We start from the raw sequence: 57671 nt of genomic DNA on the forward strand, positions 1-57671 counted from the left end.
CCCGTTCAGCAGCGTGGCGGCCTCGTCGAACCGGCCCTGCAGCAGTAGCCGGGACCAGAGCACGTGATGGCCCATGAACGCGAACTCGGCGTGGCCCGGGTCGGCCAGGTCGGTGAGAATGGCGAAACGCTCATCGGCCTCGGCGAAGTCACCCCGGAACGCCGCGATGATCCCACCGTCGACGGCTGCCGCCACCCGAGGTCGGGCCAGGTCGTCCTGCTCGCCGGCGGTGACGAAGGAGGTGAACTCCTCGGCGAAGCAGGGGTCGCCGAGCTCCAGCAGCGCCACCCAGCGCAGCGAGGTGGCCCACAGCTCGGTCTCCCGGTCGCCGGTGCGGCGGGCCACGTCCCGGATCTCGGCGGTCAGCGCCGCCCGTGCACCGGCGGTGCCCAACCCCCAGGTGGTGTCATGGCGGGCCCACAGGCTGAAGGTGAGCGTCTCGTCGTCCCGGCCCCGGCGGGCGATCGTCTCGGTGGCGGTGATCAGGTCGGCGATCAACGTGCCGACCGACGCGGTGCCATCCGGCTCGCCGATCAGCCGCCGGTATGCCTCCCGCACCAGCTCCGCCGCCTCGACCGAGCGCCCAATCTCCACCTGTCGGGTGCGATGGATGGTGAGAGCGACGCGGGCCAGCAGGACCGGGTCGTCGAGCGTGCGGGCCAGCTTTGCGGCCTCGGCCAGGAACTGCCCGGCCTCCTCCCGGCCGGCGTGGTGGTAGCGCAGCTGACCGAACTCGACCAGGATCCGGACCCGCTGTGCCCGGTCCTCGACGACCTCCAGCGCCCGGCCGAAGTGCACCCCCGCCTCGTCGATGGCGAGCCGGGAGAACGCATGCCGTGCCGCGGCGACCAGCAGCTCAGTGACCCGGGCCCGGTCGAGCGCTGGGCCGGCCAGGTAGGCGTGGCGGGCCAGGTCGGCCGGGATCAGCCGCTCGGTGAGCTCCGCCAGAGCGTCGACCGCCCGGACGACGCCGGCATGCCGGGCCCGACGGTCCTCCTCGGTGAGCCCGTCGTAGAGCGTCTCCCGGACCAGGTCATGGGCGAAGGCGAAGCGGCCGCCGCCCCGGGCGACCACCAGTCGGGCGGTCACCGCCCGATCGAGCAGCCGGTCCACCTGGGCGGCCGGCGCCGCCACGCTGGCCGCCAGGACCTGACGGTGAAACTCCCGGCCCAACACGGCGGCGACGGTGAGCGCCTCGACCACGGCCGGGGGCAACTGGGCCAGCCGACGCCGGACCGCCTCCCGTACGCCGGGTGCGATCGTGCCGCCCGCACCGTCGGCGCGCCACAACCGGGCGGTCTGCTCGATGAAGAACGGATTGCCCCCGGTACGGCGGTGCACCTCGTCGACCAGACCGGCGTCGGGCTCCCGCCCGGCAGTACGGGCCATCAGCGCGGCCACCTCGTCCCGCGACAGGCCGGTGAGGGTGATGGTGGTCGCCTTCGTGACCAGCGGCATCAGCAGCGGACGCAGCGGGTGCTCGCCCGACTCGACCTCCGCGTCACGGTAGGTGCCGATCAGCAGCAGCCGTTCGAACCAGGTGTGCTGGGCGGCGAACCCCAGCAGCCGCAGCGAGGCCGGGTCGGCCCAGTGCAGGTCGTCGAGAACGACCACGACCGGCCGCTCCTGGGAGACCGCGACCAGCGCGGCGGTCACCGCGTCGTACAGGGCGAAAGCCTCGCGGTCGCCGATGTCCGCGCCCGTGTCAACGCCGGCCCAACTGGCGGTGCGGCCGACCTGCTCGCCGCTGGTGTCGGCCTCGCCGAGCAGGGCCGCGAGAGCCGGCTCCGCGGCCGGGCGCGCCACCGCCCAGTCGTCGGCGGAGCGTTGCAGGCCGCGCAGCACCTGCACCCACGGCCAGTAGCCGGGGGCGCTGTCGGAATCCCAGCAGGCGGCGCCGAGCACCAGCGCGCCGCGTTGCCGGGCCTCCCGGGCCGCCGCCGTGACCAGGGTCGTCTTGCCGATGCCCGGCTCGCCGGTGACCAGGACGAGACCGCCGTGGCTGGTAGCGGCCCGATCCAGCTCAGCGCGCAACAGACCCGCGGGATGATCCCGCCCGATGATGGCGTCGCCGAGCCGCGCGTCCATGGTTTCCAGACGGTACTGGAACCGTCTGACAGCGGTCGGCTGCTTTTCCTGGTCGTTGCTGAGGCCGCCGCCGGTGGTGACCCTGGTGGCCCCAGGCCCTTTGGAGTTGATGCCGTCAGGGTGCACTCCCCATCACTCCCTAACCTTCCCTATCGAGGTAGGGTAGGGAGTGATGAAGGACGACATGTACTCGGTAGAGCAGGTCGCCGACCGGCTCGACCTGCACGTGCGCACGGTGCGGGGCTACATCCGGGCCGGCCGGCTGAGGGCGGTGCGGATCGGCAAGCAGTACCGCATCGCCGCCAGCGACCTCGACGCGTTCACCGGGCAGACCCGCACCGCCACCACGACCGCCGGACCGGCGGAGGTGTCGAGCATCGTGCAGATCGACGGCGTCGACCGGGCCGCCGCCGACCGACTCGGCACGCTCATGCTCGCCAGCGCCAACACCGGCCACGACCCGGCGAACCCGCTACGGGTGCAGACCGTGCACGACGAGGAGCGGCACCGCTTGAAGATCATCATCCTGGGCGATCCCGCCGCCACCGCCGAGTTGCTGCATCTGCTCGACGCCGTACTCAACGCCGACAACGGCCTGTTCGACCGGGAGGTCAACGATGCCTGACGAGGTCCAGGAACGCGTCGGCGTGCAGGTGCTGGTCTGCGACCCGGCCGGCCCGCCGATAGCCACCGAGCAGGACGCGCTGGACCTGATCGGCGCGGCCTTCCTCGGCGCCCAGGTGGTGGCCATGCCGGCCAGCCGGTTCGACGAACGCTTCTTCTCGCTGGGCACCCGCTTCGCCGGCGAGGTGATGCAGAAGTTCGTGAACTACCGGCTGCGGCTGGCCGTGGTCGGCGACATCTCGGCTCACCTGGCGGAGAGCTCGGCGCTGCGCGCCCTGGTGCACGAGTCGAACCGGGCCGACCACATCTGGTTCGTCCCCGACCTCGACGCCCTCGACGCCCGCCTCCGCGCTGTGTCGTAGCCGCCTCAGCGGTTGTCGCCGACGGCCATCTCGACCGCGTCCGGTTCAATGCCTCTGGCCTGCGCCTGCTCGGCCGCCCAGCGCAGATACGCCAGCCATTCCTCGGACGACCAGCCGTTTCGGCGACCGACGCCGGCCTCGGCGGGGAGGTGGCTGGCGACCACGCGGTCGAGGATCAGCGGCTGCACACCGCCCACCCCTCGCCGGTAGCCGACGAAGTAGAGGACCTTCGTGAACAAGCCCGGCCCCAACCACGGCAGGCGAGCGTGGTTGGGGTCGCGGAAGCGTCGGTACGCCGTACGCAGCGCGTCCTCGTCCGGCGCCGACACTTCTTCAAGGGCGTGGGCCAGGCGCTGGCCGTCCGGATCGGCGTCGAGCGACTTGGCGGCGCGCCAGGGCCCGTACCCGATGGGTCCGTAGCCCCACATCAGCACGGCGGTCAGCAGTTGCCGAGGGCTTGCGGAACCCGCCCGGTAGGCATCGGCCACCGCGAAGACGTCGCGCCGCCAGACGTCGCCGCTCAATGGAAGGTTGTCAGGCCACGCGTCTGGTGGCAACGCTGCCCGCCACCGATCCGGATGGACGGTGATCGGAGCCTGCTCCCCCGGCAACGTCAATTCGCCGGCCATCGTCATGACTGTCTCCCTCGAATCGCGGAGCAGCCTGCGGCAGGCAGGCATCTCCGTCGCCCGAACGCTAGGGCTGGGCACTCCCACACGCTGACCGCTGACGCCATATCGGGGTATCGAGGGGCGTGCACCACCATCCGATTTCGCCAACGTCAATTAGCTGCGGTGAAGACGCGGAGCAGGAGGGCGTGCGATTATCGCACCATGACCGAAACCGGCGACTGGACGACGGTCGGCGAGCAGGTGCGCCAGACCCGGCTCGGGGCTGGCCTCTCCCAGGCCGAACTGGGTGCTCAGCTCGGCCTGGATCGCACCATGATCGCTAAGATCGAGTCGGGTGTCCGGCGTGTGGACGCGTTGGAACTGATCCGGCTCGCGGCCGCACTCGATGTACCCATCGATCATCTGCTTGAGCGACGGCCCGCGGTGATCTCGCGCCGCTCGGAACTTCTCGCCGAGGACAACGACACGGACGTGGCGAGGCGTTCTCAACGGCTGGAGATCACGCTCGCCTCCTGGCTCAGGGACGTCCGTCAACTCCTTGACGCCGGCACACTCACCCTCATCAACCCCGTGCGGTACGAGGGCAGCGTCACCTCCGACGAGGATGCCCGCGCCGCTGCTCAATGGCTGCGCGACATCCGCGGTATCGGCACAGAGCCCATCGACACCCTGATGGGGTTCTGCGAACGCAGCGGCCAGTACGTCCTCGTCAGCGACCTGCCCGGCGAAGGCGCATCGATGGTGGACGGGGACCTGGCGGTGTCGGTCGTCAGCGTCGAGGGAGATCCCGGAAGACGTCGAGCTACCGCAGCCCACGAACTGGGCCACCTGGTGTTGGGCGACGAATACTCCAGCGATCTGGCCGTACACGTGTCCCGCGCCGACCGGGAAAGCCTGATCAACGCTTTCGCCGCCGAACTTCTCCTTCCGGTCGCCGCGTTCGGAGATGTCAGCAGCCGGGCAGCCTCTCGTGAAGAGATGATCCGGCTTACCGCGCACTACCGAACGTCGTGGTCGCTGGCGCTGCGCCAGGCGGAACGAGCTGGGTGGCTCGATATGACATCGGCCCGCTGGAGCCGGACCACGCCAACCCGGGCGGAGATCATGGACGCGGTCGGCTGGGCGCCCCAGCCAGATCTGGACGCCATTCGCGTACCGCCGGGTTACTCACATGCCGTCATGGAGGCATGGCGTCGACATCTCGTATCGGACGCCCGCGCGGTCGAACTCCTGCATGGCCAAATCGGACTGGACGATCTGCCCGCACGCGATGAGACAGACCTGACACCGTGAGCCCCGCAGCTCGGGATAGCGAGCCCCTGCTCGTCTTCGACACCACCGTGCTGCACCACTTCGCCCTCGCCGACCGACTCGACGTGCTGGCGGACATGATTGTCGGAAGGCGTGCCGCTACCACCGCCGTCGTACTCGACGAGCTTCGTACCAGTGCCGAGCGGGAGCCCGCTCTCACGGCGGCACTGAGGCTTGCCTGGATCGACGTCATCGCACTCGACACGATCGCCGAGATCCATTGCTTCTCGGATTGGGTACGCCGCATCGGCGCCGACAGACGAGACGTCGGCGAGGCGAGCGTCTTCGCTGCGGCAGAGATGCACGGCGGTACGGCAGTCACGGACGACCGCACCGCTACCAGGGTCGGCCGCGCCTACGGCCTGGAGGTGCACGGCACGATATGGCTTCTCGCGGATAGATGCCGGTCCGGCAGGCTCACAGAAGTCAACGCCGGTGCCATCATCGATGCACTGCGGGAGACACAGCATCGACTGCCGTGCACCGGGGCGGAGTTCCCTTCATACGCGCGCAAGGCCGGGCTGCTCCAGCTCAGCCGATCCCCTTACATTCCTGGCCCGATGCGGCCCCCGACTATTCAGCAGGTCGAGTAGCTCGTCCACCGGCCACCGGCGCCTGCCGACTGGGTTGCCCACCTGGTGTGGTGTCGAACTGGGCTGCCCGCCACCACGGCCCCGACCGGGCTCAGGACTAGCCGCCGAGCGACCGGGTACGCGCGTTGCATGGGTAGCCACAAGCAGAACAAACACGACAGCGGCGGCGAGTCGGCACGAGGCCGGCGGCATCCGGGCAGCGGCGCTCCTGGCCGCCAGGGCTCGCCCATGGAGCACTCGCCCGATCAACGGCACCGCCGTACCGCGACCGGCTCCGCCGGAACTGAGCGCGACCAGGGCCGCTCCACGGTCGCCCGGGAGGGGCGGGTGCACCGCCAGGGCGGCTCCTGACCTGACACGTCACCGGTGCAGCCGCCCCGCGGATGCGTGCGGCGGCTGCACCGGATGCGTGGTTGCTACGCCGTCGCGCAGATGGCGTACGCCGTGTCGGACCAGTTCCCGGCGAACGCGTCCTCCTCGTATGCGCCCGAGGCGGCCGACGTCGGGGCGGTTGCCGGACCGCCGTTGGGGCGGAAGTCGTCCACGATGCCCTCGCCGGTGACCCCGTTCAGCTCGTAGCCGGCGCCGGTCATCACCTTCCCGATCGGGCAGGTCGCGACGACGCTGCGGAAGTCGAGGGAGTTGCTGGTGCCCACCGTGGACGCGCGCACCAGGCCGGGCAGCGAGTTGGCGCAGATGGCGTACGCGGTCGCGGACCAGTTCAGGGCGGTGGCGTCCGACTCGTAGGCGCCGACGGTGACCGAGGTCGGTGCCGCGGCGACGCCTCCGTTGGGGCGGAAGTCGTCGACGACACCCTCGCCGGTCACGCCATTCAACTCGTAGCCCGTACCGGTCAGCACCTTCCCGACCGGGCAGGTCGCCGTGGTGCTGTGGAAGTCGGCGGAGTCGCTGACGCTGGTCGTGGAGACCCGCACCAGACCGGGCACCGGGTTGGCGCAGATCGCGTACGCCGTCACCGACCAGTTGCCGGCGAACGCCTCCGTCTCGTACGCGCCCACGGTGACCGCCGTCGGCGCGGTGGCCGGGCCGCCGTTGGGGCGCAGGTCGTCGACGATGCCCTCACCGGTCACCCCGTTCAGCTCGTATCCCGTACCGGTCAGCACCTTCCCGGTCGGGCAGGTCGCCGTGGCGCTGTGGAAGTCGGCCGAGTTGCTGACGCTGGTCACGGAGACCCGCACCAGACCGGGGACCGCGGCGGACGCCGGGCTCGCCGGGGCGAGCACCGCGCCTGCCACGACAAGACCGAGCACGAGTACGGACGCTCGGGCACCGAACCGTCGGGATTCCTTCTGAACACGCATCTGTTTCTCCCGTCTGAGGCCTGGGCTGCGGGTGCGCGGTTCGGGAAACCGGCGCCGACACCAAGGCCGTTCGCGATGACGGGTTCACGGTAGGTAGCCACCTGACCAGGCATTATCTCCAAGCCGACTACGTCGCGTAACGGACCGGAAGCGCGCAGGCTCGGCGTGGCCTGGAGACTTAGGGTGCCGCCCTCCACCCCCGGCGCATCCTCGCTACTTGGGGATCTGCCGGTTGAAGCGGGGCTTCAAAGCCAGCACGAGGGCGTCCTTCGCGGCCTCCGGGTTGTCGGTCTCGTGCCAACGGACCTCGCGCTGGGCCAACCAGTCGGCAACATCGGAGGCCGTCGCCTCGATGCCGCGCTTGTCGATTTCGTGACCGACCTGCTCGTGCAGGACCGACGCAATCCGGTCTCCGGTCAGATGCTGCCGGAGGCGGTCGCGCAGGTTCTTTGTTCTCCCCACATAGAGGACCACACCGCGCTCCAGGACCACGTGCACACCCGGTGAGCGGGGAGCACGGTCGGCCGCTCCCCTGGTGTACGGCTGCGGTGGACTGAAATCGGCAAGCAGATCTGCGGCATCGGGCATCCCCGAACGCTACCGACGCGAATCCGTTTTCGTGATCCCGTCTTCGCCGAGGATGCCCGTCGTCATGCCGTCGCGACAGATGCCCCGATGTCACCGCCCGTAGCTGGTCACCGTCTTCGGTCGGGACTTCTTGTAGTAGAGCAGGCCATACACCGGCAGCCAGCATCCACCGGTGAGTACGGAGAGCGTGATGTGGGCTACGTGGAACCCTGTGCCGATGTATTCCCTGGTGTAGACGGGTGGAGGCATCGGCGCGGCAAACTGCGGCGGATAGTGCGCAGGCTGGCCGGGATATTGGTACGCCTGCTGGGGCGGGACCGGCGGCTGAGGCGCGTACGGCCTAGGTGGATAGGCAGCCTGAGGACCAGGGTAGGGCGCAGCTGACTGCGGTGGGTATGCCGCCGGCGGACCCGAGTAGGGCACGGCCGACTGTGGCGGGTAAGCGGCTGGCGGACCCGAATAGGGCGCCGCTGACTGCGGCGGGTAACCCGCCGGCGGACCCGAGTAGGGCACGGCCGACTGTGGTGGATGGACAGCGGACGGGCCGGAGTACGGCGCGGCATGCGGCGGTGGGTATGGGGCGGGCGTGGTCGGGTACGACGCGGTCGGGGGGATCGGCTGGGCCGGGTCCGATGGCTGCGGGTAACCGTTGCCCGTGTCGGGTGACGGATTGGGTTGCACAGGGAAACCCTCGGTGTTTTCTGGCCGTGAATGCCATCGCCCGGACGGTTCGCCATGATCAGCAAACAGCCAGCACAGAGCCTTGATCATTTGTGCGGTGGTACCGAATAGTTGGACCGACGCTCCGCCCACGGTGCCCGATCGGGCAGGAGCGCGCACCCGTCCATGGCGCAGGGCTGGCACGGACCGGCGGAGGCGGCGGCTGACATGGACGGCAACGGCGCCCACCACGGCTCCGACAGCGGGTGGGGGCATTTCCCTTCGTCGACCCACGCACGGCGGCATCGTCAATCAGGCTCCACGCGGTTCCGTCCAGAATCGACGCCCAACCGGCCCCGCCAGCTCTCCTGGGAACCCGCCTGTTGGGTCTGCCAGGTGTGGAGGGCGTGCTTGATGCGGTGGTTCTCGGCTTGAGCGAGGTCGAGCTGGCGGCCTCGTTCGTGGAGCTCCTGGGCGAGTCGGTAGAGCAGCGCGTGGACGTGATCGGGTTCGTAGCCGCGGCGGCCGAGCCGGGTGCGGGGCAGGGCCACCGCAGCGATCCGGTCGGGGGTCAACGGGCCGGTCAAGGTGTGTCGACTCCGGTAGACAGCCATCAGCGGGCGAAGCTCTCGGGCAGGTGGACGCGCCCGGCGGGGATGCCAAGGGCACGCAGCCGTGACCGGGCGGCGGCCAGCATCGCGGGTGGGCCGCAAAGGTAGATCTCCTGATCGCGCTGGTGAAGGTCGAAGGCGATGGTCAGGGCGTCGCCCTGCTCGGCCGGATCTGCGCACGGGTCATCGGAGAAGGCCGGCACGACGGTCAGCCAGTCGTGGGCGAGTTGCAGCTTGTCGAGGGTGATCGAGTCGTACAGGTCGGTGAAGGTGCGGGCGCCGACGACCAGCGTCACCCGCCGGCCGTCCGGTGCCGCGGCGACCTGTTCAACCAGGGCGCGCAGCGGGGCCAGGCCAGTGCCACCGGCGACGAGCAGCAGATCATCGGTACACGCCGGGTCGAGGCCCAAGCCGGTGTTGCCGGGTGGACCGAGCCAGAGCAGCTCGCCGGGGCGTACGTCATGGACCAGGCGGTGGGAGACGGTGCCGGCGGGTATGGCGCGGACGTGCAGCTCGACGGTGCCGTCTGCGCGCGGGGCGTTGGCTGGCGAGAGCCAGCGCCAGTGCCCCGGCAGGCGGGGTGTGCAGACCGGGACGGCCTGGCCGGGCTGGTAGGGCAGCCGCCGCCAGGGACGTACCGTCAGGATGACGATGCCGGGCGACGGCCGGTCGTGGCCGATCACCTGGACGGGCCACCAGGCCGGCCCGTCGCCGACCTGGGCGGCGGCGCGACGGATGGCATGGGTGGCGCGGCACACGGCGCGCTCTCCGGCGATGGCGAGCTGTGGTGTCCACAGTGGGTGGGCGTGCCGGGCCACGGTGGCGAGCAGCGCGTCGCCGATGGTGGTGGCGTGCGGGAGTAGGTCAAAGCGACGGTAGGCGCGGCCGAGCACCATCAGCAGTGCGGCCCGGCTCGCCGCGTCGCCGCCACCGGCCATGAGCTGGCCAAGCGTGGCGAAGAACAGTGCGGCGTCGCGGTTGGGGAGCAGCCCCGGACGACGATCTTCGAGGGTGCACCAGAAGTCGCTGGCGGCCCGATCGTCGACCGACGCCCAGGCGGTGGCAAGGTTCACGCGTCCACCTCGCCACTGAACGCCCGTTGGACCCGGGCGACTTGGTCGTCGGGCAGGTCGAACGCCCACAGCACTCCCACCAGGTAGTCGATGACCCGCCGGTGCTGCGCCTCGGACAGTCCCAGGCCGTGCCAGCCGTCCGCCGCCGCCGGCTCGCCGTCGAGTGCGTTCGCCAGGCTCGCGGTGAGGTGCGCGGCGAGTCGGCCCAGGTCACCCCCGATGAGGTACGGCGACAGCTCCGTGTCCGCCACCACCAGGCGCAGCCAACGGGCGACCGCCTCAGCCGCGGTCATGGGCGCATCCAGGTCAGGTGCTCGACCTCGGTTTCGCTGAAGCCGGCAGCTTCGAGGGTCGCCTGTCCCCAGCGGGCGAGCCGGCACGGGTACGGGACGCGTTCGCTGCGGCACAGCTCGCCCTGCGGCCAGCGTTCGGGAACGTGGATGGTGACCGCTCGCAGCGCGGTGTGCAGGTCCTCGTCGGTGACGGGCGTGAGGACCGGAAAGTCGTCGATCAGGGTGGGCATGCCGGCTCCGAGACGTTGACGGATGAGTGGCGCCGGGGCGGGCGGGGACGGAGCTGCGCCGTTCGGGTCGGCGCAGCTCCGGAGCCGGCACCCGCCCCGGGCCATGCGTCGACCCTCGCGGTTGACCAGGTACGCCGGTATGTCGCGATGATCGTCGAGTGCATGCGCGGTCCGCATTTGGTCGATTACGGGTCGTCCTGGTCGGGCAGACTGCGGTCATGACGGAACGCCCGGTGCTGTATCTGGTCGTCTGCGCCGCGGGTCCGGCGGAACACATCCACGAGCTGGTCGACCTGCTGATCGCCGACGGATGGCGGGTATGCCTGATCCTCAGTCCCACCGCCGCGCCGCGGCTCAACCGGGCGGCGTTGGAAGACAAGACCGGCTATCTCGTACGCGTGGAGTGGCGGATGCCCGGCGACCCGGAGCCGCACCCGCCGGCCGATGCGGTGCTGGCCGCGCCGGTCACGTTCAACACGATGGCGAAGTGGGCGCTCGGCATCAACGACACCCTGGCGCTCGGCGTCCTCAACGAGTCGCTGGGCGCGGGCCTCCCGATCGTTGCTCTCCCGCACGTCAAGGCAGAGCTGGCGGCGCATCCGGCGTACGGCGGTCACCTGGCGGTGCTGCGCGGTGCGGGCGTTGTCGTCGCCGACGGGAACGCGCTGAACCCGATGCACGGGCCGGGGCGATGGGGTGTGGTCGTCGAGGCGCTGCGGTCGTTTCGCCAGCCCTGACGAGGCGGCTATATGCCTAGTGGTTCGGTGGGCATGGGATATACGTCGCGCGTATACCGGCCCTCCACAGAACGTGTTCAATGGATGGGCTCGATGATGCGAGACGGATGGGGCCACCGGTGACACCTGCGAACTGCCCTCGGTGCGGCGGACGGCTGGCACGGGACAACGACAGCGGACGGTGTACGCCGTGCCAGGCCGCCGAGCGTGATCGCTTGAGTGCGCCGCCGGTGGTGCCGGCGAGCTTCTGGGACCACGAGCCGGTCCGGCGCGCCCTGGCGGAGCGGCATCTGGGGCGGGTGATCCGGGCCTACCGATGCCATCCGTACCACGGGCGGGTCGCGTTGCCGCAAACCGTGGTGGCGGGGTGGCTGGGAATCACGCAGGCGCAGTTAAGCCGGGTGGAGAACGGGCCGCCCCTCGTACACCTGGACCGGTTGTCACACTGGGCAGAGCTTCTCGGGATACCAGAATCCTGTCTCTGGTTTGCCCTGCCAGACCAAGTCGTTGCCGGGCCGTCCAAGTCCCAAATGAATACGTACGAAGAAGGTGGCACCACGGATCGCCGACAGTTTCACGCACTCGCCGCTCTTGCCGGCATCGGCGCAACTGGGAACCTGGGCCTGCTGGTCAACCAGGTAGAGCCACCGCGGGCCATTGGCATGGAGCAGGTGCAGTACGCCGCCTCACTCGTTGAGGCGTTCCGCTCAGCAGACGCAGTGATAGGCGCGAACGCACTCTGCGATGCCGCCATCCAGGTACACAGACGGCTTTCCACCTGGGCGGCAACTACGACCTACAGCCGTTCCGTCGGTGATGCACTACAAGGCGCTCTGGCGGATCTGGCGATCCAGGCAGCCTGGCTCGCCATCGACGCGGACCGCCGCGCGGAGGCACGTCCCTTTCTCGATGAAGCGGTCACTCGCGCCCGGATCGCGGATGACCTGCGGGTAGAAGTACGTGCGCTGGCCTGCATGTCGTTGCTACTACGGGAGGATCGGCCGGCCGAGGCGGTGCAGTGCGCGGACGCCGCGCTTCGCGCCTCCACCGGCTGGGCTACACCCCGACTGCGGACCCTGCTGCACCTCCGAGCAGCCCACGCGCACGCCACGATGCAGGACAGGTCCACCTTCGAACGACAGATGACTCGGGCCCGGAGTGAGTTCGACGGCGGCAGTCACGAGGATGACCTGCCGTTCATCTCCTTCGTGACGGCCGAGGAGGTCACCGGCATTGGTGGGCTCTCCTATCTGGTGCTCGGCCAGCCCGAGCGTGCGGCGACGTCCTTCCGCGCCGTAACCGGAGCCCCTTCCGCAGCTCATCGACGGAACGCGGTCTACTACAAAGTCCAGCTCGCCCGGGCGGAGTGGTGGAAGGGCGATGTGGATGAAGCGGCGAGGGTGGGTATCGAAGCGCTCCCACTACTGGGCCCGGTGCAGTCCGGACGTGTATCGCGACTGCTCGCCGAAGTCCGATCGCGTCTTGGAGCTTCGGCAGGAAAGACGCCCCGGACCCGTGCCTTCGTCGAGGCATACGACAGCGTGAGGACATGATGCTGGACAGATTGCATCTGCAGCACTACACCGCCGACGAGGCCCGGGAACTGGTCGATCAACTGGTGGACGTCTACCTGGACGCTCACGCGAAGGATGGGCCCCTCTACAACGATCACCGGTACCGGCGTCAGCTTGCAGCGCACGTGTCCAGAGATGGCTGGGCCCTGGTGGCCGCGTCGGTCGACGGGGACCTGGTGGGCTACATCTACGGGTTTCCGCTGTCGCATGACACGAAGTGGTGGGAGGGCATTCAGGAGCCCGTTCCGCAAGGATTTACGGAAGAGGATGGGAGACGGACGTTCGCGGTCTCTGAACTATTGGTGCGTCCAGCCTGGCAGCGCCGCGGGATTGCACGGGCGCTACACGGTGAGATGATCGGCAGACGGGCCGAGCAGCGGGCAACTTTGTTAGTGCGCCCCGACAACGCCGCTGCTCACGCCGCCTACCACTCATGGGGATGGAGCGAAGCGGCCCAGCTGCAGCCCAGTTGGAAGGGCGCCCCGACCTTCGATGTCCTTGTTCGAACGATAGTCGTCGACTAGACCAGTAAGTCCCAACACAGCGCGGAGCTGCGGACGCAGCGAAGGGTGTTGATGCTCTGCCTTCTGGCAACCGCATCAACACCCCTTCCCCTCAAACTGCACGTGAAGCTCGTGAGCGGCTTGGAGGGCCTGCCTGCTTTTGGACGGACGCCCCAAAACCAAGCGCACCTTGCCGATCTAATCATCCACCTGCTTCTCTTGGTTCAGGCGACCGTCTGTCTGCCTGCACTGGAACATCAGCGGCAGAATTAGCAGACGGAATTCTTTTCCTAACCGAGACAACGTCCAGGTCAGGCGTACCCATCCGACCCAGATATCGTCCTAGTTGAGCAACAAGCGACTGCGCGTAGGGGTCGTCGAGCGTCGCCAGACGTCGCAGATCGTGAAGGTCGCCGAAGGGTCGGTGGGCAAGCCGCTGAAGGTCCACGATCAAATCTGGGTGCTGCCACGCACCGGGCAGGAAGAAATAGCGGTCTTTCTGATACTGGAGCCGGTTGTTTGCAATCAGCGAATCCAGCGCCTTGAAGGTTTCTGGCCGCCCTGCTTCGCACCAGCTAGCATACTCTGCCGCTTCGGTCAGCGGGAGGCACTGCGCCAGTACCACGAATTCGGCTTTTCGTTTGCCTCCACCTCGATCAACCAAGTCACAGGCGGGCGTAAGTAGAACGAACCATCCACCCTCGTCCGAAAAGAGAAGGTCGCCAGTAACAAGGTCACCCACCGGCGGCATTACGTACAGCCGAGTTGGATGAACTTTCCCGTGAGCGGCGACTGCAGTTTCAGCAGCCAGCTCCGGGATCATTCCAGAATCAAGCGAGCGGGCTAGGCGGCGGACCATAAGATAAGCCAAGTCAGGGCGACGTGCAGGATCACCCAGCTCACTCCATTCCTTCTCAACAAAGTCGATCATGAAGGTCCGGAGAGATTCCTCGACGTGGCGCGCAAGCGCTTGATTGAGTGTCGGCAAACCAGAATCAAAGACATCCCTTATTCGATCACGAAGAACGGTGTCCCCGCCATCAAGCTTACTGACAACCGTCACGAATGGCGGTTGATGCAAAGCCTTGGCAAGATGCGCAACGGCTGAGTAGAAGACGATGGGGATGAATCTTCGCTGCCTCATTTCCTTGAAGACAGAGAGTCCCTTGTCTGCCAACGTCGCATCATCCCCTACGGCGACACTGATTCCCTCCGCGGCCGCGACCGCACCTTGATCACGGATATCAAGAATAATCATATCGATATAGCTCGACTCGATGACGCCAAGCGCCGCCTCAAACGACTCGACAACCTCAACGCTCGCATACTCACCCGCTGCATTTATTGGCCTCCGACGCAATGAACCGCTCGTGCCTCGTGCCAACTCTGGCTCGTCTTCGACTAGCAGGACTCGCCACCTCGGCTCACTCACATTAGTCATCACGCCCCCACCCGCCTCGTTAGATTCGCCCTAAAAGTTGCCCCCCCCAGCTCGCCTGGGCTGATGAGGGCAAGGGATCCGCCGTAGTAGTCCTCGATAATTTGTCCCGCGATCGTTAGCCCTAGCCCAACACCACCTTCCCGCGTCGTAAAGTAAGGCTCAAAAATCCTTTCCCGATCCGGCTCTGGAACACCTGGACCGTTGTCCGAAACGTAAATACTGAGGCTTCCGTCAGACTCTCTTGACATCCTCACAGCTACAGTACCGACGTGGCCCGCACGTGCCCGCCCAACCCAATAAAGACTGTTGGCTATTAAATTCAAGAGAATTTCTTGGAGCTCTGTTCCGTCTACAGTTACCACCGTCTCCCCCGCTGGGAGAGTTATTTCAATACCGTGAGCCTTGATGTCACCTTCAAGAATGCGACAAACGTCTCGCATGGCCTCTTCGACAACCACCAGGTGCGGTCTTCCCCTGCGCCTGCCGCCAAATGGCGCGAGCCTTTGAAGTACATCACTGACAACACGCGCTTGACTTTTGGCAACCTTGAACTCGACCTCAAGTTCCTCGAGCAGCGTTTGGCATTCTGAAGGTCGAGGCTGCGCCGAGGTCTGCGAATCTTCGATTATCTCTAGACCGGCCACCGCGGCTTGCCTAACAGCAAGAGCAGGCTGAGCCACTTCATGGATCATTCGATCGACGAGCTGACCCAGGGTCGCTAGACGCTGATAACGAGCTACGACCTCTTTTACCTCAGAACTATGTTCGTCCAAACGCTCCTGCGTGTCGGTAACTAAGGCAAGGAGCTGATTGTCAGCGCGGGCAGCAACTGCATCTCTCAGCTCAGTGAGCTGGAAAGATTCAAGTGGATTAACTCGGGAAGGAACTCTCTTAGGGTCGCGCGGCCTTACCTCATACCGCGCATTCTCCACCTGTAGAATAAGCTCCTTGACGAGCTGGCGTAGGTCATCTAACGCCGACCCTTCGACCAAACCCTCGCGATTCGTTTGATCAACGAGCAAAGGGTTCATGTCCCGGGTAATGTTGACTGCTCCGATGACCTGGTTGTTCGACAACCGCTTAGTTGGGTCGTTGATTCTTCTCCGGTCAAGAGCGAGCCAGTCATCCCCGAGTTCACCATAAGGAAGAACCCTGAAGCCATCGCGATACATGCTAACACCGGCAGCTTGATTGAGGAGTTGACGAAAGTCTTGAAACGGCGTTCCTGGAGCGACCTCTTGCAGGCCCTCACGATCCCGATCCCAAACCCGCAAATTGAAGGTGAAGGGGCCGCAAACGGGGATCCTCCCACCCACCCCTCGAAGCTGAGCCTGAATGGTGGGACGCGATTCACCCTCCCCTCGAAGTCGCATCGTAATGCGGGCTGTCCCGCCAGCGTCGACGGACGCCAAGAGCCGATAGTGAGGACGACTTAGCTCATCCGGAGCACCCACCCATCCGGAGTAGCTCCCGAGCCTCGGCGGCAAATCGAGCAAGATTCTGAAATCCCGTGAGCTTCTCTGGAGCAGATCATCAGCTGCCGGAGAGATCAAACGAGAAAGCGATCTATGCACATCTTCTAATATATTCTCGTTCCAGGCAGTACGAAGCCCTTCCATCTCCATAATTGTTCCACTAAGCGGACTAGGAAAAGCATCCCTGCCCGGCGAAGCGTTGTCGTCGTATAGGCCTATCCGCTTTCGCCACGTGAGGGCCACATCGCCGCCTCGCGTGAAGGCATCGGCGGGTCGCACTCCCCAGGGGATAGGAATCTCATCGAGGTAGGCTTCATCATCAGCGAAAGCGTCCCAATCCACCGAGAGATAGCACTCATCGGTCGCGTCTGCGACATTTCGAGTGACGAGATTCAAGCGGCGCCCGAGCTTCATGGCCGCAAATCGTCCGATCCCTTTTTCGCCGAGCGATCGTCGCCCGGCAGGGCTCTTTTTTCTACGTCGGCGACTCGGAGTGGCCGGCTCCAACCAGGTGTTTGCCACTACGCTCGCCGACATTCCCAGGCCATCGTCCAGTACAACCAAACGTGCAGGTCTTTGCCGTGTCTCATCCTGCAAGGACACGAGCACAGTGCTCGCATCTGCGTCGTAGCTGTTCTTGACTAGCTCGATTAGGGCGACCGCCTCGCTGCTTATCAGCTCCTGGCCGAGCGTCAACATGATCCGGGCCCGCGGTCGCAGCACCTGCCGCCCCGGCAATGCGATCGAATCCTTCATAAGACATCTCCCGCTTCTGACCGATCCACATCGTGTCGGGTCATGACCAACTTCATCGACGGAGATGGGTCTTGCTTTCGTCACCGGCTCCGCCCACCTAGTTCTCACTGGGAAAACTGGGCCTGCGCGCCGATCAGGGCAGAACATCCACTACGAGTGCTCCGGGATTTGTTTTATCCACCGTCACCCAGTGCATCAATTTGCCGCCGGCAGGCACCGTACTGGGAGGGGTCACCAGGTGGAATCCGATGGTGACCTTCTCATCGGCGATGGCGTCGTCCTGGCCGCGGTCGAGGTTGTCCCTCTCGACGGTGGGGTAAAGGATAATCGCTCCCGTGGACTCGCCCCTGAGACCGTCAGCTCCGGGATCCGGGGTCGCCGTCTCGACTCCGGCGATCCTCATGGCCGCGTTGCGGTGTCGTTCCTCGCTGAACACCCTGAACGAGGCGCCGGACGACGTGCGCCGGCGTTCAAAGATGCTGAAGGGACCGTGTCCTGCGACCACGCGCCGAGTGCTGGTCCTTGTCTGTTGGGGTAGCAGGACGACCCAACGTGCCAGTTGATCAGCGCTAAGCCGGCGCAACCACGCGAGTTCGGGTTGGAAGGTGTCGTCTGCGAGCCACTCAAGGTTACCGAGCACGGTAAGTAGTGCCGCGTGGCTGATGACCGCGATCTCCGCCTCGTAGGTCGTACTCGCGCCGGGCACCGCGAATCTGACGGTCCGGTCGGCGGCGGCGAGCAGTGGCTTCCACTGTTCAATGTTGTGTCTCATTTTCGACGCGGTCGACGGGAAGGCCACGGGTTCCATGGGCTTGCCCGGTGAGCTCTTCAACACGAGCTTTGCATTCCACATCTTGTTGCGGCCGGTTGGTCGAAGGTCCGGCCGGTGCTGAGCGATGAGGGGCGGGATCTGCCGCGGGGTGAGTTGCTTCGTTCCCTCGGTCGGGGTGGCGTACTGGCGCAGTTCCCGTCGGAGGAAGTCCTCGTCGCGGCAGGCGGCCTCGAACATCTCGTGCAGGTCGGGGGTGGTGTAGAGACGGACCAGATCTCGGTAGCCAGGTCGGAAGCCGAACCATCGACCCATTTGCATGAGGGTGTCGACCTGGGTGGTGGCACGCCGGTAGTAGGTGACAGTCAGCCCTTCGACGGTGAACCCTCGGGCAAGTTTGTTGCCGCCGACCAGGATGCGCCAGATCTCGCGCTTGTCGAAGTCGAGGCTTTCCTGCTGGCTCTCGAGGTCCTTGTCACTGTTCACGACGATCACCGGGCTGCTGTTCCGGTCGGCCGGGCTGATGAGTCTCAACGCTTCGCCGATGTCGACATGCAGGTCGTCGAAGTTGTCCGGCGTAAGCAGCGTGGGCGCCTGGGCGCGGGACACGGGCAGGACGTCGGAATGATAAAGGTCGCGTAGCCGGGCCAAACCGGTCGCCCGGTAGTAGCCGGCGGTGTTCCACAGGGTGCCGATCAATGCGGCGGTCTGTCGGTGGGAATCCTTGCCCATCGCCTCGTGGACGAGCATTGTGTGGTGCCGGTAGGACGTGCCGTGCCTTTGGCGGTATAGCTTCAGGGCGCCGGTGAGGACGAACATGTCCACAGCCCGGCGCAGCTCGTCGTCGTCGGGTTCGTCGCTGAGGTAGCGGACGTGTGCCCGCTCCTTCGACGTTTCGAGCGGACGCTGGTCGAGGGCCAGCTCAGCGTCGAAGTCGTGGAAATCGTCCGCGCCCATGTAGCCGTCGGGCCGGTCCAAGGCAATGAGGAAATCTCGGGGGAAGATGTCCTCGACGTCGGACGGGTCCACGAACACGTTGGCATAGGGGGTGGCGGTATAGCCGACGTACTGTGCCCGGGGCATCATCCGCAGCAGTTGCCCGATCAGCCGGTTGATCGCGGTGCGCTTCTTGCTGTCTTCCTTCCACTTCTTCGGACTCACAGTGTTGACCGACGCCTGATCAGACTCGTCGTCGATGATCAGCACTGGCACTTCGCCGAGACGGTCGCTGATACGGCCCAGGTCCGCCACTAGGTCCTCGAGGACGCGGGCGTTCTTCTTGGCGACGACGAGACGAGCGTCGCTCGTGTGCAGGTTCGCGGCATCAAAGAACTTCCGGTTACGCTCGCGCCCCTTGAACTCTAGGGCGGAGAAGCCCATCTTGAGCCGTTTGTAGTCCCCGGCATGGTTGCTGAGGCGGTGGATGTCGGGGTATCCGGCGTCGGAGGGCCGTCCGCCGTGACGGACGAAGCGGTCGCGTTTCCAGTCAGGGTCGTCCTGGTACTCGTGCGCCTTCTGGTCGTGCGGGGAGATCTCGCGCTCGATGTTCTCGCGGCCGCACAGCTCGATGTCGAGGCGCCGCTGGGTCTGTGCGCGCAGCATGTTCGTGGTGCCGGTGAGGACGACGACGAGTCGGTAGCCAGCGTCGACAGCCTTGGCTACGACGCCGGTGAAGTTGGCGGTCTTGCCGCTCTGGACGTAACCGACCACGAGCCCTTTCGCTTGGTATGCCACGGGTCGGGTTGGGTCGGACAGTCGCCGGACGACCTCCTCGGTGGCCTTGTCGAGGTCGGCGACGGCGTCCGGGTTGCGCCACTTGTCTAGTAGGTAGCGGTGGTAGTGCGCCCAGTAAAAGTTACGTTCGGTGCGGCGTTCCGGGGTACGCCACTCCTCCCAGTCGTCGGCGATGACGATGGGACCGTCGGCTGCGGCATAAGGAAACAGGTCCGCGAACAGGTCCGCTGTCGGCTCGTCGACGCCGAGCGCGGCGATCACCGCTGCGCGGCGTTCGGCGGTGTTGCGGCTGGTGCCGTCGGTCCAGGTGGCGCTGCTCTGTTCGTGGTCCCAGGCGGCCAGGGTGTGGGCGAACTGCTGGCGCAGGGCGTCCTCGGGGCCGACGTCTCGTAGGTGCGTCAGGAGCGCGGACCCGTCTGCGATGTCCGGGGCATCGCCGCCCAGCATTGCGGCCAGCGCGTGCAGGCGTTTGGGTCCGGGACGCTGCATGGCGTCGAGTGCGGCGCTGTAGGCGGTGGTGACGATGTCGCTCATGGCAGTTCCAGCTGTCCCCTCGTGAGTGCGTCGGTGAGGATCTGCGGCATCGGATGGCCGGTCAGCCCGGTCAGGTCCAGCCGGTAGCGGATGTCGGTCACGCGCGTGCCGTCGACGCCTGCGTCTGCCAGGAGCCGGGGCGTGAGGCGGGGAAATGCCTCGGTGACCTGGAAGGCCTCTGGCGGGGTTCGTAGTCGCCATCGCCGCTGGCAGGTGGCTCCGAACCGGTCACGCCAGCCCGAGCTGCGCAGCAGGTCGTCGAACGCGGTGCATTGGGTCGTGGACGGCAGGCGGGTGCGGACTCCTGCGATGAGGTCCGGCAGTGTGCGTCCGCCGCTGCCGGCCGAGGTGACCTGCAGGGACACCAGCCAGAGTGGTCGCTCGCCGGTCGCGACCATCTGGGTCAGCGACGAGATCCAGTGGGTGCGCCGCTCGGAGACGGTGGCTTTGACCTCGATGTCGTGATCGGGAAGCCCGAAGTCGTGCTCCTCGGCCTGCCCGCCTCGCCAAGACGCGAGCGCGGTGTCCGGTCCGACGGTGTGCGCGAGGCCGGCGAGGACGAGGAGCTCCCCGACCAGTCCGGTTTCCTTCTCCTGCGACAGGACATCCTCAGTCTGTAGGAGGTGTCCGAGGCGACGCAGGGTCTCGGTGAGCGCCGCGGTAATTGTCTGCCGGTCCAGTTGAACCCGGTCGGCGACGGCGCACAGCAGGGGATAGGCATCGACGAACAGACGGGAGTCGGTGACGGCGATCTCGATTAGGCGCTGGCCATCGTGGTGAACAGCGTGCACGGTGAGGTGTTCGAGCCCCAGCGGTGGCACCTCGTGAGGCGTTGCCGGTCCGCGTAGCCCGACCCGGCTGCTCTGTGGGTCGACGAAGAGCACGATCCGAGGTAACCCGGGGATCGGGTGGTCGATCGGGACCGGGCTGCGGAGGTAGTCGGCGAAGCTGTCGGTACTGAGGTGACGGTCGGCTGGCGCGGTCACGACCGGGCCTCGAAGGCTGATCTCTCCGCCTTCGCGGCGGCGGTGAGGACTTCCTGCCAGATATCGATGTTGTCCTTGTCGCGAGCGCCGAAGTGCACGCCTTCGAAGACGTTGCCGGCGAGCAGGAACAGCAGCGCCTTGAGCACAGGCAGATCGTTCATGCCTCCGCGGCGTCCGCCGAGCAAGGCCTGCCGGTATGCCCGGTTGAGCCACAGCGTCCTGGTTTCGCGGTCGAACTCGAGGAACGCGTCAGTTGTGAACCGCTTCCACTGAATGTTGAGGGGGTCGTCGTGGAGCAGGGGCAGCTCGTTGCGGATCTCGCGGGAGACCCTGGGATGGAGTCCCTTACCGGGCGGTATCACCGCCTTGCGTCGTGCGGTCGTCCGCCGAGTGGCGTTGATCCATGCTGCCTCGGCGGCTTGGAGGTAGTCGGTGATCGTGGTGCCGTCGTCGGCACGGGCCCTGGCAACGGCGTGGGCGAAGCGGGGTCCTGCCGAGACCCGGGACTTCTCGGGGTTCATGACGAACATTCCGGTGGCGTCGCCGTCGATGTCGATACAGACCCGGGCGAGCTGTAGTCGGGTGTCGGCAGCGTGGATGCCCTCCCAGCCCCCGGCGTGCAGGAGTCGCCCTCGCCGGTAGAAATACAGGCCCTGTCGCGTTTCCGCTCCGCCGGGTAGCCGGTACTCGGGTGCGTTGGACCGGCGCGGCCAGATGTGGCAGCGGAGGACCACGTTGGTCTGGTCGGTCCGCACCATGAGGTCCTTCGGCCAGCCGGGCAGTGTGTCGGAGTAGGCGAAGGGGTCGATCGGCGCCACCGGGTGGCGTACGCCGGCACCGAGGTTGGTGTCCTCCACGTCGATGACGATCCGCACACCCCGGTCAACGAGGATGCGATGGAAGGTCAGGCCGAGATGTCCTTGCAGGTGCGAGATCGTGCGGCTGAGGAACTCGTCGACCTGGTCGGGATCGTCCGACGAGGGGAATCCGTTGACACGGTCCCACCGCACGACCGTCCCCGATGCGCTTGTCGGGAGCTGCCAGTCGCGGTCGAGTTCTGCCGCGGCGAACGTGGCCGGCACGATGTCACAGCCGAAGCCCTGCCGGCTGGCGTTGAGCTGCCACCGCCGACCGACAGCCGGCCGTCCGGCGGCACGTGACAGCACGGTGAGGCTGGCGGCCTGACTGAACGACGCCGCCTTGAGCCCGAGGCCGAAATGTCCGAGATCCTCGCCCGTGTACCGGCGTTGCCCGCCGACGGTCATAGCGTCGTCGATGCGTTCGGGCTCGATGCCCTGGCCGTTGTCAACAACGTAGAGGCCGACCAGCCGGATGTCGCGTTGGACGAACCGGACGAGGATGTCGGTGGCGCCGGCGTCGATGGAATTGTCCACCAGGTCGGCCAAGGCGGTCTCCAGCGAATGGTTACGGCCGAGTGCGTCCATGGCCCGTGGATCGGGAGGCAGCTCCACCGACCCCTCGGTGGGAACCTCCTGAGACCAGACAGACATCTACCGCTCCCCGTAGTGGTGGCCGGCGGTGCCGGCGAGGCTTCAGAATCCGCTGACCGGGCGGAAGCCGTTGCGCCGGCCGTGGCGCATGGCCTCCAGTCCGACGCGGACGTGCTTTCCGGCGGGGTCCCACCCCTGATCGAGGGCTTGGGCGATCTCCGCCGCGGACCGACCTTGCTCGGCGTTGAGAATCCCTGTGTCGGCGCCCCATGCGACGAGTTCGGCCCAGTCGGTGACGGAGGTACTCCTGATCAGATCCATGTCGAGGCCGTATGTGTCGACATCGGCCAGTTCCGTTGCCATTGGTGTGGGGACGATCCATTCGAGGTCGTGTACGGCCGTCCAGCACTCCGGCCGCTTTGTCCACTCGCCGACGTTGGTTCTGCCCTCAGGAGGCGACGTGATGACCTTCTGGACGAGCAGGGAGACGTCGGTGATCGCGTCCTGCAGGGCGGTGGTGAGGTCCTGGGTCCGCCAGATGCGGTCGAGATCGATCCTGCCCCGGGTGGCTTGGACCAGCTTGGCGATGGTGTAGGTGACGATGTTGGCCTTGTACCCGCCGAAGTTGTGTCTGGCGACGAGTTTGTCAACCTTCCGGAACAGGATCGCCTTGGCCACCAGGTGCCGGCAGTACTGCTTGTCCACCGCCGGAGGCTGCTCGTCGAGCCGCTGCGAGAACAGGGTGAAGTTCTTCTCCGCCCCGAGACTCACCAGATGTGGCTGCATTGCCCAGGAGTGCTCAAACTTGGCCAGGTCAGACTTGGTGAATTTTTGGGCCGGAGGGTTGGCGGCCTTGAACACCTTCTGCCGGGCAGGCGTGCCCTCACGCGTCAGGGCGTTGGCGTACTGGCCGCGGGCACGCTCGTAGAACCAGTGTGTGTCGTGGGGATGCGCAGCACTGGGCGGCGCCCACAGGGTTCGCATGATGCGCTCGACGTCGACATGGAACGCGCTGTTGGCCTTCAGGTCGGAGGCGGTGACGCGGTTCTGGGTGTTGGAGTAGGCCGAGATCTGAGGAACGATGTCGTCGAGCCTGTCCGGTGAGACGAGCGTCAGTTTCATCTGCACGTGCGCCGCACCGACGTCAACCTTGTTGCGGTGGGCGTGGTGAATGGTCGCGGTGGTCTGCCCACCGTTGACGATCTGCAGGTGGTGGATGCGGCGGATCACCCGCTCACCAGACGAGACGTCTTCGAAGTCCACCTTTGAGGCGGTGGCGGCGATTCCGTTGTTATAGGCGAGGAACCGCTCGGGGTTGCTCCTGAGGGTGTCAAGAATCCCTCGGTTGACGGCCCCGCGCACCTGCAGAAACGAGCGGACGTTCAGCTCCAGCAGGCGCGCACCGTGCGCCGAGTACAGATCGGCGAGGCCGCGGGCGGGCACGATGGCGAGAAGGACCGAGTAGTCCTCGTCCGTGCGTGGGGTCGCCAGGCAGGGCAGCCCCCGGGGGAACTCTGCCACGATCGGCTCAGCCTTGTTCCCGGACGCTGACCAGTTGGCCAGGCGGCGTAAGTCCCACAATTCCCGGGTGACGTGCCGCCCCTCGAACAACATCGGGGCGACACCGTCGCGGACCACGCTGCGGGCGTTGGTGACCAGCACAAGACGGACCGACTCGACACTGCCGAATTTCTCGCTGACCGCGTTGCACATGCCAGCCACATCTGAAGAACGATCCCGTTGCGTGAGGGTGCCAACAACGCAGCGGGACAGGAAGTTTTCCAAGCGCCTGAACGCCGCCTCGACCTCGGCCCGGCCGACCTTGTGGTCGTCGTCGGCACGAGGGCTGTAGTAGGTGAGAAACAGGTCCAGCGAACGGTCGTCAGACGCCGCGCCGTAGCCACTGACCTCCACTCCGTGGTCCTTGAAGTGCACGGCCACGGCGTCCTCGGTGTGCCCGTCGGCAGCCAACTGGTCAAGCATCAGCTGAGTGAACGCCTCCTGAAGGTCGCAACCCTCGATCTCGGCTTGGGCCCTGACGTCCTCGATAAGGCTGTGCGCGTAGGCACCGATGTCCGGTTCAGCCACGCGAACCTCTGCGTCGCAGAACGCAGGCAGGGTGGAGCGGGCCACACATCCCAGGCGGACTTGTGAGGAGCATGCGGTTCTCCGGAGGATTTGCTCGGCATCGTGCGGTGACGGTACGCGCCGATTCAGTCGCTGATGGCACCAACTTCCCACGTTAAGGACACTGCGACAAGACCCACTGGGCCGAGCTGCCGTCGGCCCGTCGGACCCTTTCCGGACCGGTTGTACCAAGATCTATGAGCGGCCGGCCGGTGATGAACCGAGATGTGGACGTCGATGCTGGGGCGGCTGGTCTGCACCGTCGGCCCGCAGAGGTAACCTGCCCAGTGCGTTCAGACCGATCCGGAGGGGTGGCAGGGGTGACGGACGATGGTGTCGCACAACGTCGGGCAGGTTACGGGGTCAAGCTCGTACGAGGCCCGTTCGTGCGCTTGGCGCCACACCCGCACGCTTGCGCGGACGACGACGAGTTTCTCCGCTTCGCGACGGCGTGCCGCGGGCGGGGCGAGCGGCTGGCAGCCGATCTCTTCAGCGGCGCGGGTGGCCTGAGCCTCGGCCTCACCGAGGCCGGATTCCGCGTGATCCTTTCGGCGGATCGCGACCCTGAGTCCGTCGAGACGCACAGGCACCACTACTCCGGTCTGACGCTCGACTGTGACCTCGGAGAGTCGGCCAACGTCACACGCATCGCCGCCCTGATCAAGGCGGCAGGGATCGAGCTGCTTGCCGGTGGCCCACCGTGTCAACCTTTCTCCCGGGCGGGCCGCTCGCTGATCCGCCACCAGGTCCGTCACGGCCTCCGCCCGGCGCACGACGAGCGCAGGGACCTGTGGCGTTCGTTCCTGGAAGTGATCCAGCTGGCCAGACCGGCCGCCGTCGTAATGGAGAACGTTCCGGACATGGCCTTGGACCGGGAGATGTTCATCCTCCGGACCATGGTGCACGAGCTGGAGTCCATCGGTTACGCCGTCGAGGAACGGGTCGTTGACACGCTGCGATACGGCGTGCCGCAGTTCCGGCAGCGGCTGATTCTGGTAGCACTGCGCGACGGTGTCGCCTTCGACTGGCCGGAGGAGGTACCCGACCGGGTGTCGGTGTGGAACGCCATCGGCGACCTGCCCGAGGTGGAGGGCGGCTGGCGACCTGAGGGCGGGGCGGACGGTTGGACAGACTACGACGGTCCGGTCTCGGCGTTCCAGAAGGAGATGCGTCGGGACGTCGTGCCACGAGACGCCGGCAAGGTCTTCGACCACATCACCCGACCGGTACGCGAGGACGACCAACGAGCCTTCGACATGATGGGCGCAGACACCCGGTACTCGGACCTGCCAGACGACGTCAAGCGCTACCGCGATGACATCTTCGACGACAAGTACAAGCGTCTGAGTGAGGACGACTACTCCCGCACGATCACCGCGCACATCGCCAAGGACGGCTACTGGTACATCCACCCCCGCCAGGACCGCACACTAACCGTGCGTGAGGCGGCACGGCTCCAGACCTTCCCGGACTGGTTCCGTTTCGCCGGCCCCCCATCGGCGGCCTTCCGCCAGATTGGCAACGCCGTTCCGCCTGCGCTGGGCGCCCAACTCGGGCGCGCCGTGATGACAGCGTTGAATGCCCGCCGACCGGTCAACTACCGCAGCCGCGACATCGCCGAGGCGCTCGCCAACTGGTTCGACACCCTCGACGAACCAGCCCTTCCGTGGCTGTGCGCCCGGACACGCTGGCAGGTGATCTCGGCCGAGATGCTCCTCGACCGGGCCGCCCCTGATCAGGTCCGGTTCGTGTGGCCGCTGCTGGCGCGTTGGGAACAGCCACAGGACACCGTTGACGCTGGCGACGAGCTGATCGAGATGGGACGGTGGATCCAACGTGAGCACCGCGGCGAGCGGCTGCTCGAACTGGCGCGCACGGTCGCGTCGCAACCCGACCTTCTCGATGACGACAAGATCATCGATCTCCAGGGCGTCGATGCCTCGGTAATCGACCTCGCCATCCTCGCGGTTCCGACCCGCGGCGAGGACGACGCGGAGGAGCCCGTGCTCATCACCAAGGGCATTCCACGCGTCGCCGCCCGCTTCACCGGTGAGCACCCCGAGCGCAGTAACAGAATGACGGCGGGACGCTTGGCCGTCGCCCGAATGATCGGCGACGACACTACTGCCCGGCGGGCGCACCTCGGCCTGATAGAGGTGGCCACCTCCATCTGCCGGCCCACCGAACCTGCGTGCCCGCGCTGCCCGCTCAATGCCACGTGCAGCGAAGCCGCCGTACGCCGGAGTCGCGCCTCGCGGCTCGCGGCTGTGATCAATCCCTGAAGCCGAGCGCCGCCGCAATGTCCGGGGCCTCGGCCCGCAGCGTCTCCCCGATGCGCTGCAGCGCCGAGTACTCGCCTGCGCGCATCGCCGCTGCCCGCAACGCCAAGCCAACGACCGGCATGGACGGCCCAGATGCCGACGCTTCGCTTCGCGAAATAGCAGTGAGTTGCTCAAACGAGGCCTTCGGGCCCTCGGAAGCACTGCGCGAGTTCTTGCGATAGGCGTCGTCCGCGCGCAGACACAGCTCGTGGACGGGGCGCTCGAGCAGCTGGCGCAGCTGCGGCGGCATCGCCACCCTGATCTTCGCGACGTTGATGTTGAAGACGATGTCAAGATCGGTGTCGAAGTCGAGCGACGCACGCGCGAGCTTGGTGTGCTCGTCGATACCTCGCATACCGTTCCAACCGCCCCACTGGACAAGTCGCTGGGCACGGTAGACGTACAGGCCCTGCTGACGGTTCCAGTTGAGTGGGCCCGACAGCCGCTCGAACTCCCCCGACGAGCTGAATTGATCACGGGACGGCAGGACGTACCGTTGCAGCGCCACCATGCCGGTAGCCTCACCGACGGTTACCTCAAAGCGCAGCGGAGGAAGTGCCTCACGGGCTGGCTCGTCCGGCGCGAACGGGTTCCATGGCCTGACCTTCTCACCGTTGACCGTAATCACGAGGCCGGTACCGACGTCACCCTCGAGAAAGCGGTGGAAGACTGTGCCCAGATGGTCCGCCGTCTTCTTTGCCAGCGCCTCCAGCCGGCGGCGCGCCCAGCCGCCCTCCGGGTTGCGCTCCGGCAGGACTCGGTCCAGCCTCCGCCATAGCACCACGGTTCCACCCGGGCCTGCCACCGTGGCGCGGGCGCGGGCGAGGTGCTCGTCGCTGTCAGGTTCCGCGACGACCCAGTCGTCCATCTCGGCGATAAGTTCGAGATCGATCATCCGCGACACGGTGCGGGCTGTGGCAGCCCTCCTGCGGCTCACTACCGTGAGCGATCGGCACTGTGACAGCGATGCGGTCTTCAGCCCCAGCCCGTACCGACCAAGATCGCCGCGACCGTAGTCGCGTCGACTGCCGTAGCGCAGCGCCTCCAGTAGCCCGTTCGCGCTCATACCCTCGCCGTCGTCGGCGATCATCACCCACGACTCCGAGCCGTCGAACATGATATCGATCTCGACCCGACCCGCACCCGCGGCGACACTGTTGTCGACGATGTCGGCCACCGCAGTAGGAAAGTCATAGCCGATGTCACGCAGGGAGTCGGTCAACCGTGCTGCAGACGGTGCCACGCTGTACATGTTCTGCACGCCCACGACGCTTCCTCCGTTCGATAACAACGACGGGGACCAGGATGTCACACTCGCCGTGCGCCACGTCGGGGGACGCACCCAGTTTGGCGGCAACCGGCGCATCGCGCAGAAAGCCGCTCCCGCCAGTGGCGGGTTTCCCAAGCCCCGTACTCCTCTTGAGGTTCACTTCCGAACCTCGACCGCGCAATTAGAACACCAGTACGGCCGACTCCGTCAACCGCGATCGCCTGACACGGAATTGACCGAGTGAACGGTTGCGGTAACGCCAGGTGCCGCGGTGGACTCCGACAGCAACTGTCCACGCACCGTCGCGGCAACCCGACGCGCCGCTTCTTCTGCCCCCCGACGCACCTCGCACTCCCACACCCTGACAACTCGCCAGCCGCTTCCGGCCAGCTCGTTGTCGATGCGCTGATCACGCGCCTGATTGGTGGCGATCTTCGTCGCCCACTTCTTCGCGTTGGGCCCCCTGAACTGAGATGGCCCGTGCCGCGGGCAACCGTGCCAGAAGCATCCGTTTACGAACACCGCGACTCGCGGACCTGGAAACACCAGGTCCGGCCGGCAACGATTCGACAGGGTCCGTCGCAGTCGGTAGCGAAGACCGAGCGCGTGTACGGCACGCCGCAGCGCGACCTCGGGGGCGGTGTCGCGGGTTCGCCGGCCTCGCAGATGCAATCCCTCGACCGTGGCAACCCAGCCGCCCCCGCCGTCCGTCGATGGAGGGGAGACAGGATCGTCAGAACTAGTCATTGCTCCCGCCGAAGTTTCACCTTGTCGAGGCCTCCGTGCCTGCTCTCGCCACGGTTCGGACGATAGAGCGGCGAAGCCGCTTTGCTCCGCGAGCACCCTACGCGCAAGCTGGTGAAGCTGCGCAACAGAGGGCGCGTGAAGCCGTAAGTCAGCTCGTGCGCCGGTGGGCGCCACCGGCCAGGCCGACGTCGATCCGATGACTCCCTCGTTCCGTGGCTTTACCTCGTGATGTCCCATCGACCGCTGCCAGACCTGGCACAACGATTACCTCTCGTTCCAGGCCGCGCCCGCTGCGAACACGGGCCGCGCGTCACACCCCGTCGCTAGCGTGACCTCAGCCCAGGGCACAGACACTCGTGGAGGAGCCAGCGATGATCGACCATCTGTCGGTCCAAGCCCGCGACCTCCCGACCAGCGCTGCCTTCTACGACGCCATCCTCGCCCCGCTGGGCGGCAGCCGACTGTTGGAGTTCCCGAACGTCATCGGCTACGGCCGAGAGCGCCCCGAGTTCTGGCTCGGCCCGACCGAAACCCCCGGCGAGGCCCGCGAGCTGCACCTGGCCTTCACCGCCGACGACCGCGCCGCGGTCGAGGCGTTCCACGATGCCGCCATCAAGGCCGGCGCGGAAGTGCTGCACGAGCCCCGCGTGTGGCCGGAGTACCACCCGACCTACTTCGCCCTGGGCGCGCCGCCGTACCTGTACGCCGGGCCGATGACGTACCAAGAGCACAGCGGCGACCGACCCATGCGAATCATCTGGCGGCTGCAGCATCGGCTCCCCGCCGACATGTACGCCGCCGCTCGGGCCATCGCCGCCTGAGATCGACCGGCTGGCCTCTCCGCCACGCCGGGCATAGCCGCTTGCGCCCGGCTGAAACGCTTGCGTCAGCACCCTTCGGGAAAGCAGGAAAGGACCGTGGAGCTTCGCAGGAGCCGATCCATCCTGGTCGGTGGCATCGCGTTCTGGGCGTTCGGCATCTTCATGCTGCTGTGCGGCCGGACTGACAGTGCCTTCCGTGGGATCGGGACACTGATCATCGGCGTGTTGAGCCTGTTGATGGGCGCCATACTCGCCTTCTACGGGCTCCGGCCGTTCAGGTTCCACATCGGGACCGAAGGGCTGACCGTACGGCTGCCTGGAATCGACCGGCTGGTGCCGTGGGCCGAGATCGACACGATCGTCCTCGATCAGCCGCTGCCGGTTCTCACCGGCAGGAAGACGCCCTCCCCGGTGTTGTTGCTGGTGCCGGCCAGCGGGTCGGCCCTCAATCGTCCGCTGACCCAACGAAGCCCCGTGGACGACCGTCCCTGCCTGGTCCTGCTTGAACTGCAGGACGTCCGAGAAGCGCCGGACGAGGTGGGGGCCGCCCTCGCCCGCTTCGGCGGCAGCCGCTTCACCGATTTTCGGCAGCTGATTCGGCAGCATTTCGACTCGCCGGACTTCACGATGGTGCTGCGCGGATACGACCCGGCCAGGGTGAATCACCTCATCAGGCAGGGCCAGGAGGCGCTCATCTCGGACGTGATGCTGAAGCGCTTCGGGGCGAAGGCAGAGATTGAACGGGCTCGCGGAAGCCTTCCGGCCGCCATACACGGGTACGACCGCGCGCAGGTCGACGCGTTCCTGGACGACCTCTCCGACGCACTGGCGCGGTGGGATGACGAAAAGCGGGATGCCAGATAGCGTTCCCGCCGATCAGGTGGACCGGCACTACCCGAAGCGCGACGTCGTGCGCTCATGGGATCTGTCACCGCAGGGTGGCTGGTATGGGTGTAGGGGCGGTCGCCGGTTCTGCCGCCGGAGGCCGACCCTGACAGGTCCGTGAGAGCTGTTGAGGTACGCCGGGCGCTGCCCTGGCGACCTACGACCCGCGCCCCTGTCCCGCCGTCGGGGCGATACCTCGCGCGGCGTTCGCTGCCCACGAGGTGGCGGGTGTGGGCGCGCGGGGCGGCATATGGGCCACCTACACCGCGCGACGCGTCCGTCTGCCCCGCCGCCCCATCAGGCCGCCCGCCCGCTCGGGCCGGGCTCGGCGAGGTTGGGAAGACGCCGGTGCACCCCCTCCACCGCGACCTGCCGCCGACCGCCGCGCCGGCCGCGGTGACCCTGTCCGGACGGATACCGCCGAGCAACCCGACCATCGACGGCGAACTCCTCGCCCGCCTGCTGTTCTACTCAGCCGGCGTCACCCGAACCGCCGGAGACAACCTCTGGTTCCGCGCCGCCCCCTCGGCCGGCAATCTCCACCCCTTCGAGATGTACGCGGTGGCCAGCGAGGTCGCCGGGCTGTACCACTTCGCGCCGCAGGTGTTCGGCCTGGAGGCACTCGCGGCCGGGGACCACCGCCCGGCGCTGGCCGACGCCACCGCCGACCCGGACGTCGGCCCGCTCGCCCTCGTCGTCACCGGCCTACCGTGCGAACCGCGCGGAAGTACGCCGAACGGGGCTGGCGGCACGTCTACTGGGACGCCGGGACAGGGTGAGGGCATGGACGGGTCAGGCGTACACGGGGCGTCGGGTGCCGCCGTGGTCGGCGCACGGCCCGCCTGGCACGCCGGTCATGCTGACCAGTCCGTCCTCGCACTGCACCACGTAGCCCTTGCCGTTCCAGAAGGTGGGCACGCAGTCGAACCAGTCGCAGACGTCCGCAGGCGGGTCGTTGATGTAGGAGCCGCCGCAGTAGTTGTAGCCGTACGGATTCTCCGGTGCGCCACAGAGGTCCACTGGGGCCGGGCTCGGCGAGCCGGTGGTCGGGCTCGGGCTACCGCCACCGGTGCTGCTGGCCGACGGCCACCCGGAGGGTCTGGTCGGTGAGGCACCATCGGTCGGGCCCGGTCCAGGCGAGGTGACCGGCCCGGAACCGGGCCCCGGCGCCGTAGCGGGGCCGGACGTGCCGGGCGCGGTGGTGGCGTCCCGCTGCGGACCAGCGGTGGGAGCGGTGGAGCTGAGCGGCGCGCCGACGGCGGTGGATTGCGAGGGGTCATCCGGGTCGGCCGAGGTCGCGCCGGGGCGGCCGTCGAAGTCCATTCCGACCACCGGGCGGTCCGTCGCGGACCAGCGGACCGCGCCCGCGACCCCCGCCAGGGCGACCAGGACCGCGACGGCGGCGACCAGCGCCGGACGGGCGAGGCGGGCGGCGGCCGGGGCCTCGGCGGGCGTGGCCGGTGTCGGTGCTGCCGGCCGGGTACGCCAGTGCGCCACCACCGCCTCGTCGAGCCGGTCCCGGAGCGCGTCCCGCTCCCCGACGGCCTCGGCGTACGCGACGGTGAGTCGCAGCCGGAAGGCGGACGCCGCCGTCGGCGGTACCCGTACTCCCCGGATCCTGCCCGGCCCGTGCTCGTGCAGCAGGGTGAACGGCTCCGCCGGGTGGTGTGCCACCCCGGTCAGCTGCCGGTACGGCCACTCCCGGACCCCGAGGCGCCCGATGAGGATCAGCCGCCGGTCGGTGACCACCGCCATGCCGGCGTCGACCACCGCGACGCCCTTCGTCAACCCGCGTACCCGGACCGAGTCCTCGAGGGGAACGACGGCCAGCTCCGGTGCGGGCAGGCCGGCGGTGTGCCGAGCCGTCACCTCGAGGAGTTCCGCGCCGGACTGCACGGTGGCCACGACCTCATCCTGGTCGAGGGCCACCGGCAGCCCCACCGGCGTCTCCGCCCGCGGCTCCGGCTCCTCCGTCCACGCGCAGAACTCCCGTAGCTCCATGTCGCGTCGTCGCCACGCCTCGACGGCGGTCTCGTACGCCGTGCGCCGCCGCTCGTTCTCTCGGTTGACCCACCGGGCCCGCCAGCCCACCGCCGTCCCGACCGTCGCCACCGAGTCGCCTCTCATCGCGAAGGGGTTCCGCGTCCACCCGGTACAACCGCGCACGGCGGCGCAGGACACGACGTAGCCGTCGACCGGCTCGGCTGGTTCCGTGGATACCGTCGAGTACCCGTACCGGTTGGCCGGTGGGGCCGAACCGCCGATATCCACGGCTGTCCCCGACCGCCTCGCGGCGATACGGTGCACGCACCGCCTCGGGCCGCGCCCCGCCGACAGGTCGCGACGCCGCCTTACGCGTCCCCATCCGCACCACCGGATCGATCTCACGTCCGACGCCGGCGTAGTCGCCGGGAGAGAGGATCGAAGAGGATGCTCCCGACACCCCCCACCTCCTGGCGAACGGCGAGAGTCACCCTCGCAGCCGCCATCGCCCTGGTCAGCCTCGGCATTTTCGGCGCACCCGTCCACGCCGATGGACAGTCCAAGGTCACCGTGATGACCCGGAACCTCTATCTGGGCGGCGATCTGACGCCATCCATCGGCGCGCCGACACCAGGGGCGTTCCTGGCCGCGAACTCCGCGCTGTTAGGCCACGTCGACCTGGTCAACTTTCCCGCCCGGGCGAAGCTGCTCGCTCGGGAGATCACCGAGAACAAGCCGGACCTGGTCGGACTGCAGGAGGTCGCCCTGTGGCGCACCGGCACGTTCGGTGACCCCGCACCAGCCACCGAAATCCGGTACGACTACCTGGCACTGCTCATGGGCGAGCTGAGCCGCTCCGGTCACGCGTACGACGTCGCGGTCGTACAGGCCGAGGCCGATCTGGAGGCGCCGGCGGGCGCGCCGCACTTCCTCGACGTCCGGCTCACGATGCGCGACGTGATCCTGGTGCGCCACGGCGGCCGGGTGAAGGTGACCGACTCCTCGTCTGGCACCTTCACCAACAACCTCACCTTCACGCTCGCGGCAACGAACGGGACCGTGACCAGCACCCGCGGTTGGACCGCGGTGGATGTGGTGCACGGGCAACGCCCGTTCCGGTTCGTGAACACCCACCTGGAGGCCTTCCACGCCGGTGTCCGGGTGCTGCAGGCGCGCGAGCTGCTGGGCGGCCCCCTCGCCACGGCACCGGGTGACGTCATCCTCGCCGGGGACCTCAACACGGGCCCCGACCTGCCCGTCGCCGAGAACCGGCTCGCCTACGCGGCGCTGGTGGCCGGCGGGATGCGGGACACGTGGCAGATCCTGCATCCGGGTGAACCCGGCTATACCGCGGGTCTGGGCGACGACCTGAACCAACCCGCCGACGCCGTCGAACACCGCATCGACATGGTCCTGTTCCGGGGGGCGGTCGTTCCCGTCTCGAGCCTCATCTTCGGGACCAAGCGGCAGACCCCCGACGGCCGGTGGGCATCGGATCACCTCGGCTACCTGGCCGTGCTGGCCTTGAAGTAGCGCGAACGCTGCTCCGGGCTGGCGCCGACGCGCCAGCCCGGAGTTGCCACAGGCACAGAGGGCCATAGCGTGAGCGGCCCGCCGCGATGACCGCCGCCCCGACGCGTCCGGCCGGCCCGGCTGTCAGTAGGTCCCGGCCCGCGCCACCTGCGCGGCCACCCGCTCGTGTAGCGCGGCGAGGGCCGGGCTGACGGCGGCGGTGAGCGGCGCCGGGTCCGCCAGCCGACGCCCCGTCCATCGGCATCAGGGCTGCACCACCGCGGGCAGGTGGGTGCGGTGCGCGGGCACCCCGGCGGCGAGCCGCCGTGGTTGCGCATCAGCGGTACGAGCACCCGTGCGGACGACCGGGGTGGTGTCCGGTGGCGATCCACTGCGAACACGGACCACGCGTCGTACCCCGCCGCTAGCGTGGCGTCAGCCTCGCCCGGAGACGCTTGGAGGAGCCCGCGATGATCGACCACCTGTCAGTCCAGGTCCGCGACGTGCCGAGCAGCGCCGCCTTCTACGACGCTGTGCTCGCCCCGCTCGGCGGCCGCCGGCTGCTGGAGTTCCCGAACGTCGTCGGTTACGGCCGGGACCGGCCCGACTTCTGGCTGGGCCCGACCGAAACCCGCGGCGAGGCCCGCGAGCTGCACCTGGCTTTCACCGCCGACGACCGCGCCACGGTCGAGGCGTTCCATGATGCCGCCATCAAGGCCGGCGCGGAGGTGCTGCACGCGCCCCGCGTGTGGCCGGAGTACCACCCGACCTACTTCGCGGTGTTCGTTCGCGACCCGGACGGCAACAACGTCGAGGCCGTTTGCCACGCCCCGCAGTGATTGGATCTACCAATATGGAACAGCGAATCAGCCTGATCACCCTCGGAGTCACAGACGTGGCGCGCGCAAAGGCGTTCTACGAGCACCTCGGCTGGCGCGGCCAGGAGGTCGAGGAGACGGTCTTCCTCCAGGCCGGTGGGTCGGCGTTGGTGCTGTGGGGGCGGGACAAGCTGGCCGAGGACGCGGGCGTCGACGATCCGGGTGACGGCGGCTTCGGCGGGATGGCCCTGGCGCAGAACGTCCGCTCTCGGGCTGAGGTCGATGAGGTGTTCGCGGCGGCGGTGGCCGCCGGTGCCGAGGTGACCAAACCGGCTCGGGAGACGTTCTACGGCGGCTACGCCGGCTACTTCACCGACCCTGACGGTCACGTGTGGGAGATCGCCTGGAACCCCGGCTTCCCCCTCGCCGAGGACGGCACCATCACCATCCCCGACTTCGGCGCGATGGGCTGAGTCAGGAAGGGGTCACGGCTCGGTTGGCGGGCAGAGCAGCCGGTGCACCAGTGGTAGCTGTAGGGGATCCAGACAGAGCGTGATCAGGGCGGGGTCCGGCGACGGCGTGGCAGTAGTCGGGGCCGGTGCGGTGGGCGTGGCCGATGCGGTGGGCAGAGCCGGTCGGCCAACCGGGGGCGGGTCTGTGGTGGGAGCTGGGCCGGGCGTCGGCACCGAACTGGCGGACGGGACCGAAGCGGTCGGCCGGCCCTCAGCGGTGGGCGACGCCGAAACCGCCGGCGGGACGGGCGTGCCGGTGGTCGATGGCCCGTACGGCGTGGCGCCTGTGGTGGGGGCCCGCGTCGCACGGCCAACCGGCCCGGTCCTACTCCGCTCCGGTGCCACCGGTCCGATGGGGAGGACGGGGGCAACGGCGTCGCCGTCCGCCGGAGCGTCCGTGGCGACGATGACGGCCGCTTCCCTCCGCTGCACAGGGCCGGCCTGCTCTGGCCCGAGAGCGCCCGGGCCCAGTGTCGAGAACACCACGACCCCGACGGCGGCGACGGCGAGCGCCCGGCGGTCGGGGCGCAGCGCTGTCAGCGGGGCTTCGTCCGGCTCGACAAGCGGCGGCGGCGTCGGTCGTGCGCCCTGGTGGGCGTCCAGCAGGGCGTCGAGTTGTGTGGCGACGGCGGCGCGTTCTCCGGCGGCGGCAGCGATGGCGAGGGTGAGGTAGAAGCGGGCGTTCACCGCTGCGCTGGCCGGCACCAGCAGCCCGGCGAGCGGGCCGCGGTCGGTGGTGTGCAGCAGGGTGAGGGGGACGTCGGGGTGGTGGGCGGGGGCCGACAGGTCCGCGTACCTCCACTCGCGCCGGTGGTCATGCCCGGCGAAGGCCACCCGGTGGTTGGTCACGACGGCCATGCCGGCGTCAAGGGCCCGCAGGCCCGCCGGCAGCGCGCCGTCGGGTGTGTCGGCGCAGGTGAGAGGGCCGGGCGTCGGCAGTCCGACGACGTGCCGTGCCTCGGCCTCGACCAGCTCCGCGTTGGGGAGTACCCGGAAGACGAGTTCGTTGTCGGCGAGGTCCACCGGCAGACCGGTACGCGGCTGCGTGCACCCGAGGAACCCGACGGCCTCGATCCGCAGCCGGGTCAGGTGGTCCTTGCGTCGGAGCCAGGCGTCGGTGGCGCTGCGGTACGCGCGTCGCCGCCGCTGGTTCTCGCGCTCGGCCCAGGCGATCCGCCAGTGCGGCTCCAGGGCGGTGGGGCGTGAGGTCACGGTCACACGCGGTACAACCGCTCATGTACGTGACAGGCAACGCGGGCGGGATCGATGCTTCCCTTTGTTCCCGAAAGGAGAGATTTGGCTACCCGCGAGGGCTGCCGACCTCGGACAGCTCGGCCCGGTCGCTCGCGGGGACGATCGCGAAGTGCACCGTCCGGCCGGTCCTGCGCCGCCCGAGGCGGTGCATCAGCGGCACGAGCACGCCGTGCAGCAGCGGGTACTTGCGGCGCAGCGTGCGGGCAGCCATGTCGTACTCCGCGCCTTCCAGCCGCTGGGCGGTGGCCTGGACGGCCGAGCCGGTCGGCACGCCGCGCGCGGTCGACGCCGCCACCGTGACCATCGGGTTGTTGCCGATCCGCCGGGTCTTCCAGGCCCGTTCGAAGCTGCGCACGTACGCCCGGCCGCCGGCCACCGCGATGCTCACCGGCGTCCCGACCGGTCGGCCGTCCCGGCGGTACGTAGTCAGTACGACCGTCTTCTGCGGGCCGAACGGTGCCAGCGCCGGCACACCGGTCGGTGAAACCACGCCGAGCACCCAACCCCGCTCGCGCCACCGGTACGCGAACGCGGCGCCGGCTACCACCACAGCACCGCCGATCGCCAAGGTCTGCCCGGTGGTGCCGCCGAGATTGCGGTCGGCGACGTGCACCACCGTGTGAGCGGTCCCGCCGACCATGTAGCCGGCGAAGGCCACGGTGAGCGCGTCGGCCCAGATGGTGGCGAGCAGCAGGGTCACGCCGATGCCGAGCTGGAAGGCACCGATGTCGTGCACGAAGTGCCGGTGCGGCGGGAAGTCGGCCCAGGTGCTGAACGAGGCCGGGGCGAGCATCGCCCACACCCCGACGACCGCGCTCGCCAGCCCGAGCAGGGCGGCGGCGGTTCGCACGATTGTTCTCATACGCCCATGACGAGACCACGCACCTCGGCGTGACACCCGAACGGCCCGGCTCCGCCAGTGGTCACGACGGGCACAGCGAGGCGAAGAACTGCGGCACCCGCTTCCACGGCAGCGCGGCAGGCGACCAGTCGCACGTTGCCGGCCTCGCGCCGCCGGTTGAAAGACGCTCACCGGCGCCTGCCTGGACGCCGGGGCTATCGCGGTAATGCGGGCGTTCCCCTCGCGAGCATGGACTAAAAATAGGGTGTTCTAAATATAGATCACCATGACAGACTGTGCCCCGTCATTGATCAATCACGGGGATGGAGCGGCATGGCCGACAACAGACGTACTCGATATTTCAGCAGGTCCTTGCGCGCGACGGCATTCGCCGTCGCGCTCGTCCTACCGGTCTCCCTGATCAGCCAGCCGGCTGCCCAGGCGGAGGCCCAGGCGGTGGTCGAGGAACAACTTCCGGCCTGCGCCGACCCGTCCGTACCGGAGGACATCAACCACGCCTCCATTCGGCTCGAAGGACCGACAGCCGGGTCGGAGGTCGCGGTCGACGCGAACGGCAAGATCGCCATCAACGGCTACCTGCACAAGCAGGCCACGATGGTGGACGTCTCGATCGAGAAGACGACCTCGTCGAGCTTCACCTTCGGTCCGCCGCCGCCCGGCGTCACGGACTGGTCCGCCTCGTGGACCACCAGCATGCGCCCGCCGCACCTGGGCCCGGTCCAGGTCTGCTCCCGGGCCGAGCGTGAACCCGGCCGGTACGCGAAGATTCTGCGCGACATCACCGTGGTGGACCTGATTCCGCCGAGCAACGTCCCGAACCTGGCGGTCGGCACGATCACGGCGACCAGCGCCAAGGTGAGCTGGGGCGCGGCGACCGACAACTACGGCCTCGCGGGATACGAGGTCAAGGTCGACGGCGGCACGGCGCAGCGGACCACTGTCGGCACCCGCTCGTACTCGATCACGGGGCTGCAGCCGTTGAGCAACCACACCGTCTCCGTGGTCGCCATCGACCTGGCGGGCAACCGGTCGGCGACGCCCGCCACGACGTCCTTCACGACGGACGCGTTGCCGCCGCCGCCGGACGTTGACGCCGGTCTGACCCTGGACCCCGATGAGGGGGGCGCCATAGCCAGCTGGCACCCGCAGCCCGCCAACGAGGCGAGCTACCGCGCCTACCTGGACGGCGAGATCTACGACCAGTTCGCGCTGGAGCAGCTCTGCGTGGACGGCAACGGCAACGTGGCCAACCCGTGCACGGCGGACAGCGTCATCAAGCTCCCGATCGAGCCGCTCGAGGAGTACACGCCGTACGCGTTCCGGGTCGAGGCGCTGCGCGCCGATGGCACGGTGGCGCGGGAGCTCGCCGGTGACTTCACCACGATGATCCATGTGGACGAGGTGTCGGCGGCGACCACGCAGACGACCGCCAGCGAAACGTCGCAGTGCGCCGGCGCCGGTGGCGACTTCTACATCGCGGCCAGCTCACGTGCCACGGTGCCGGTACCCGCCGGCAGCACGGAGATCTTCCTCGGCTGCTACCGGGCGGCGAACAGCAGCTGCCTCGACGCGTTCCTGCCGCCGTCGGGCGAGAAACTGCTCGACTGCGCGGACAACATCACCGACATGCTCTTCGCGGTGGCCCCGTCCGGCCGCGGACCGGTGATCTCGTCGGTGGACGCCGCGCAGGCCCGCCTGCTGGTGCCGGGCCCGGTGGCGCCGATCGCCTGGTGTGCGAGTGGAGCCTGCGCGACGCTGCTGGCTCCCATCGCGGAGACGGTCGAGGTCGTCGCGGCCGCTGAGGTCGCCGCCGCCGGCACCTCGTGGATCGTCGTCGGTGCCGCCGGCATCGGCATCGGTGTCGTGCTGGGCGTCCTGCTCGCCATCCTGTTCCCCAGCACGATCGGCGTGAACGGCCTCATCGAGTACCCGATCGAGCACGACGTCGACTTCGACACGTTCGAGAACTGGGGCTTGGACGAGGGCGAGTGGTACAACAGCCTGAAGGTCTACGCCGAGGTCATCAAGACCACGAAGCTGGTGGCCGACCAGCGCGATCTCGACTTCGCGTGGGACTCCACGGAGGATTCGCGACTCAAGCGGATCATCGACTCGGCGTGCACGGCCCAGCGCGGCACCCAGGGCAAGGCCGGGTGTGACGACAACGTCATCGTCTACGTCCCCGGCGCGAAGAACTACAAGGGCGCCGACATGACGGAGACCGGCAAGCACATCGTGGCCGCCATGGGTGACGGCGGATTCCCGCAGCCGCCGACCCGGGCGGTGTGGTTCTACCCGGCGCGCAGCGTGGGAGGGCAGGCGGCGCGCGCCAAGGGCTACAACCACGGATGGTTCAACAGAGTGGAGTTCAAACCGAACGCGTGCGACGTGCGGGTGCCCGGGCAGACCTGCGACGAGTTCCCGTTCTGGTCCACGAACCAGGCGGTCAACCTGACCGGCCAGGTCGCCAGCCTCAAGCTGGTGTCGACGACGGAGTCGCTGCCGCAGGCCAACGACATCAACGCGTTCTACGGCAAGTGCAAGGTGAACAACAACACCGAGTTCATCGTGCTGCCGGTGAAGCCGTGGGTCGAGGCCGGCGGCACGAGCTTCGCCTTCAAGGTCAGCGGGGGCGGGGCTAGCCTCTGCATGACCCCCACGGCCCCGTAGCCGAGGAGCTTGCTGATGCTCGATGACATGCGCGTGTTGCGCGACGCGGTGCGGGAGTACCGCGTCGCGGCGACGGCTGCCGGCCTCGACTGGCCCGACCAGGGCGAGTCGCCGGCCGGGCAGCCGCCGGGCGTGGTCTACCGGATCTTCGGGGTGGATCACGTCGCGGAGCAGCTGACCTGGTTGCAGTCGCAGCGATGGCCCGATCGGCGGTTGCTGCCCAACGCTGGATGGCGGATGCCATGGCCGGAGGGTGGGGACGCGCTGGACTATCTGGGGCTGTCGATCGGCACGCCGTTCCCCTGGCGGCAGCAACTGCCCCTGTTCCACTTCGATTTCCTCCTCTACACGTTCGTCCTCGCGGGCGAGCACGAGGGTGAGATCTGGCGTTACGTGATCTCAGAAGACGCCTGGGAGTCCGTCCGTGCCGCCACCAGCCTGGCCGGGCTGTTCGACCAGTGGGCCAGGGGAATCGCCGCCGGGGTGGTCGGCTACGACGAGCACAACCAGTGGCTCCTGGTCGACGACGTGGCCAGGGCTCCCGGCCTCGACCCGCTGGCCTTCCCGGTGGCTCCGGTGGAGGAGACGCTGCTGCGGGCGCGGCAGCGCGAATGCGGAGTGAACATGGCCGTCGTCGAGGAGGGCTTCGAGTACCAGGAGGAGTTGCTCGACGCGATCGACGCCGCCAAGGCGTCGCTCGGCGCGTAGCCCGGCGTGGCCGGCGGCTGTTCCGGTGACAACCGAAACAGCCGCCGGCCACGCCGGGCGCTGGTCAGCCAGGGCGCTGACCGGCCCGGCTCCCGTGCCGGTCAGTACGGGCGCAGCGAGGTGAAGAACTGCCTCATCTCGCCGGCGAGCAGGTCCGGCTCCTCCAGCGGCATGAAGTGCCCGCCGCGGCCCGGTTCGCTCCAGTGCCGGATGTCGGTGCAGGCCCGCTCGGCGATCTCTCGGGGGAGGTTGGCCTGCGAGGGTTCGGTGCTCACCGTGAAGGCGGCGGGCACGGTGATGTCGGGTCGTGGGGTGTTGTGGTCGAAGTCGGCGTACTGCCGGAACGAGGAGCCGATCGTGTCGGTGGCCCAGTACAGCGTGATGATGGTGAGCAGGGTGTCCCGGTCGAAGCTGTTCGCCAGGTCACCGTGGTTGTCGCTCCAGTCCCGGTACTTGTCGACGAGCCAGGCGGCCAGCCCGGCCGGTGAGTCGACCAGCGCCGCCGCGAGGGTGTCCGGCCGGGTGCCCATGATGGCGCTGTAGCCGCCGTCGGTCTCGTCGTACGCGGCTTCGGCGTCCAGGTACGCCTGCTCCGCTGGGGAGAGCGGGCGGGCGTCGAAGCTGGCCGGGAACGGTGGGTGGATCATGTGGATGCCGGCGACCTGTTCCGGGTACAGGGCACCCAGCCAGCCGGTGACCACCCCTCCGACGTCGCCGCCGAAGGCGCCGTAACGCTCGTAGCCGAGCACGTCGGTCATCAACTCGTGCAGCGTCCGAGCGAGGACCGCCCGGGTCACCGGCTCGTCAGGTACCTCCGAGAAGCCGAAGCCGGGCAGCGAGGGCACCACCACGTCGAACGCGTCGGCGGGGTCGCCGCCGTACCGGGCGGGGTCGGTCAGCCGGTCGACCAGGGGCAGCATCTCGACGAAGCTGCTGGGCCAGCCGTGGCTGAGGATGAGGGGCAACGGCGCGGGCGTACCGGCCGGACGGGCCGCGCGGACGTGCAGGAAGTGCAGCTTCCGGCCGCCGACGAGGGCCAGGTGGTGTGGGTAGGCGTTGAGTTCCGCCTCGCGGGCCCGCCAGTCGAACCCGTCGCGCCAGTAGGACACCAGGTCCCGCAGGTAGTCGGGGTCGGCGCCGCCCTGCCACGGCTGCTCGCCGCTGCGGTCGGTGAAGCGGGTACGGGCCAGTCGGGCCCGCAGGTCGTCGAGGACCGCATCGGATACGTCGATGCGGAACGGGGAGATGGTCATTGGTCCTCCGGTAAGGAGGGCGCTCCCCGACGCGAATGGTCAGCTGAGGGGGACGGCCGAGTGGAGCGCCCAGACGTGACAGTGGGTGTTCACCGGGCTCACCTCCTCTCGTGGCTGACGGACGTCACCCTACCCGTGGCCGTTGCCGGCCGCGCCATCCGGGTTGGCCGCCGATTCGATCGGCTCGGTGAGGAAGTCGATGATGAGGCGGTTGCACAGGTCGGGCTTGTCGGCGAGCAGGCCGTGGCTGGTGCCCGGCACCACGGCGAGCTGCGCGAGCGGCAGCCCGTCGCGCAGCGCCAGGGTGTGCTCGATGCGGACCTCGTCGTCGTCGGCGACCATCACCAGCGCCGGGCCGGGGTAGCCGGCCAGGTCGGCGACGGTCACCGTCGGCTCCTCGTGGTGCATCCGGTCCAGCTTGGCCTTGACGATCGGGAAGTGCTGCGGCCCGTCCGGTGACACCTCGCCGTGGTACCGCACGAAGAACGCGACGGTCTCCTCGTCGAGGTCGACGGCGCCGTCGATCCAGCCGTCGTGGTGGAACACCCCGGCGGCGAGCACCAGCCGGCGGACCAGGTCGGGGCGGCGCAGCGCCACCAGCAGCGCGACCGGGGTGCCGTCGCTGTGCCCGACCAGGTGCGCCGGCCCGCCGACCACCTTTTCCAGGAACGCGATGGTGTCCTCGGCCATCAGTTGGTAGCTGATCGGGCCGTCCACATCGGGGGTACGACCGTGCCCGCGCCGGTCCGGTCGGTAGACGGTGAACCGTTTCGCCAGCCCCGGCACGTTTTGCCCGAGGGCCCGGGAGTCGGCGAAGCCGGGGTGCAGCAGCACCAGCGGCTCCCCCGCGCCATCGCGCTCGTAGAACGTGTTGACCTCGCCGAGCTGCACGTAGCCGGGCATCCCGGGCTCCCTTCCGGCGGAGGTGCCGCCCGAGCGTGATGACTCTGGAGTATCGATATACCGCAGAGGTACCACGACCGTCCGACACTGTCGCGCGCCGAGCCGGGCAAAGCCGCCGCCGAGTCGCACGGGCGGCACGGCGGCGGCACGGCGTGGCCGGATCAGGCCGGTTGGCCGGCCTCCGGCGCCTCGTAGACCCGGCGAATGTCCACCTCGACCTCGCCGATCGTCTCGGCGAAGACGTCGGCGAACCGCCGCCCCCACTCCACCGCCTCCTCCTGGGAGCGCACGTCCACCAGCGCGAATCCGGCGATCAGCTCCTTGGTCTCGGTGAACGGCCCGTCGGTGACGGTGGTCTTGCCGCCGGTCACGGTGATCCGGGTGGCGCCCTTGGAGGTCTCGCACAGCCCCTCGGCGGCGAGCAGTATCCCGGACTGCGCCACCTCCTTCATGAAGGCCTCCATCCGGGCGATGAACTCTGGGCTCGGGTCGAACGCCCCCGGCAGGTTCTCGTTGAGCTTGTGCATCAGCATGTAGCGCATCGGTTCGGTCCTCTCGTGATCGATGAAACGACGGTCAGCGGGCGAGCTGCCGGCCGCAGAGCGCGGTCAGCCAGGCGAAGATGACGGCGCAGGCGAGCGCCATCCGGACGCTGACGGTGTCCTGGTCGGGCCAGGCCAGCACCACGACGACGGCCAACGCGCAGCCGAGGGAGAACGCCGCCCAGCCACGCCGCCCGGCCCGCCACCAGCCGCGGCCGAAGACCAGGCAGGCGATGGTCAGCGATCCGAAGGCCAGCGCCGCGCCGACGCCGTGGCCGACGGCGTGCCAGCTCAGCGTCTCCGGCGCACCCTCCGGCGCGCCGGTCGGCCAACCCATGCTCGGGTCGGAGACCAGCACCCCGCCGATGATCAGCCCGACACCGTGCACGGCAACCAGCGCCGGCCCCCACGTTCCGGCGGGCTCGCCGCCCAGCGTCCGCCGTAGCCCGACCGCGCCGGCCAGGGCGAGCAGTCCGGTCACCACGAATGTGATCTGGATCCAGCCCAGGTCGCCGAGGGCGAGCAGGCTCAACGGTTGCCGGCTCAGGTCGAACCCGTCGCGGGTGAGCACCTGGGCCGCGGCCACCACCCCGAACAGCGGGCCGGCGGCGGCCCCGCCGGCCAGCAGCGCCCTTGTCGTCGTACGCCGGGAGCCGACGCCCGCCACCGCGGACCCTGCGCCCATCGCGTTCGCCGTCGTCGTCATGCCGATCTCCTCATCTGTCCCGACCGACCGGTGGCCGGTCTCGTGCGCCGGTGCGAGCCGGCTTCCACTGACGCGTCGAGCGGTTCGGTCGGGATACGACATGGCGGCTGACATTTCTTCCGGCGATTTTTCAGCGGGTCGGCGCGACGCCCCGGGCGCAGTCGGCGGCGCGGGCGAGCAGCAACGCACGCTCGCGTTCGTTGCTGGTGAGCTGAGCGGCCCGGGCGAACTCAAACCGCGCCTCGTCGTAGCGGCCCAGCTTCGCCAACAGGTCCCCGAGCACGCTGGGCAGCAGGTGGTAGCCGGCCAGCGCCGGCTCGTCGGCCAGCGCCCGGGCCAGGTCCAGGCCGGCGGCCGGGCCGTCGGCGAAGGAGACCGCGACGGCCCGGTTCAGCTCCACGACCGGCGACGGCACGACCCGGGCCAGCTCCGCGTAGCCGGCCGCGATCCGCGCCCAGTCCGTCTCCTGCGGGGTACGCGCCCGCGCGTGGCAGGCCGCGATCTCCGCCTGGAGGGTGAACGGGCCGGGCGGTCCGTCGGCGGCGCGGACCCGGTCCAGCGCGGCCAGGCCCCGGCGGATCAGCATCAGGTCCCAGCGTCCCCGGTCCTGCTCCATGAGCAGGACCGGCTCGCCGGTGGGGTCGACCCGGGCCGCAGTGCGCGACGCCTGGATCTCCAGCAGCGCGGCGAGCCCGTGCACCTCCGGTTCGTCGGGCATCAGTCCCTGGAGGACCCGGGCCAGGCGCAGCGCGTCCGCGCAGAGGGCCGGGCGCATCCAGTTGTCGCCGGCGGTCGCCGAGTAGCCCTCGTTGAAGATCAGGTAGATCACCTCCAGCACGGAGGCGAGCCGTTCGCCGCGCTCCGCGACGCCGGGCACCTCGAACGGCACCTTCGCGTCGGCCAGGGCTTTTTTGGCCCGGGTGATCCGCTGCGCGACGGTCGTCTCGGGCACCAGGAACGCCCGGGCGATCTCCTCGGTCTTCAGGCCGCCGAGCATCCGCAGGGTCAGCGCCGCCCGTGCCTGCGGCGACAGCACCGGGTGGCAGGCGGTGAAGACCAGGCGCAGCAGGTCGTCGTCGATCCGTTCCTCGAAGGCGGCGTCGAAGTCCGGGGTGAACTGCTCGTCGCCGAGGTCGTGCCCGAGCTCGGCGACCCGGCGTTCCAGCAGGCTCCGGCGGCGTAGCGCGTCGATCGCCCGCCGCTTCCCGACTGTGGTCAGCCAGGCGCCCGGGTTGGCCGGTACGCCGTCGCGTGGCCACTGTTCCAGGGCTGCGACCAGGGCGTCCTGGGCCAACTCCTCGGCCCAGCCGACGTCGCGCACCAGTCCGGCCAGGGCGGCGATCACCCGCCCGGCCTCGATCCGCCACACCGTCTCGATGGTGCGGTGCACCTGCTCATCCCCCATGACCGCCCATCAGAGCAGCCCGGTACCGCCGGGACAAGGAACGACATCGGCGGCGGGCCGTGTCGCGACTGCGGGGATGCGCGGCTGGCCGGTCAGCCGGCGCGCCGGGGGTGCGTCATCGGCCCGGGCAGCGGGCCCCGGGCCGGAAACCGCGACGGCGCACGCGGCGGGTACGCCTCGCAGTGCCCGACCCACTGCTCGGCGGCTACCACCAGCGCGTCCGCGGAGACGGTCAGGACCAGCGGGTAGATCGCGGTGGTCGGGCGGCGCATCCACGGCGGCAGCGACTCGGCGGAGAACTCGACGGTCAACTCCAGCCGGCGACGGCGAATCACCCGCGTTCGCAGGGTCAGATTGGGTTCGGTGAAGCTGACCACCGCCGGGGGCGGGTTCGGGCCGACGGCCGCCTCGGCCTGACCCCGCAGCCAACTGCCGAGCGCGCGGGCCTCCTCCACCAGGAGACTCGGGTAGTGATGCGACCAGGTCTGACCGTCAGCGGTACGGGCGTCGACCTCGATGAGCAGCCAGTCGCGCCAACCGGGTGCGGACCGGTCGGGGTCGTCGGGCGGATCGATGCCGGGCTGATAGCCAACCGGGCGGATCCTCACCCGGGCACCGTCGTCGGACCGGATCTCCACCCGGCCAATTCTGACCGACCGAAGTCGACGCGCGGGCCTAAACCGGCATTAAACGGTCACTTCCAGATGGTTCGCCGCACGCCCCGGTGCTCGATGCAGGCGTTCGACCGGCCACCGTTCAGGCTGACCGAACCATCGCGACACTGCACCAGGTAACCCCGACCGGCCCAGAACTGCGGCACGCAGTCAAACCAGTCGCAAACCTCAGTGGCCGGCCGGCGGATCCGCGTTCCGCCGCAGAAGTCGTACCCCAGCGGGTTTTCCGGCGCGCCGCAGCGCTGGTCCCGGGTCGCCGTGGGCGACGGGCGCGGCGACTTCGTCGGCTTCGGTGTCGTGCGGGGCGAGGGCGGGGCCGCCGGGTAGAGCAGCGCGGGAACCGCGCTGACGCTGGACGCCGGGGTGGCCGCGACGGCGACCTCCGCGCCGCCGGTCGGGTCGGACGGGTCCGACTCGAACAGCGCCGCCGGCACCAGCAGCGCCACGGCCGCGGCAACCGCGACGGTTCGCCGGCCGCCCGGCACCAGCGCGGAGAGCCGGGCCTGCCCGGGAGTGGCCGCGGCCGGCCGGAACGGCTTGAGCTGGGCGTGCTCGGCGATCAGCTCGTCGAGCTGGGCGAGCACCGCGGGACGCTGCTCGATCGCGTCGGCGAAGGCCAGGGTGAGCTTGAACCGGAAGTCCGCCGCCGCGTCGGTGGGCAGCATCAGCCCGGAGGTCCGCCGCCGGTCCAGCACCTGGATCAGGGTCACCGGCGCCGCCGGGTCGTGGCCCAGGCCGGTCATCCGGCCGTACGCCCAGTCACGCCGGCCGCGCCCGCCGAGCAGCACCAGTCGACGGCTGGTGATCACCGCCATGCCGGCGTCGGCGACCCGGACGCCGTCCGGGCGACGCTGGCGCAACGGCCCGGCCGGCGGGGCGACCGTGAGGTCCGGCGCGGGCAGCACCGTGGTGTGCCGCACCTCCACGAGCTGTGCGGCGGGCAGCGCCCAGAGCACCACCTCGTCGCCGGCCAGCTCCAACGGTAGGCCGGCGCCGGCTGCCGCAGAGCCCTGGAAGTCGGCGGCCAGGGCACGCAGCCGCCGCAACTCGTCGTCGCGTCGCCGCCACGCCGCCTCGGCGCCGCGGAACGTGCTGACCCGCCGAACGTTCTGCCGACGCGCCCACCGGTACCGCCATGTGGAACCCGTCGAATCAGTCTTCGCCACGCCGACTCCTCCGCCGCGCTGGCCACCAACCGGGGTGTCACACCTTTTAACAGCGGCGGCGCGCCGCCCGGACACGCCAAAAAAGGGCGAAGTACCCGATCGGCGGAGCAAATTGCACGATAGGGCGATACTGCTGCCGACACTCATTCGGTCCGGAGCGCCGTCTCGCTCGGTAACGTCAGCCGCAGCCGGGTGGCGATGCCGCCGTACGGAGGGGGTGAGGGTCGTGCCGCAGGAAACCCGGCCCGAGGTGGTGATCGGGGTCGACATCGGCACCACCAGCACCAAGGTCGTCGCGTACGGCGCCAATGGCCGACAACTCGCCAACCACACGGCCGGCTACCCGCTGGACGACCCACAGCCCGGGTACGCCGAGCAGGACCCGCAGGTCATCCTCGACGCGGTGCTGGTGTCGATCCGCGCGGTGGTGGCCGAGCTGGCCGAGCCGGTGGCCGGACTGTCGTTCGGATCCGCCATGCACAGCCTGATCGGGCTGGACGCGGACGGCGTACCGCTGACCCCGTCGGTGACCTGGGCCGACTCGCGATCCACGCGGCAGGCCGAGCGCCTGCGGGCGGTGCCGTCCGGCCTGGCCCTGCACCGACGCACCGGGACGCCGATGCACCCGATGGCGCCGCTGCCCAAGCTGCTCTGGTTCGCCGAGCAGGAACCGAAACTCTTCGAACGGGTCGCGCACTGGGTCGGCATCAAGGACTGGGTACTGCTGCGGCTCTGCGAGGTGCTGGTCACCGACCACTCCGTCGCCTCGGGCACCGGCCTGATGGACATCCACAGACTGGAGTGGGACAGCGAGGCACTGGCCATCGCCGGCATCACCGAGGAGCAGTTGCCCCAACTGGTCTCCACCACCGCCGTACTGCCCGGGCTCACCCCGCAGGCCGCGGCGGCGACCGGCCTGCCGCAGCGCACCCCCGTGGTGGTCGGCGCCGGCGACGGGCCGTTGGCGAACCTGGGCCTGGGCGCGGTGCACCCCGGCATGGTGGCCTGCTCGATCGGCACCAGCGGCGCGATGCGGGTGATGGTCGAGCGGCCCGGCGTGGACCCGCTCGGCGGGGTGTTCTGCTACGCGCTGACCGAGGATCGCTGGACGGTCGGCGGCGCGATCAACAACGGCGGCATCGTGCTCCGCTGGGCCGGTGAAGCGCTCGCCCCGGACCTGGGCGCGCACTCCGAGGAGGAGCTGGTCGCACTGGCGGCCCGGGCGCCGGTCGGCTCCGGCGGGCTCATCATGCTGCCGTACCTGCACAGCGAGCGGGCGCCGCACTGGAGCGCACTGCCCCGCGGCGCGTACGTGGGGCTGACCCATGGGCACCGCCGCGAGCACCTGGTGCGCGCCGCGCTCGAGGGGGTCTGTCAGCAGCTCGCGCTGGTGCTCAGCTCGGTGCGCGCGGCCGGCAACGAGGTCCGTGAGGTCCGGGCTGGCGGCGGCTTCGCCCGCAGCGGCCTGTGGCGGCAGATGCTCGCCGACGTGCTCGGCCTGCCGGTGAGCTTCGCGACCGGGCCCGAGGGGTCGAGCTTCGGCGCGGCCATGCTCGGCATGCAGGCGTTGGGGCTGATCCCCAGCATCGACGTGGCCTTCGACCTCGTACGGATCGAGGAGACGGTCCGCCCCGACCCGGCCGCCGCCGCCACGTACGCGGCGCTTCTGCCGCTCTTCGCCGAGCTGTACGAGGCGCTGGTGCCCACCTTCACCTCGATGCGCCGGCTGGCACCCGGCCTGCCCACAGGCCCCATCCGGGGTTGAGTTTCGCGCGGCTCAACGGCCGGCCCGGCGGTGTTGGTGATGACGCTGATACCTCAGAGTCATTTTGATACCACTGAGGTATCGCGCTCGTCAGAGCACGGCCGCCCGGACGGGTGACGCCAGTCCCGTTGACATCCTCCACCGCCCTGAAGGGCGGGGATTCCCTCGGTCACCCGAGAGGGTTCCTGTTTCACCGGGCCGCGCCTTCGCCGCTTGCGCGGGTCTGGTCTTACCGTCCCTCCACAGGCGTTTCACCTCTCCGCCAGCCCGGCGGCGAGGATGTTGCGGGCGGCGTTGACGTCCCGGTCGTGCACGGCATCACAGCCGGGGCGCGTCCAGGAGCGAACGCCGAGAGCCATGGCCGTGTTGATCCGACCGCACGCCGAACAGGTCTTCGTGCTCGGATGCCAGCGGTCGACGGCGATCACGGTCCGCCCGTACCAGGCGGCCTTGTACTCGACCATGCTGCGCAGGTGTGTCCACGCCGCATCGGAAATGGCGCGGGCCAGACTGTGGTTGCGCAGCATGGTGCGCACACTGAGATCTTCGATCACGACCGTTTGGTTCTCACGGACGAGTCGAGTCGACAGCTTGTGCAGGTGGTCCCGCCGCCGGTCGCCGATGCGGGCATGAATCCGAGCCACCGCCACGCGGGCTTTGGCCCGGTTGGCGGAGTCCTTGGCCTTGCGTGCCATGCTGCGTTGCGCCTTGGCCAGTTTGCGCCGGTCAACGCGCTCATGACGCGGGTTGGTGATTTTTTCCCCGGTGGACAGGGTGAGCAGACTGGTGATGCCCGCGTCCACCCCTACCGCCGTGTCGACCGGCGGGAGCGGCGTCACGGTGGGATCCTCGACCAGCAGGGACACGAACCACCGACCGGCCGGGTCGCGGGACACTGTGACCGTGGACGGCTCGGCGCCGTCGGGCAGGGCCCGGGACCACACGATGGTCAGCGGCGCGTCCATCTTGGCGAGGGTGAGCTGTCCGTCGCGCCAGCGGAATGCCGAGCGGGTGTACTCCGCCGACGCCCGAGACTTGCGCTTGGACTTGAAACGCGGGTAACGCGACCGCTTGTCCCAGAACGCGGCGAACCCGGCTTGCAGGTGCCGCAGCGCCTGCTGCAACGGCACGGAACTGACCTCATTGAGAAACGTCAGATCCTCGGTGCGCTTCCACTCGGTCAGCCACGCCGACGACTGCACATAGGTGCTGCGCTGCCCGTGCACCGCCCACGCGCGAGTGCGCGCATCCAAGGCAAGGTTGTAGACCTTGCGCACGCACCCGAAGGTGCGGTTCAACTGCTCAGCCTGCTGCGGGGTCGGATAGAAGCGGTACTTGTACGCCCGCTTCACCACCTCACCCACACCTCACATCCTACCGGTAGTTCATGTAAGCCTATCCCTGATAGGGAGCTGCGTTTCCTCCCCCCTGAAGGCAGGGGTATCCACGCCGCGACACCGATGAGCCGGGCGTCAGGCGCCGGGGATGTTCGCCGGTGGGTCCTCGCCGACCAGGTCGGCCGCCGGCGGGTCGGCCGCGACCGACAGCCCGAAGTCCGAGTACGTCAGGTCCAGTTGCGCGGTCTGCGACTGCTCGCTGGCCAGCTCGATCCGGTAGCGGACCAGCCGCCCCTGCTCGTCGACGGTGGCGGTGAACGGCACCGCCCCGGCCCGCTCGCCGAGCACGGTTCCGACTCCGCTGCCCAGCACCTCGCCGCTCTCGCGCAGGTCCAGGGTGCCGGCGTACTCCCGGACGCCGGTCTGCCGGACCTGCGCCGGCGCGGTCAGCGTGCCGGCCAGCCGGGTGTTGTCCAGGCCCTGCTTGCCGGCCGGGGCGCCCGGCGCGCCGACGTGCCACCAGGTGCTGCCGTCCCAGACCGGGATCCGGCGGTCCGGGGCGGTGACCCGCACGTAGACGTCCGGCCCGGTGGTCAGGCGTTCGATCTTCACCTCGCCGGTGGGCACCTTGAGCGAGGTGGTCTCCAGACCACGCCGCGCCTTCGGGTCCCACAGCAGCACCGTGCCGTCCCCGCCCGACGCCCCGCCGGTGCTCACAGTCAGCTTGTACGTCTGCTGGTCGACCTTCCCGGCGGCGGCGACCAGCACGCTGACCGGATCGGTCGCGGCCGGGGCGGGTGACGCGTCGGCCGCCGGACGGCCCGCGTCCGGCTCGTCGCCGGTGGCGACCAGGGCCCACGCCCCGGCGGCTACCGCCACGGCGAGAATGGCGCCAGCGGCGACCAGCTTCGGCTTCTTCACGGTCATCTCCCCCCGGGCGGCACGCCCCCCGGCCGGTGGCCGATCGACGCTGACCGCGGTGCGGTCCGGCCAGAGTAGCCGGACCGCACCGGCCGCTGTTCCGGGTCTGCGCCCTGCCCGATCAGGCGCGGCTGATCGCGTTGGCGTGGATCGCCTCGTTCAGGTACGCGGCCAGGCCCGGCGCGATGTTCTCGTAGTGCCTGGTGAACCGCTCGTCGGCCAGGTACATGTCGGCCAGTCCGGTGTGCACCTCGTACGAGCACTCGTAGAACCAGCGGCTGATGATCTGCCGGTGTTCCTCGGCCAACTCCATCGCCTCCGGGCTGTCCGCTGACGCGCCCGAGGCCAGCGCCGCGACGATCCGCCGACCCCAGTCCTCGTTCTCCGCCTTGATCCGCAGCCAGTCGTCCTTGCTGTAGCGGGAGGCCCGCCGGTTCGACTCCCGGTACGCCTCGCTGTCGCCCCAGCGCTGTTCCGCCTCGGCCTCGTGCTCCTCCGGGTTGAAGTCGCCGAAGACCTCGAACCGCTCCTCCGGGGTGAGTTGGATGTTCAACTTGCTCGCCTCCATCGCGAACTCGATCGCCGTGACCATCTCCTGCAACCGCTTGATCCGTACCGTCAGCAGGTCGTGCTGGCGACGCAGGTGCGCGGCCGGGTCGGCCGCCGGGTCGTCGATGATCGCGGCGATCTCCTCAAGCGGGAAACCCAGCTCCCGGTAGTACAGGACGAGTTGCAACCGTTCCAGGTCCGCGTCGTCGTAGCGGCGGTAGCCGGCCGTGGTCCGTCCGCTCGGCGGGAGCAACCCGATCTCGTCGTAGTGATGCAGCGTCCGTACCGTCACGCTGGCGACCTTTGCCACCTGGCCCACCGTGTACGCCATGGTTCCCCTCCCTTCCGGAAACCAGGCTCTCGCCTGCCGCTACGTGAGGGTCAAGCCCGATTCTGACCCACCATGGCGGGGCCGTCCGGTCGCCCGTACAGATAGCCCTGGCCGCGCGGGCAGCCGATCGCGGTGATCGCCTCGTGCTGGCGCTCGGTCTCCACGCCCTCGGCCACCACCGCCAGGTCGAACGCGCCGGCCAGCCGCGTGACCATCTCCACCGTGGCGTACGCCCGGTCGTCCGCCCCCAACCGGGCCACGAACGAGCGGTCGATCTTCAGCTCGGTGGCCGGGATGCGGTGCAGATAGCTCAGTGAGGAGTAACCGGTGCCGAAGTCGTCGATGGCGATCTGGATGCCCAGTTCCCGGAGCTGGCGCAGCCGCTCCAGCACCGCGTCGGTCCCCTCGATCAGCGCCGACTCGGTCAGCTCCAGGGTCAACGCGCGCGGCGCCAGCCCCGCGCTGGCGGTGGCCGCGGTGACCGTGGCGATCAGGTCCGGCCGGCGCAGATGCGCCGCGGCGATGTTCACCGCCACGGTCGCGTCCGGCGCCCGGTCCCGCCAGGTCGCCGCGGCCCGGCACGCCTCGTGGATCACCCAACGGTCGATCGGCAGGATCAGACCGGTCTCCTCGGCCAGCGGCAGGAACCGGGCCGGCGGCAGCATCCCGAGCCGGGGGTGCCGCCACCGCACCAGCGCCTCGGCGCTGCGTACCGCGCCGGTGGCCAGGTCGACGATGGGCTGGAACTCCAGGTGCAGCTGCTCCTCGTCGACCGCCCGGCGCAGGTCGGCGATCAGCTCGGCCCGGGAGACGGCCGACTCGCGCAGCGCCGGGGTGCATGTCCGGTAGGCGGACTTACCGGCCGCCTTGGCCGCGTACATGGCGATATCGGCATCGCGTAGGAGGTCGGAGTGGGAGGCGTGCTGCGGGCCGTACTCGGCGATGCCGATGCTCGCCGACGGGTGCACGCCGACGTCGTCGTCGCCGTCGGAGGGTTGCAGGGCATCCAGCAGCCGTTGGGCCAGCCGCTCGGGGGGCACGGGCCGGTCGCCGTCGACCAGCACCGCGAACTCGTCCCCGCCAAGCCGGGCGATGGTGCCGTCGCCATCCACCACGGCTCGCATCCGGGCCGCCAGCCCGGTCAGCAGGGTGTCGCCGGTGGCGTGCCCGAACCGGTCGTTGACCTGCTTGAACCCGTCCAGGTCGAGCAGCAGTACGGCCACCGGCCGGCCGTCACGCAGGGCCAGGCGCAGCCTCCGGTTGAACAGCAGCCGGTTGGGCAGCCCGGTGAGCTGGTCGCCGTACGCGAGCCGGCGCAGCCGGGCCACCAGACGCAGGTTCTCGTTGGCGGCCAGCCCCTGGCGCAGGGCGAGGGCGGCCAGCAGCACCATCATGGTCACGAAGACGAGTTGTGGGGTCTGCCCGGTTGGGCGGCGGGCCAGCACCACCGCGATGATGGCCCCTCCGACCGGCAGGTACGGCAGCGCCACCCGCCACCACGGCGGCGGAGGTGACTCGGCGGTGTCGTCGGTGCCGTCGCAGTCCAGCGGCGGTGGGTTCCGGGTCGCCAGGCCGATCAGCAGGTAGCTCAACGGCCAGCACAGGTCGATCGGGTGACCGGCGGCGTAGTCGCCGCGCGCGACCAGCGAGACGTAGACGACGTCGGCGACCACCCGGATGGTGAGGCTCGCCGCGAGCACGCTCATCGGCCGCCACACCTGCCGGGCCGGGCCGGAGACCGCGACCAGGATCGTGAGCTGCATCAGGTCGAACATCGGGTAGAGCAGCCCGAGGGTGCGCGCCGGATCGGCCAGCTCGGCGGCGGCGACGCCCCGGAACACCAGCACCCAGCCGATCGGCACCAGGGCCAGCGCGACGATCACTCCGTCCAGCAGCTTCCGGGCCCGCCCGACGGCGGTCCGTGGCGCGGAGGGCGAGCAGAGCAGCGCGGCGGTGCCGGTGAGGATGCCGGCGGTGAAGACCGCCCAGACCAGCGGGGTGTGTGGCAGGTCGCCGCCGCCGAGCCGCTGCACCGTCCAGATCGCCCGGCCGAATGCGGCGAGCGCCATGGTGACCGCCAGCAGCGTCCAGAACCGGCGCAGCGGGGCCGGATGACGGCGGACCACCCGGGCGCAGGCGACGGTGGCCCAGCCGGCGACCAGCAGCCCACCCAGGTCGCTGACCAGCGCGGCGCCGGGCAGAGCGGCGACCAGCCAGAACGCCTCCAGGAGAACCACCGCAGCCACAGCGGTCAGCCCAGCGCGTCCCGGCCGGGCCGGCGCGACGGCAACGGCCGGCCCGGCGGCCGGCACCCGTGGGACCGGCGTCAGCAGGGTCGGGTCGGTGGGGGTCGGCGGCACGTCGTTCGGCTCGGCAGGGGTGGACTCCCCCGCAGCCTGCTTCACGTCCTGTCGCGACACGGTCGCTCCGGCTCTTCGTCGTGCGTGCACCCTCGGCGGACCTGACCACGGCAAACCCCGAAAGCCTAGCCAGCGCCCGGGGTGCCCGCCAAGGTCCGGACGGCCGCGCAAATCGAGCTGGTCCGGCCACACAGGAGCGGCCGTGCGCTGATCTCGTTCCGGAGCGCGGTGAGGGTGTCGCGGGCCCGGACCCTCTGCCCTGGTACGCGCTCCTGTCGAGCTGCCCCATAAATGGGGCAGGCCGAGTGCCGCCAGGGCGGCGATAACCGGTGTGTGTGCCGGCGGAATCCGCCACGCAAGATCATCGGCATGGTCGAGCGGCGTCAATGACCGCCCTATCGGCGGCTGAAAAGATAATGGCGAAGTCGGGCGGGCATCGCGAACGTGGATCGGCGTCGCGGTGTGCGACGTGCGTACGGCATGTGCCTGGGCCTTTACTTGTTCCGGCCGTACTATCTCCCGGTGATCACCACCACCCGCCGACGGCTGGTCGCCGCGTCCATCCTCTTGGTGTTGGAGGCGGTGGCGTTCGCGCTGTTCGTCACCGAGTCCGTGACGGGTGCGATCGCCGCCGTTGGCCTCACCTGCGTGTCGTTGTGGGTGCACGTCGTCCTGCACGAGTGCGGGCACCTCGTCGCGGCGAAGCTGCTGCGCCTGCCGGTCATCGCGGTCCGGATCGCACCCTTCACCGGGTGGCGGAGCGAAGTGGCGGTCCGCCCGCCGTCGTCGGCGACCGCGTTGCCGCTGCGGATGGTGCTGTTCTACCTCGGTGGCCCGATGGCGAACCTGTGCACTGCGGCGGTGCTCGGTGCCGCAACGGCGTTGACGAGCACGGCATTGACCCGCGTCGCGCTGCTCGGCGCAGCGCTTGTTGCGGTGCTGCTCGGGGTGGTCAATCTCATTCCCGGGATATCGCCCCACAGTGACGGCCGCAACCTGCTCCGCTGGCTCTTGGCGCCAACGGCCAGCGGCGCCGCGCTAGGGGCGGGCTACTACCAGGAGGAGGTGTACAGGACGTTGCGGGCGATTGCCCGAGGGGACGTTGACGACGATCTTCTCGGAGATCCGGTTCGCGACGGCAACGACCCGCGACTCGCGCTCGCTGCCTTCGAACGGCGCTGGAGCACGGGGCACGCGCAGTCGGCGGCGGACTTCATCGCCGACGCCGAGCGCCTTGCGGCGCTGGCTCGCGCCGGCAGCACCGATCCCATGGCCGCCGCCGCAATCGGGCAGGCGCTCACCGTCCAGTTCGGGTTGTGGTACCTGCACGCCGCAGTGGTGACCAGATCGCCGGTCGAACACCGAGAGGTGTTGGAGATCTCGGAACTGGCCCAGATCGGCTTCCACGTGCAGCCGCACAGGTTGTCCGCTCGGGTCGCTATGAGCCTGGCTCACCTGCTCAACCAGCAGCCGGAGCACGCGCGGTCGCTGCTGCTCGACATTCGGCCGGGTGTTGACCCGCCGGACCTGTGCAGCGTCGCGTTTCTCCTGCGGGCCATCGCCGAGTGTTACCTCGGCAACCACGCCGATGCGGCCACCCTCATCAGGACGGCCGGCGGCGACTACCAGCAACTGACACAGGTCGTTGCCGCGATCCAGGCGGCCGATCCGGTGCCGCCCTTGTTCGCCCTGGCACCGATGGCTGACACCTGACCGGTGTGCCTGCGCCAGGTGGGCGGCGGAGGTGGGTATGCGAGGGATGTGGTCAGCGGCCGGCGGAGCGGTTCCAGGGCGAGCGGGGCAGCCTGGTGCCGGCCAGGGGACGGCGGGTGCGGCGGTGCTTCCGCCGGCCGGGGGTGCAGGGCGCGCGCGGGGCGGTGTGCACCGGAGGGCCGGAGGACGGCGGCGGCCGGCGGATCAGCCAGCAGAGGAAGCGGGCCATCTGCGGCTCAGCCGACCGGGAGACGCTCGGCGTCGGACTTGGAGATCTCGTACTGCGCCCCGCAGAACGTGCACTGCTGCGCGTACCGGGTGCGCACCGGGATGAGGGGGACGAAGAAGAGGGTGAACTTGGTCGATCGGCGGGTGATCACCTGCGCGGCGTGGTTGCCGCAGTGGCGACAGACCTGCTGCACGACCCCGGAACGGTCGACCTTGGTACGCAGACCAAAGATGAAGAACATCGCCAGCCAGTACCCACTCCAGCCCGATAAATCACCAGCACCGCCGCCGGACACGCGGCGAGCGCCGGCCCGTGGTGCGGTGGGCCGGCGCTCGCCAGGGGTGTCGCGGCGTCAGCTGGCCGCTCCGGTCGGCTCGGGCTCCAGGCCGGGGATTTCGGCGGGGAGCCAGATCGGCTGCCAGGCCGGCACCTCGTGGAAGCGTCGCAGCTCGGCCAACCCGGACACCGACCCGGTCCAGGCCCCGTACGGGGGGTTGCCCTCGTCGAAGCCGCTCTGCACGAAGGTCAGCGTGGTCCGCCCACCTGACTCGGCCAACTCCCAGCTCGTGATGCCCGTCGGCCCCCAGTCGACGCTCATCTTCCGCCCCGGCTCCAGATCGATGACCTTGGCCGCGTAGCCGGCGTCGAAGCCGCCCATGGCGTATCGGCCACCGACCCAGGGCTCGATGCCGATCGGGTAGCCGAACCAGGCGCTGGCCTGCTCGGAGTCGGTCAGCGACTGCCACACCTTGTCGGCGGGGGCGGCGATGACCAGCTCACCGCGCAGGTCTGCGGAGGTGAAGTCGGTCCGCGGCAGCAGCGACCGACCCTCCAGGTGGGCGGCCAGGTTGGCGATGGCCAGCGACCAGTAGGTCTGCAGCACGCCGCGGATGCTGGAGCCGCTCATCGCCTCGGCGAAGTCGAAGTGGCTCTGCGTCAGCGTCAGCACGGTGCTGTCCGGGCTCTCGGCGGTCAACTGG

The 57671-nt window shown here is 69.1% G+C and carries 50 protein-coding genes and 1 pseudogene (2 of these 51 running past the window's edge); 18 read left to right on the forward strand and 33 right to left on the reverse strand.

Annotation, left to right across the window (positions count from 1 at the left end; all coding sequences use genetic code 11):
* On the reverse strand, window positions 1-2088 hold the 5' portion of the coding sequence (locus tag OG990_RS23930) for an ATP-binding protein (RefSeq protein ID WP_406077225.1). Its footprint begins 1245 nt before the window's first position; only the first 2088 of its 3333 coding nucleotides appear in the window; it begins with the start codon at window positions 2086-2088; the stop codon falls past the left edge of the window.
* A 172-nt stretch (window positions 2089-2260) separates the two neighbouring features.
* Between OG990_RS23930 and OG990_RS23935 the strand changes: the two genes are divergently transcribed.
* Window positions 2261-2713, forward strand: a complete 453-nt coding sequence (locus OG990_RS23935; RefSeq protein ID WP_406077226.1) for a helix-turn-helix domain-containing protein — start codon at window positions 2261-2263, stop codon at window positions 2711-2713.
* A complete protein-coding gene (locus OG990_RS23940; protein ID WP_328423975.1) occupies window positions 2706-3074 on the forward strand; it encodes a DUF4180 domain-containing protein in 369 nt (122 codons plus the stop codon). The genes OG990_RS23935 and OG990_RS23940 overlap by 8 nt, the downstream gene beginning before the upstream one ends.
* A 5-nt stretch (window positions 3075-3079) precedes the next feature.
* Here OG990_RS23940 and OG990_RS23945 read toward each other — a convergent pair whose 3' ends face one another.
* A complete protein-coding gene (locus OG990_RS23945) occupies window positions 3080-3709 on the reverse strand; it encodes a hypothetical protein (protein WP_406077227.1) in 630 nt (209 codons plus the stop codon).
* 198 nt (window positions 3710-3907) lie between these two features.
* Between OG990_RS23945 and OG990_RS23950 the strand changes: the two genes are divergently transcribed.
* The 3 genes from OG990_RS23950 (at window position 3908) to OG990_RS23960 (ending at window position 5961) form a co-directional block, all read left to right on the forward strand.
* Window positions 3908-4999: a helix-turn-helix domain-containing protein gene (locus OG990_RS23950; protein WP_406077228.1), complete on the forward strand. Its 1092-nt coding sequence runs from the start codon at window positions 3908-3910 to the stop codon at window positions 4997-4999.
* Entirely contained in the window at window positions 4996-5610 is a 615-nt protein-coding gene (locus OG990_RS23955; RefSeq protein WP_406077229.1) for a hypothetical protein, read from the forward strand. The genes OG990_RS23950 and OG990_RS23955 overlap by 4 nt, the downstream gene beginning before the upstream one ends.
* Before the next feature lie 129 nt (window positions 5611-5739).
* Window positions 5740-5961 (forward strand): hypothetical protein, encoded by a 222-nt coding sequence (locus OG990_RS23960; RefSeq protein WP_328423971.1) that lies wholly within the window; start codon window positions 5740-5742, stop codon window positions 5959-5961.
* A 65-nt stretch (window positions 5962-6026) separates the two neighbouring features.
* On the opposite strand, the gene OG990_RS23965 is transcribed toward OG990_RS23960, so the two are convergent.
* The 7 genes from OG990_RS23965 to OG990_RS23995 form a co-directional block, all read right to left on the reverse strand.
* Window positions 6027-6932 (reverse strand): hypothetical protein, encoded by a 906-nt coding sequence (locus OG990_RS23965; protein ID WP_406077230.1) that lies wholly within the window; start codon window positions 6930-6932, stop codon window positions 6027-6029.
* A gap of 213 nt (window positions 6933-7145) precedes the next feature.
* The gene (locus OG990_RS23970; protein WP_406077231.1) at window positions 7146-7520 is read right to left on the reverse strand and encodes a GIY-YIG nuclease family protein; all 375 of its coding nucleotides are present in this window, start codon (window positions 7518-7520) and stop codon (window positions 7146-7148) included.
* A 90-nt stretch (window positions 7521-7610) separates the two neighbouring features.
* Window positions 7611-7769: a hypothetical protein gene (locus OG990_RS23975; RefSeq protein WP_406077232.1), complete on the reverse strand. Its 159-nt coding sequence runs from the start codon at window positions 7767-7769 to the stop codon at window positions 7611-7613.
* Window positions 7770-8488: 719 nt separating this feature from the next.
* Window positions 8489-8794, reverse strand: a complete 306-nt coding sequence (locus OG990_RS23980; RefSeq protein ID WP_406077233.1) for a DivIVA domain-containing protein — start codon at window positions 8792-8794, stop codon at window positions 8489-8491.
* A complete protein-coding gene (locus tag OG990_RS23985) occupies window positions 8794-9864 on the reverse strand; it encodes an FAD-binding oxidoreductase (protein ID WP_406077234.1) in 1071 nt (356 codons plus the stop codon). Before OG990_RS23985 ends, OG990_RS23980 begins: the two co-directional genes overlap by 1 nt.
* Entirely contained in the window at window positions 9861-10157 is a 297-nt protein-coding gene (locus tag OG990_RS23990; RefSeq protein WP_406077235.1) for a hypothetical protein, read from the reverse strand. Before OG990_RS23990 ends, OG990_RS23985 begins: the two co-directional genes overlap by 4 nt.
* On the reverse strand, window positions 10154-10387 hold the full coding sequence (locus OG990_RS23995) for a hypothetical protein (protein WP_406077236.1): 234 nt from the start codon (window positions 10385-10387) through the stop codon (window positions 10154-10156). Before OG990_RS23995 ends, OG990_RS23990 begins: the two co-directional genes overlap by 4 nt.
* Window positions 10388-10605: 218 nt before the next feature.
* Here OG990_RS23995 and OG990_RS24000 point away from each other — a divergent pair, with 218 nt between their 5' ends.
* The 3 genes from OG990_RS24000 (at window position 10606) to OG990_RS24010 (ending at window position 13222) form a co-directional block, all read left to right on the forward strand.
* The gene (locus OG990_RS24000) at window positions 10606-11124 is read left to right on the forward strand and encodes a flavoprotein (RefSeq protein ID WP_406077237.1); all 519 of its coding nucleotides are present in this window, start codon (window positions 10606-10608) and stop codon (window positions 11122-11124) included.
* Window positions 11125-11339: 215 nt separating this feature from the next.
* The gene (locus OG990_RS24005) at window positions 11340-12677 is read left to right on the forward strand and encodes a helix-turn-helix domain-containing protein (RefSeq protein ID WP_406077238.1); all 1338 of its coding nucleotides are present in this window, start codon (window positions 11340-11342) and stop codon (window positions 12675-12677) included.
* Window positions 12674-13222 carry a GNAT family N-acetyltransferase gene (locus OG990_RS24010; protein ID WP_406077239.1) on the forward strand — a complete coding sequence of 183 codons (549 nt, stop codon included), beginning with the start codon at window positions 12674-12676 and terminating at the stop codon, window positions 13220-13222. The genes OG990_RS24005 and OG990_RS24010 overlap by 4 nt, the downstream gene beginning before the upstream one ends.
* Before the next feature lie 181 nt (window positions 13223-13403).
* Here OG990_RS24010 and OG990_RS24015 read toward each other — a convergent pair whose 3' ends face one another.
* The 6 genes from OG990_RS24015 to OG990_RS24040 all read right to left on the reverse strand — a co-directional run bounded on the left by OG990_RS24015 (window position 13404) and on the right by OG990_RS24040 (window position 24435).
* Window positions 13404-14585 (reverse strand): hypothetical protein, encoded by a 1182-nt coding sequence (locus OG990_RS24015; protein WP_406077240.1) that lies wholly within the window; start codon window positions 14583-14585, stop codon window positions 13404-13406.
* Window positions 14586-14641: 56 nt separating this feature from the next.
* A complete protein-coding gene (locus OG990_RS24020; RefSeq protein WP_406077241.1) occupies window positions 14642-16873 on the reverse strand; it encodes an ATP-binding protein in 2232 nt (743 codons plus the stop codon).
* A 133-nt stretch (window positions 16874-17006) separates the two neighbouring features.
* Window positions 17007-19910 carry a Z1 domain-containing protein gene (locus OG990_RS24025; RefSeq protein ID WP_406077242.1) on the reverse strand — a complete coding sequence of 968 codons (2904 nt, stop codon included), beginning with the start codon at window positions 19908-19910 and terminating at the stop codon, window positions 17007-17009.
* Entirely contained in the window at window positions 19907-20896 is a 990-nt protein-coding gene (locus OG990_RS24030) for a PD-(D/E)XK motif protein (RefSeq protein WP_406077243.1), read from the reverse strand. The genes OG990_RS24025 and OG990_RS24030 overlap by 4 nt, the downstream gene beginning before the upstream one ends.
* Complete coding sequence (locus OG990_RS24035) at window positions 20893-22407, reverse strand: ATP-binding protein (RefSeq protein WP_406077244.1); 1515 nt, start codon at window positions 22405-22407, stop codon at window positions 20893-20895. Before OG990_RS24035 ends, OG990_RS24030 begins: the two co-directional genes overlap by 4 nt.
* A 42-nt stretch (window positions 22408-22449) precedes the next feature.
* Window positions 22450-24435, reverse strand: coding sequence for an AIPR family protein (locus tag OG990_RS24040; RefSeq protein WP_406077245.1), 1986 nt, complete (start codon window positions 24433-24435; stop codon window positions 22450-22452).
* A 236-nt stretch (window positions 24436-24671) separates the two neighbouring features.
* On the opposite strand from OG990_RS24040, the gene dcm reads away from it, so the two are divergent.
* Window positions 24672-26756: a DNA (cytosine-5-)-methyltransferase gene (dcm, locus tag OG990_RS24045; protein ID WP_406077246.1), complete on the forward strand. Its 2085-nt coding sequence runs from the start codon at window positions 24672-24674 to the stop codon at window positions 26754-26756.
* Here the strand turns inward: dcm and OG990_RS24050 are convergent.
* Entirely contained in the window at window positions 26746-28062 is a 1317-nt protein-coding gene (locus tag OG990_RS24050) for an ATP-binding protein (RefSeq protein ID WP_406077247.1), read from the reverse strand. The two genes, dcm and OG990_RS24050, sit on opposite strands and share 11 nt — an antisense overlap.
* Before the next feature lie 210 nt (window positions 28063-28272).
* Window positions 28273-29049 (reverse strand): very short patch repair endonuclease, encoded by a 777-nt coding sequence (locus OG990_RS24055; RefSeq protein ID WP_406077248.1) that lies wholly within the window; start codon window positions 29047-29049, stop codon window positions 28273-28275.
* Between the two features lie 134 nt (window positions 29050-29183).
* On the opposite strand from OG990_RS24055, the pseudogene OG990_RS24060 reads away from it, so the two are divergent.
* Both OG990_RS24060 and OG990_RS24065 read left to right on the forward strand, forming a co-directional pair.
* A pseudogene (locus OG990_RS24060) lies at window positions 29184-29489 on the forward strand (VOC family protein); the annotation flags it as partial.
* Between the two features lie 240 nt (window positions 29490-29729).
* Window positions 29730-30497: a DivIVA domain-containing protein gene (locus OG990_RS24065; protein ID WP_406077249.1), complete on the forward strand. Its 768-nt coding sequence runs from the start codon at window positions 29730-29732 to the stop codon at window positions 30495-30497.
* Between the two features lie 813 nt (window positions 30498-31310).
* Here OG990_RS24065 and OG990_RS24070 read toward each other — a convergent pair.
* Window positions 31311-32645 carry a hypothetical protein gene (locus tag OG990_RS24070; RefSeq protein ID WP_406077250.1) on the reverse strand — a complete coding sequence of 445 codons (1335 nt, stop codon included), beginning with the start codon at window positions 32643-32645 and terminating at the stop codon, window positions 31311-31313.
* Window positions 32646-32948: 303 nt separating this feature from the next.
* On the opposite strand from OG990_RS24070, the gene OG990_RS24075 reads away from it, so the two are divergent.
* The 3 genes from OG990_RS24075 (at window position 32949) to OG990_RS24085 (ending at window position 35304) form a co-directional block, all read left to right on the forward strand.
* Window positions 32949-34034, forward strand: a complete 1086-nt coding sequence (locus OG990_RS24075; protein WP_406077251.1) for an endonuclease/exonuclease/phosphatase family protein — start codon at window positions 32949-32951, stop codon at window positions 34032-34034.
* Window positions 34035-34483: 449 nt separating this feature from the next.
* Window positions 34484-34852, forward strand: coding sequence for a VOC family protein (locus OG990_RS24080; protein ID WP_406077252.1), 369 nt, complete (start codon window positions 34484-34486; stop codon window positions 34850-34852).
* Between the two features lie 14 nt (window positions 34853-34866).
* Window positions 34867-35304 (forward strand): VOC family protein, encoded by a 438-nt coding sequence (locus OG990_RS24085; protein ID WP_406077253.1) that lies wholly within the window; start codon window positions 34867-34869, stop codon window positions 35302-35304.
* A 12-nt stretch (window positions 35305-35316) separates the two neighbouring features.
* On the opposite strand, the gene OG990_RS24090 is transcribed toward OG990_RS24085, so the two are convergent.
* A complete protein-coding gene (locus OG990_RS24090) occupies window positions 35317-36555 on the reverse strand; it encodes a hypothetical protein (RefSeq protein ID WP_406077254.1) in 1239 nt (412 codons plus the stop codon).
* A gap of 88 nt (window positions 36556-36643) precedes the next feature.
* Window positions 36644-37447 (reverse strand): PPOX class F420-dependent oxidoreductase, encoded by an 804-nt coding sequence (locus tag OG990_RS24095; protein ID WP_406077255.1) that lies wholly within the window; start codon window positions 37445-37447, stop codon window positions 36644-36646.
* A 363-nt stretch (window positions 37448-37810) separates the two neighbouring features.
* Between OG990_RS24095 and OG990_RS24100 the strand changes: the two genes are divergently transcribed.
* Window positions 37811-40129, forward strand: a complete 2319-nt coding sequence (locus OG990_RS24100; protein ID WP_406077256.1) for a fibronectin type III domain-containing protein — start codon at window positions 37811-37813, stop codon at window positions 40127-40129.
* A 15-nt stretch (window positions 40130-40144) separates the two neighbouring features.
* On the forward strand, window positions 40145-40837 hold the full coding sequence (locus OG990_RS24105; RefSeq protein ID WP_406077257.1) for a hypothetical protein: 693 nt from the start codon (window positions 40145-40147) through the stop codon (window positions 40835-40837).
* Window positions 40838-40938: 101 nt separating this feature from the next.
* On the opposite strand, the gene OG990_RS24110 is transcribed toward OG990_RS24105, so the two are convergent.
* The 7 genes from OG990_RS24110 to OG990_RS24140 all read right to left on the reverse strand — a co-directional run bounded on the left by OG990_RS24110 (window position 40939) and on the right by OG990_RS24140 (window position 47486).
* Window positions 40939-42090: an epoxide hydrolase family protein gene (locus OG990_RS24110; protein ID WP_406077258.1), complete on the reverse strand. Its 1152-nt coding sequence runs from the start codon at window positions 42088-42090 to the stop codon at window positions 40939-40941.
* Window positions 42091-42219: 129 nt separating this feature from the next.
* Window positions 42220-42993, reverse strand: a complete 774-nt coding sequence (locus OG990_RS24115) for an alpha/beta fold hydrolase (protein ID WP_406077259.1) — start codon at window positions 42991-42993, stop codon at window positions 42220-42222.
* A 161-nt stretch (window positions 42994-43154) separates the two neighbouring features.
* Entirely contained in the window at window positions 43155-43535 is a 381-nt protein-coding gene (locus OG990_RS24120) for a YciI family protein (protein ID WP_328423876.1), read from the reverse strand.
* A gap of 34 nt (window positions 43536-43569) precedes the next feature.
* On the reverse strand, window positions 43570-44241 hold the full coding sequence (locus tag OG990_RS24125) for a DUF998 domain-containing protein (RefSeq protein WP_406077260.1): 672 nt from the start codon (window positions 44239-44241) through the stop codon (window positions 43570-43572).
* Between the two features lie 130 nt (window positions 44242-44371).
* A complete protein-coding gene (locus tag OG990_RS24130) occupies window positions 44372-45646 on the reverse strand; it encodes an RNA polymerase sigma factor (protein ID WP_406077261.1) in 1275 nt (424 codons plus the stop codon).
* Between the two features lie 92 nt (window positions 45647-45738).
* Entirely contained in the window at window positions 45739-46284 is a 546-nt protein-coding gene (locus OG990_RS24135) for a hypothetical protein (RefSeq protein WP_406077262.1), read from the reverse strand.
* A 56-nt stretch (window positions 46285-46340) separates the two neighbouring features.
* Window positions 46341-47486, reverse strand: a complete 1146-nt coding sequence (locus OG990_RS24140; RefSeq protein WP_406077263.1) for a hypothetical protein — start codon at window positions 47484-47486, stop codon at window positions 46341-46343.
* Window positions 47487-47712: 226 nt separating this feature from the next.
* Here OG990_RS24140 and OG990_RS24145 point away from each other — a divergent pair, with 226 nt between their 5' ends.
* Window positions 47713-49251, forward strand: coding sequence for a gluconokinase (locus tag OG990_RS24145; RefSeq protein WP_406077264.1), 1539 nt, complete (start codon window positions 47713-47715; stop codon window positions 49249-49251).
* 251 nt (window positions 49252-49502) lie between these two features.
* Here OG990_RS24145 and OG990_RS24150 read toward each other — a convergent pair whose 3' ends face one another.
* The 4 genes from OG990_RS24150 to OG990_RS24165 all read right to left on the reverse strand — a co-directional run bounded on the left by OG990_RS24150 (window position 49503) and on the right by OG990_RS24165 (window position 54809).
* The gene (locus OG990_RS24150) at window positions 49503-50615 is read right to left on the reverse strand and encodes an RNA-guided endonuclease InsQ/TnpB family protein (protein WP_406077265.1); all 1113 of its coding nucleotides are present in this window, start codon (window positions 50613-50615) and stop codon (window positions 49503-49505) included.
* A 108-nt stretch (window positions 50616-50723) separates the two neighbouring features.
* Window positions 50724-51509: a hypothetical protein gene (locus tag OG990_RS24155; RefSeq protein WP_406077266.1), complete on the reverse strand. Its 786-nt coding sequence runs from the start codon at window positions 51507-51509 to the stop codon at window positions 50724-50726.
* Window positions 51510-51630: 121 nt separating this feature from the next.
* Entirely contained in the window at window positions 51631-52389 is a 759-nt protein-coding gene (locus OG990_RS24160) for a MerR family transcriptional regulator (protein ID WP_406077267.1), read from the reverse strand.
* Between the two features lie 50 nt (window positions 52390-52439).
* The gene (locus tag OG990_RS24165) at window positions 52440-54809 is read right to left on the reverse strand and encodes a putative bifunctional diguanylate cyclase/phosphodiesterase (RefSeq protein ID WP_406077268.1); all 2370 of its coding nucleotides are present in this window, start codon (window positions 54807-54809) and stop codon (window positions 52440-52442) included.
* Between the two features lie 522 nt (window positions 54810-55331).
* Here OG990_RS24165 and OG990_RS24170 point away from each other — a divergent pair.
* On the forward strand, window positions 55332-56462 hold the full coding sequence (locus OG990_RS24170) for a hypothetical protein (RefSeq protein ID WP_406077269.1): 1131 nt from the start codon (window positions 55332-55334) through the stop codon (window positions 56460-56462).
* Between the two features lie 236 nt (window positions 56463-56698).
* Here the strand turns inward: OG990_RS24170 and OG990_RS24175 are convergent, their stop codons facing one another.
* Together OG990_RS24175 and OG990_RS24180 are read right to left on the reverse strand one after the other, a co-directional pair.
* Window positions 56699-56932 (reverse strand): zinc-ribbon domain-containing protein, encoded by a 234-nt coding sequence (locus OG990_RS24175; RefSeq protein ID WP_355606696.1) that lies wholly within the window; start codon window positions 56930-56932, stop codon window positions 56699-56701.
* Between the two features lie 111 nt (window positions 56933-57043).
* Window positions 57044-57671: the 3' portion of an SRPBCC family protein gene (locus OG990_RS24180; RefSeq protein WP_406077270.1), read on the reverse strand. The gene runs 251 nt beyond the window's last position; only the last 628 of its 879 coding nucleotides appear in the window; the start codon falls outside the window, past its right edge; its stop codon occupies window positions 57044-57046.

Source organism: Micromonospora sp. NBC_00858, assembly GCF_045207365.1.
GTDB lineage: Bacteria > Actinomycetota > Actinomycetes > Mycobacteriales > Micromonosporaceae > Micromonospora.

Coding starts and splice junctions, on each gene's coding strand:
- OG990_RS23935 (WP_406077226.1), top strand. CDS start 2,261: ATGAAGGACGACATGTACTCGGTAGAGCAGGTCGCCGACCGGCTCGAC.
- OG990_RS24105 (WP_406077257.1), top strand. CDS start 40,145: ATGCTCGATGACATGCGCGTGTTGCGCGACGCGGTGCGGGAGTACCGC.
- OG990_RS23990 (WP_406077235.1), bottom strand. CDS start 10,157: ATGACCGCGGCTGAGGCGGTCGCCCGTTGGCTGCGCCTGGTGGTGGCG.
- OG990_RS24130 (WP_406077261.1), bottom strand. CDS start 45,646: ATGGGGGATGAGCAGGTGCACCGCACCATCGAGACGGTGTGGCGGATC.
- OG990_RS24075 (WP_406077251.1), top strand. CDS start 32,949: ATGCTCCCGACACCCCCCACCTCCTGGCGAACGGCGAGAGTCACCCTC.
- OG990_RS24020 (WP_406077241.1), bottom strand. CDS start 16,873: ATGAAGGATTCGATCGCATTGCCGGGGCGGCAGGTGCTGCGACCGCGG.
- OG990_RS24010 (WP_406077239.1), top strand. CDS start 12,674: ATGATGCTGGACAGATTGCATCTGCAGCACTACACCGCCGACGAGGCC.
- OG990_RS23970 (WP_406077231.1), bottom strand. CDS start 7,520: ATGCCCGATGCCGCAGATCTGCTTGCCGATTTCAGTCCACCGCAGCCG.
- OG990_RS23980 (WP_406077233.1), bottom strand. CDS start 8,794: ATGGCTGTCTACCGGAGTCGACACACCTTGACCGGCCCGTTGACCCCC.
- OG990_RS23965 (WP_406077230.1), bottom strand. CDS start 6,932: ATGCGTGTTCAGAAGGAATCCCGACGGTTCGGTGCCCGAGCGTCCGTA.
- OG990_RS23995 (WP_406077236.1), bottom strand. CDS start 10,387: ATGCCCACCCTGATCGACGACTTTCCGGTCCTCACGCCCGTCACCGAC.
- OG990_RS24120 (WP_328423876.1), bottom strand. CDS start 43,535: ATGCGCTACATGCTGATGCACAAGCTCAACGAGAACCTGCCGGGGGCG.
- dcm (WP_406077246.1), top strand. CDS start 24,672: ATGAGCGGCCGGCCGGTGATGAACCGAGATGTGGACGTCGATGCTGGG.
- OG990_RS24110 (WP_406077258.1), bottom strand. CDS start 42,090: ATGACCATCTCCCCGTTCCGCATCGACGTATCCGATGCGGTCCTCGAC.
- OG990_RS23975 (WP_406077232.1), bottom strand. CDS start 7,769: ATGCCTCCACCCGTCTACACCAGGGAATACATCGGCACAGGGTTCCAC.
- OG990_RS23950 (WP_406077228.1), top strand. CDS start 3,908: ATGACCGAAACCGGCGACTGGACGACGGTCGGCGAGCAGGTGCGCCAG.
- OG990_RS24115 (WP_406077259.1), bottom strand. CDS start 42,993: ATGCCCGGCTACGTGCAGCTCGGCGAGGTCAACACGTTCTACGAGCGC.
- OG990_RS23960 (WP_328423971.1), top strand. CDS start 5,740: ATGGGTAGCCACAAGCAGAACAAACACGACAGCGGCGGCGAGTCGGCA.
- OG990_RS24125 (WP_406077260.1), bottom strand. CDS start 44,241: ATGACGACGACGGCGAACGCGATGGGCGCAGGGTCCGCGGTGGCGGGC.
- OG990_RS24025 (WP_406077242.1), bottom strand. CDS start 19,910: ATGAGCGACATCGTCACCACCGCCTACAGCGCCGCACTCGACGCCATG.
- OG990_RS24175 (WP_355606696.1), bottom strand. CDS start 56,932: ATGTTCTTCATCTTTGGTCTGCGTACCAAGGTCGACCGTTCCGGGGTC.
- OG990_RS24035 (WP_406077244.1), bottom strand. CDS start 22,407: ATGTCTGTCTGGTCTCAGGAGGTTCCCACCGAGGGGTCGGTGGAGCTG.
- OG990_RS24000 (WP_406077237.1), top strand. CDS start 10,606: ATGACGGAACGCCCGGTGCTGTATCTGGTCGTCTGCGCCGCGGGTCCG.
- OG990_RS24070 (WP_406077250.1), bottom strand. CDS start 32,645: ATGAGAGGCGACTCGGTGGCGACGGTCGGGACGGCGGTGGGCTGGCGG.
- OG990_RS23940 (WP_328423975.1), top strand. CDS start 2,706: ATGCCTGACGAGGTCCAGGAACGCGTCGGCGTGCAGGTGCTGGTCTGC.
- OG990_RS24160 (WP_406077267.1), bottom strand. CDS start 52,389: ATGGCGTACACGGTGGGCCAGGTGGCAAAGGTCGCCAGCGTGACGGTA.
- OG990_RS24085 (WP_406077253.1), top strand. CDS start 34,867: ATGGAACAGCGAATCAGCCTGATCACCCTCGGAGTCACAGACGTGGCG.
- OG990_RS24055 (WP_406077248.1), bottom strand. CDS start 29,049: ATGGGACATCACGAGGTAAAGCCACGGAACGAGGGAGTCATCGGATCG.
- OG990_RS23945 (WP_406077227.1), bottom strand. CDS start 3,709: ATGACGATGGCCGGCGAATTGACGTTGCCGGGGGAGCAGGCTCCGATC.
- OG990_RS24080 (WP_406077252.1), top strand. CDS start 34,484: ATGATCGACCACCTGTCAGTCCAGGTCCGCGACGTGCCGAGCAGCGCC.